This is a genomic window from Prevotella merdae, assembly GCF_900290275.1.
GTDB classification, from domain to species: Bacteria; Bacteroidota; Bacteroidia; order Bacteroidales; family Bacteroidaceae; genus Prevotella; species Prevotella merdae.
The window spans coordinates 886715-944385 of record NZ_LT985324.1 but is presented as its reverse complement, the minus strand read 5'-3'; the positions used below and the strand labels follow the sequence as shown (position 1 = coordinate 944385).

Genomic DNA, 57671 nt, shown 5'->3' with positions numbered 1-57671 from the left:
TATTTATTTATTTTCTTGCATATTGTCGATAGAAAAACGTGTATTTTGCTTATTTTTCTGCAAATGTAACGAATTTACATCAAGAATAGACACTAAAACTGAAAAAATGATAGAGAATAATCGTTTTTTATCATTTAAAATACTATATTTGCAACGATTAGACAAAGAAAAACCGCTGGAGTTAAGGCTTCAGGCGTGTTTATGAATAAATCTATGCAATTGATTATTTAACTTCTTTATGAAAAAAGATAGACTATTTCCAGACTACATTTTTGAGTCGAGTTGGGAAGTTTGCAACAAGGTTGGTGGCATTTATGCCGTACTATCTACAAGAGCGAAGACCCTTAAGGAGAAGCTTGGCGACAACCTTGTATTTATAGGTCCCGATTGCTGGGGCGAAAATGAATGTCCTTATATCGAAGAAGATACTAAACTGCTGCAGGCTTGGAAAAAGCAAGCAGCTACAGAAGGCCTTAACGTTAAGGTGGGCCGTTGGACCATTCCGGGCAAACCCGTAGCTATTTTGGTAGACTTCAAGCCTTTCTTCGAGAAGAAGAACGAGATTTATGCTGACATGTGGAACAAGTATAATGTAGACAGCCTTCACGCTTACGGCGACTACGATGAGGCTTCGATGTTCTCGTATGCAGCAGCCCTTGTTGTGGAAAGCTACTACAACTACTTTATAAGCAAGAAGAAACGTGCCAACAAGACCGTTTATCACGCCAACGAGTGGATGACCGGACTTGGGGCTCTATATATAAACGACCGCTTGCCGCAGATTGCTACAATATTCACAACCCATGCCACAAGCATAGGCAGAAGTATTGCCGGCAACAACAAGCCTCTGTACGAATATCTCGAGGCTTATAATGGCGACCAGATGGCCGACGAGCTGAACATGCAGAGCAAGCAGTCTATTGAGAAGCAGACTGCCGCACATGTAGACTGCTTTACAACCGTTAGCGAGATTACGGCACGCGAGTGTGCCGAGCTGCTGGACAAACCAGTAGACGTGGTTCTGCCTAACGGATTCGAGGACGACTTTGTGCCACAAGGCAAGGAGTTTGACCATAAGCGCCAGGTTGCACGCAAGCGCTTGCTCGACATAACACGTGCCTTGACTGGCGACGAGGTGAGCGACGATGCTGTAATTATATCGACAAGTGGACGCTACGAGTGGCGTAACAAGGGCATCGACGTATTTATCGAGGCTGTAAACCGCTTGCGCCTTTCTGCCAACGAGCTCGATAAGGAGGTTGTTGCATTTATCGAGGTTCCGGCTTGGGTAAACTGCAAGCGTGACGACCTTGCCGAGCGTCTGCAGAAGATGGCTCAGGGCGAGAAGTTTGACACGCCTCTCGATACTCCAGTAATAACACATTGGCTCAACGAGCAGCAGAACGACCGTGCTCTGGGCATGATGAGCTGGCTGGGAATGCGCAACCAGAAGGGCGAGAAGGTGAAGATTGTATTCATACCTTGCTATCTTACTGGCGACGACGGCATAGTGAACCTATCCTACTTCGATGTAATCCTGGGCAACGACCTTTGTGTCTATCCTTCCTACTATGAGCCTTGGGGATACACCCCGCTTGAGGCTGTAGCATTCAAGGTGCCTTGCATCACAACCGACCTTGCTGGTTTTGGCTTGTGGGCAAACTCGGAATGTGGAGGCAAGTCGACAATAGACAATGGCGTAGAGGTGGTACATCGTACCGACTACAACTACAACGAGGTGGCCGACGACATCAAGCAGACCGTAATCAAGTATGCCAACGCCACAAAGAACAAGCAGACACGCATGCGCAACAACGCACGCGCCCTCTCGCAGAAGGCTCTGTGGACCCACTTCATCGAGTATTACTACAACGCTTACGACTTTGCTTTGCGCAAGGCCGAAGCAAGAAAAGAGAAATAAATATAAAACGACAATATCAAATTATTAAATACAAGAATCTATGAAAATTAAAGCAGATTACACTAACGCTCCCCAGTGGAAGGAAGTTACAGTAAAGTCAACCCTTCCTGCAGAGCTTAAATGTCTTGACGAGATCGCTCACAACATGTGGTGGGCATGGAACTATGAGGCCCGCGACATGTGGAAGAGCCTCGACAAAGACCTCTATGAGGAGGTGGGCCATAACCCAGTTATGCTTCTCGACCGCTTGAGCTACGAGCGCAAGGAGGCTATCGTTAAGGATAAGGCTATAATGGAGCGCGTTAAGGCTGTATACAAGAAGTTCCGCGAGTACATGGACGTTGCTCCTGACGCAAACCGTCCTTCGGTAGCTTACTTCTGTATGGAGTATGGTATCAACCAGGTGGTTAAGATCTACTCAGGTGGTCTTGGTATGCTTGCTGGCGACTACATGAAGGAGGCTTCTGACTCTAACGTAAACATGTGTGGTGTAGGTTTCCTCTATCGCTATGGTTACTTCAAGCAGACTCTGTCAATGGACGGTCAGCAGATTGCCCAGTATGACGCACAGAACTTCAACTCTCTCCCAGTAGAGCGCGTTCTCGACGAGAACGGCCAGCCATTGGTAGTTGACGTTCCTTACATGAACTATCAAGTTCACGCTTATGTATGGGTAATGAACGTAGGTCGTATCAAGCTCTACTTGCTCGATACCGACAATGAGATGAACTCTGAGTTCGACCGCCCAATCACACACGCCCTCTATGGTGGCGACAACGAGAACCGCTTGAAGCAGGAGATTCTCCTTGGTATCGGTGGTATACTCACACTTAAGAAGCTCGGCATCAAGAAGGACATCTACCATTGCAACGAGGGTCATGCAGCTCTCTGCAACCTCCAGCGTCTTATCGACTATATCCATGAGGGAATGTCGTTCAACGAGGCTCTTGAGCTCGTTCGCGCTTCTTCACTTTATACAGTTCACACACCAGTACCTGCTGGTCACGACTACTTCGACGAGTCGCTCTTCGGCAAGTACATGGGCGGTTATCCTCAGATGCTCGGCATCTCTTGGGACGAGTTCATCGGTATGGGCCGTACTAATCCTGACGACCACTCAGAGCGCTTCTGCATGTCAACCTTCGCTTGCAACACTTGCCAGGAGGTTAACGGCGTAAGTAAGCTTCACGGTTGGGTAAGCCAGCGCATGTTTGCTCCTATCTGGAAGGGCTACTATCCTGAGGAGAGCCACGTAGGCTACGTAACCAATGGTGTTCACTTCCCAACATGGACAGCTACAGAGTGGCGCAAGGTTTACGCCAAGTATTTCGACAAGAACTACATCTATGATCAGAGCAACGAAAGCCTCTGGCACGCTATCTATAATGTACCCGATGCAGAAATCTGGGAGACACGTATGGCTCTTAAGAAGAAGCTCGTTGACTATATTCGCGAGAAGTTTGCCGCTACATGGCTTAAGAACCAGGGCGATCCTTCACGTGTAGTTGCCCTTCTCGAGAGCATTACTCCTAACGCTCTCTACATTGGCTTCTGCCGTCGTTTCGCTACTTACAAGCGTGCTCACTTGCTCTTTACCGACTTGGAGCGTCTTTCTAAGATCGTTAACAACCCAGAGCGTCCAGTTAAGTTCATCTTCTCTGGTAAGGCTCACCCAGCTGATGGTGCTGGTCAGGGCTTGATCAAGCGCATCTTCGAGATAAGCCAGCGTCCTGAGTTCCTCGGCAAGATCATCTTCCTCGAGGACTACGATATGGAGCTTGCACGTCGCCTTGTTTCAGGTGTTGATATCTGGATGAATACTCCTACACGTCCTCTCGAGGCTTCGGGTACATCAGGCGAGAAGGCAGAGATGAATGGTGTTGTAAACCTCTCTGTACTCGACGGCTGGTGGGTTGAGGGTTACCGCGAGGGTGCTGGTTGGGCTCTTAAGCAGGAGCGCACATACCAGAACCAGGGTTACCAGGATCAGCTTGACGCAGCAACAATCTACTATCTCCTCGAGAACGAGATTTTGCCACTCTTCTACAACCGTAACGAGCAGGGCTATAGCGAGGGTTGGATCAAGACTATCAAGAGCTCTATCGCAACTATCGCTCCTCACTATACAATGAAGCGTCAGCTTGACGACTACTATGACAAGTTCTACATCAAGCAGGCTGCCAACTTCAAGAAGCTTGCTGCCAACAACAACCGCCTAGCCAAGGAGCTTGCTGCTTGGAAGGAGACTGTTGCTCAGCGTTGGGACTCTATCCGCGTGGTTAGCAAGGACGACTCTATGCTCTATAGTGCCGAGACTGGCAAGAAGTACACTCTGCGCTACGTTATCGACGAGCAGGGCCTGAACGACGCAATCGGTCTGGAGCTTGTATCAATCAAGACTGGCAAGGACGGCGAGGAGCACATCTTCTCTAAGCGTGATTTTGAGGTTGTGGCTCACGAGGGCAACAACTACACATTCGAGGCTACATTCGAGCCAGACGTTGCAGGTTCATTCAAGAGCTGCGTTCGTATGTACCCGAAGAACGAGAACCTCGTTTATCGTGAGGACTTCTGCTACGTTAAGTGGCTTGACTAATACTTGCGGGTCTATTTGACAATTGAAAGTTTATCTGACTAATATCGTCATTAAATAATCAATCTTAATTAAATCCCGGAGCGATTCCTTCAGGTTTTGCTTCGGGATTTTTTGCAATAAATAAACAGAATAATCCGACCAATTATTTGGCCTAAACAAAGAAAACTTCTTCCATTATGAAATTCATTGGCATTATTCCAGCCCGTTACGCTTCTTCGCGCTTTCCGGGCAAACCTCTTGCCGTACTTGGAGGCAAATACGTAATACAACGTGTTTACGAAACCGTTAGCCAAGTGCTTGGCGAGGCTTATGTGGCTACCGACGACGAGCGCATCTATAATGCCGTCATCGGGTTTGGCGGCAAGGCCGTAATGACTCGTACTGACCATAAGAGTGGTACCGACCGTATTGAGGAGGCAGTAGAGAAACTTGGTACAGATGCCGACGTTATTGTGAACGTTCAAGGTGATGAGCCTTTTATCCAGCGCTCGCAGATTGAGACTGTGTGCCGTTGTTTCGACGATGCCGATACTCAGATTGCCACTATCGGCAAGCCTTTCGAGGATATGGAGGCTGTTGAGAATCCCAATTCTCCCAAGATTGTTCTCGACAACCGTGGCTACGCCATGTATTTCTCGCGCTCGGTTATCCCCTTTGTGCGTGGCGTGGAGCGTGAGCAATGGCTCAAGAACTATCCTTTCCTAAAGCATCTCGGCCTGTATGCTTATCGCAAGGAGGTGCTTGGCGAGGTAACCAAGCTTCCACAATCGTCGCTCGAGAAGGCCGAGAGTCTTGAACAGCTGCGTTGGTTGCAGAATGGTTATAAGATAAAGGTAGGAATAACCGACTTTGAGACTGTAGGCATAGATACTCCCGAGGATTTGGAGAGAGCCGAGCAGTTCTTGAAGGAAATGAAATAAAACAATAAGAGGTACGGTCTCCGAACCGTACCACGCAAGCTACATTAGTTTATTTATTTTGGATACTTTAATGTACATGTATCATTATATCCAAACTGCTTGAGTGGTACGGTTCGGAGACCGTACCTCCTATTTGTACATCCCAGTATCGTTTTTAGTATCAGCTAACTGGTACTGGAGTTTATATTATATGGTACTGGAGTTTATATTATATTAAACTGCGGTTTATATTATATTAAACTGGGTTTTATATTATGTTAAATTGGGTTTTACATATAACAGAAAGTACGTATTTTTTATAAGAGATTGAGAATGAGATAAGTTTTTATCTCATAAAAAGAAGAGGTTACGAATTATAAATAAACAGAATGTAGCATCCTGCTGTGATTTGCATAACCATCCAAAGAACTCTTTCGTTTGTAAAGGTACGATATTTAATCGGGGATAAAGAATGTTTTAAGATTTTTTATCCCCGATTTTTTGCTTGGCTTACTAATTATTTGGAGTCTATTCTTTCAAATATTTTGTGGCAACCTATGACATCTGCACAATCCGTAAAGAATACCAAGCGGTATCCCTCCAGCAAATGGTTATCAAGTAGGAAAGCTACAAGTCTGGCAAAAGCATTTTTCATGCCAATAGCGGTAATCGTATATTGCTGATTTCCAGCTTGTATATGAATTACTGTATTTTCAATGAACTTTCTCTTTTTTATGTAATTGGCATCACGTTTTTCTTCTTGAAATCTTGCTGATTGCTCGTAACGTACTGATAATCAACACCGATTGGAGTGATAAAATGACAAAAGAAACAAATTAGGAAAAACATAATTGAGAAACCCCAAAATGAAAGAATGAGAAAACAAAAATTAACATGGAAAACAACGAAATTTTTCCTATTTTGGTATTCATAAATCAACTCCAAAAATTATAAGTAGGCACATCTGTTTTCCTTTTAACAGAATATAGTGATATGATATAGAGGGAAAGAGTCACTGTAAATCATGCAAAAACCAACGGAATTTCTAATTAGACAAATTATTTTCCGCTTTTTATAATGATTTTCGGATTTAACAAACGATATTTGGAGAAGAATGAGTATCTTTGCAACCGAAAACAATAATAATATACGCAATGGCTGAGAAAAATCTTAATCGTATAAAAGTTATGCTTGCAGAAAAGGGGAAAACGAACAAATGGCTTGCAGAGAAACTTGGCAGAGACCAAGCAACCATTTCCAAATGGTGTACCAATGCTTGTCAACCACCTTTAGAAGCATTAATACAGATAGCTCAATGTCTGGAAGTTGATATAAAAGAACTCATTAGGGTTCCTGAACATAATCCTTATAAATAATTGTAATGAAAAAAATACAATGGAACCATCTATATACAGTTTTTCACTTTGTACCGCACTGCCGTTGATGTTATTCTTCGGCTTTTATTTTTTGTTTGCAAAGACTCCTGAAAAGAAAATTTTCACGAATTATCTCCGCTCCCGACAGATTATGGGTATAGCTATGTTGCTGCTTTCAGCAAACTATTCGGTACATTTCTTCTTTGGTATCCGATTCAAAAATGCGGATTCTGCCATATTGATGAACATGTCCACATACTTTCTGTGCTATTCTCTGTTCAGTTCGGCATTGATAATGTTGCTTGATCGTTTTTACATTACCAAACGGCGTGTGTGGACACATATCATTTTATGGATTATATTTTCAACTCTTTCCGGAGTTGTGTTGTTCCTGTTGCCAAGTGGAATCATGCAAAAATTCTCTTTATTTGCTTTAGCTGCCTGGTTAGTCGTTTTTGGAGTCGTTTTAGCTCGCACAGTCATAATTGCATATCGTAGAGCCATTCAGATTTTCAATGAAACTCAGGCGGATGATATAGGCGCATATATCGAATGGCTTTCCATATTCACTTATTGGGCACTTATCTTCGGTGTCGGATGCGGATTGCTGACATTTCTGCCAGACGAATATGTTTTTATCTGGATTTTGTCGTCAATACCGTTCTACAGCTATCTTTTCTACAGCTATCAGAACTACCTGCTGTTCTATGAACAGGTAGAAAATGCGTTTGAGCAGGATATACAATCTGAAGAAGAACTTCTGACAAATTCGGAAACTGAACATGAAATAGTTTCTGAGAAAGAAGTTCCTAGGTCCTATACAGAATTTATAGAGAGGGTTGACAACTGGATAAAGACAGACGGCTATATCCAGCAGGGACTTACCATAAAAGAACTGTCCGAAATACTTTATACGAATCGTACCTATCTTTCCGCTTATATCAAGACTACGTATAAAATGACATTCCGCGAATGGATAACCAGTCTCCGGTTGGAGTATGCGAAAAACATACTGAAGGAGCATCCAGAAATCAATATACAGAAGCTGGCTGAGTCTTCTGGTTTTCTTTCCCAAAGTAACTTTATCAAATTATTTTCCGAGAAAGAAGGATGTACGCCTGCCAAATGGAAAAAATCAAATCGGGAATAATTTGTGTAGTAAAAAAACATCGGAAAAGGTCACAGAAACCCATTTCCCAAAAGTGCTCAAACGACAAAAAAGTGCTAATTCGACAATTCAAAAAGTGCTAATTCGACAAAAAGATGCTCAAACGACATTATTTATAAAATTTTATAGCAAAAGTTTTTCTAATCTTTTGGGCATAGAATGACATTTATTATCTTTGGAGAGGACAAAGATAATAAATGCAAGTTTATATGAGCAGAAAAATCACTTTTCTTACCTCGTTTCTGTGGCTGATGACGGTAACTTTTCCCGTCATTGCGCAGCAGAAAACAGACACGACCTACACCTTCCGCTTCGTTTCGCAGAAGGACATGTTCTACGTTCCTTGGAATGGCAATGACACTGAACTTGCCCGCCTGTTGGAATGTATCGAAAACAGTAAAGCAACAATTTTTAACGGCAAGTTGCCGCTACTGGTTGACGGCTACTGCAATTCGCTGGGCGGTGAAGCCGAGAACCTTGCAACGGCGAAGATCCGTGCCAATCGAGTAAAATCAGAACTGATTACACGCGCGAAAATCAAGGAAGAAAACTTCATTACCCACAATCATGCGACAGAGGGTGATTTTGTAATCGTGCGCCTAACGGTACCCGCAAAGGAAACAGCCGCGATGGATGCGGAAGCGGAAGCACGACGCAAGGCGGAAGCCGAACGCTTAGAAACCGAGAAGCGTGCCGAGCAGGAACGGCTTGCCGAAGAGCAGCGCAAGGCGGAAGAAGCCCGACTTGCCGCTGAAAAGGCAGAAGCCGAGAAAACCGCTCAACAAAATACACTTGCCGACACGCCGTCGGAAACTAAAATCACAACTGATTATCATCTCTCCCTGCGTGCCAACCTGCTGCGCTGGGCTACCTTGACACCAGATTTAGGACTTGAATGGCGCATCTGCCCATCGTGGGGCATTGCCGTAAACGGCTCGTGGACTTCTTGGAGCTGGAGCGACAAAGACCGCCGCTATGCACTCTGGGAAGTGGCTCCGGAAATACGTTATTACATGGGTGAGAAGAAAGCCTGGTATCTGGGGGCGATGTTCAAGGCCGGACAGTTCAACTACAAGATCTCCGAAACAGGCAAGCAGGGCGACCTGATGGGTGGCGGCATCACCACTGGCTATCAGCTACGGCTGAACAAGGCACTGACTCTTGATTTCAACCTCGGCATGGGCTACCTGAATGCCGATTTCGAAAAATATGAAGTCATCGATGGTGTGCGCGTGCGCTGTGGCAACGAGACAAAAAATTGGTGTGGCCCCATCAACGCCGGTGTGACATTGGTATGGAAGTTATTCTAATACGGAGGAATAGAGTATGAAAGCAAGACAATATATATATATGATGGGAATGGCAGCCGCCGTGCTGCTCTCTTCCTGCGTGAAGGACACGCTTTATGACACGCCGCATCCCGACTATGGGAAAATTGCGGTGACAGCCGACTGGTCGGCCCGAGGTGAGGGTATCAACATACCTGCCACGTGGACGGTCACCATGGGCGACTATACGGGTACGGAGACTTCCGCCACCCATGCCCCCGACCATCTGTTTGCTCCAGGCAGCTACGCCCTTGCGGTGTGGAACCCAGCTGAAGGAATCACGGTAAATGGTACCACCGCCACCATTGCCGCAGCCACGGGAAACCGGGCAGGCACGGATGCCTTTGTGAACAATGCCCCTGGATGGTTCTTCACCTATACGAAACAGGTGAGCATCGAGAAAGACAAGGACTATCCGCTGACCGCCGCAATGAAGCAGCAGGTACGCGAACTGACGCTTGTCGTCAAACCGACGGGTGATGCCGCCGGACGCATCACGGAGATTGTTGCCCATCTGACGGGTGCAGCCAGAACACTCGATTTCGCTACCGATACCTACGGAGCCGCTTCAAACATCGTGCTGCCCTTCACCAAGATAACCGAAGGTGACGATGCCGGCAAGTGGAAAGCCACGGTACGGCTGCTGGGTGTGACCGGCACGGAACAACTGCTGATGGGTGAAATCCGCTATGCTGACGGCAACCCGACCCCCACCACGCTGAAAAGCGACCTCACAGAAGCTCTCAAGGAGTTCAACACAAGAAAGGGCAAATCGCTGACCCTCGGCGGAACGCTGGTTGAGACACCCGAAGGCATGGAAGTGGACGAAGCCGAAATCAACGGCTGGGAAGAAGTGAAAGGTGATGATGTAAATGCCGATTTGTAAATAATTAGCAAACCGAACACAGAAGCAAAGCTTGCATTGATTTTGCTGAGGTGCAGCAATTATTGAAATGGAATTTAACTAATAAAATGACAGATATAATGAAGACAAGATTTTTTGCACTTGCAGCGCTCGCCCTCGCACTTGTAGCCTGCAACAACGACAACGAGAACCTGAACGGTGACCCCGTGGCCGCCCAGTTTACCGCCAACATCGCCCCCGCCACCCGCGCCAGCGGAACCACCTGGACTGCCGGCGACCGTATCGGCATCACCGACATCGGCAACGATTCCCAGTACGGCAACGTGCCTTTCATCCTGAAAAACGGGAAATTTGAGGCAGAAGGAAAGGTTATCTATATCGAAGATGCAAAGACCNGGTCTGGTGGGAATGAACGCAGGAAGCAGCCTCCTTGCCTGCTATGCCACGGGCAACGTAACCAGTACGGGTAGTAGCACTGGCTATGTACATATCGGCGGTTTTTTGGGAAATAACTACACCACCGTGATGACCGCCTGCTATTGGAAGAACAATCATGAACAAGGTATCGGCTACAATAAGAAAAGCACCGAAGCCACGAAGGTGGACGGCTCTGTCGTTACCTGGCAGAAAGCCGTTGATGCCATGAACACCGCCTTGCAGAACGCAGGTTCAAAGTGGCGTTACGAACTTAACGGAACATTGCCTACCTTGAAGAAGCAGTAAACCGTTGCGGGCGGAACATTTCCGTCCGCAACGAACATAAACCGAAGTATAACCCCAATAAAAAAGGAGGACGTGATGGAACACACGGAGAATCCACCAATGAGAGTGGTTGTGTCTGCAAATTTTTGTCAGGCACAAACTAAATTCGTACATTCAATTGATACTAAATTGGATGATTCTTAGAGTAGTATTAATCAATAATTAAAAGTAAAAACTATGAACGAACAGAATTTGCCCAAGAATACTAAAAAAGAAGTAAAGGAAACTGCTGTTCCTGTGGTTTCAAATGACCCTCAAGAAGTTAATAATGATTCTCCTCCTAAGTTAAAGGAGGATACCGGCTCCAAAGGAAAGACAAATTCCAATGAAGCCTCCAAATCCGACATCGGCAACGATTCCCAATCCAGCATACAGGACAATGGTGGAGCAAGCCTTGCGAGTGAGCCATTCATCGACTTGCTATACAATCAGATAGAAAGCGTAATCGGAGGTGAAAATCCGAATCAGTTTCTTTGTCTGACCCTGCCAGGGCAAGCACTCACAGCCAAGGACTTTGCCTACGACTACAAAAACAATGCGGAAAAAGGGCCGATGGTGGAAGCCAACGAATCGCGTTTAGCCAACAAACTCTTCGATCCCTGTCGCGTTACAGGCGGTGATAACGGCATGACATTGCCATATCAGTACCGTTCGGCTCTGGATACATTAACTCCTAAGTTGAACGAAAAAATCGCAAAAGCGAAAAATCAACTGCGCGAGCTGCTGCTGACCCCATATCCTTATGATTTTGGTGACGAAAATACGAAAAGCTATACGCTTCAGGAGGTATTTTATCGCCTATATGATGACTATGTGGCTGCAGAAAGAGCATGGTCTGAAAAACAAAACAAGAAAAAAGAAGCTTTAAGAAAAATTTATCCTGATACTTCAGAGGAAAACAAGGCACTGTTTCACAAGGGGAGGGTACTGCTTCATAATAGCGAAACAAAAATAGCGTACAGGGTACAACGACAAAAATCGTTCCCTCTGTACGCTATTATATTATAAAGGTGTTGGAACCTTATTAAAAAGATGAAAGATTCTAACTTGCACCTCTTGGCATCGTTCCGTTCATCACAATAATCATCGGATACTCGTGTTTTACTTGTTCTGCTTGGCAATCCTTGCGGTTCATAACCTTACTGATAAACCATTGTCTGAACAACAAAGCTTGGTATGTATCCATTTGAAGTGCTATGGCGATAATTGGGTTTTACAATATACTGAACTGCGGTTTACATTATATTCGAGCTTATATGTATTCAGAATTTAAATATGAACACATACCGCAAATTTAATCATGCGATTCAACCAAAATCATGCGTATAGCCTTCTTTGTGTCCTTCGTTATACGGAATCGGTTGTCGGCACGTTCCTTCACCAGCCAGCATATTCTGCCTTCTGCATCCTCAACTACAAGTTGTGCACGTTTCTGGAAGAGGTTCTTCTTGCGGTCGGTTAGATAATCGCTAACCAGTTTCATTCCATTCATGCCAAACGGCACAAAGCGGTCGCCTTGTTCAATTGTGCGAAGCTTAAGCGGGAATTTTATTTGCTCGGCATCAAGGCACACGCAATCGGGTTGTCGGCTTGGCTTGCTGTCTGCCCCCCACTCTTCCTCAACAACCTTAAGCTTAATGTTCTCGTTATAAACATACGTGCCAGTCTCTGGAATGCGCATACTACGTGGCGTGGCATTCTGCTTCTTCTGTACAATTATTTGTCCGCGGTCGAAAGTAAGTTCGTGCGAGTCTGACTCAAATACCTTGCCCGTAGCACAACGCTCAAGCGAGGCGAATATCTGCTCGACAAGTGAAGACGAGAAACCGCAAGGATTAAGCGCCTCGTAAAGGGTGTATTCGGGCGATGCCTGCTGCTGTAGTTTAGCTACATCCATACTGAAACCGCCATCCTTGTCAGACGTGCAAACCACCTCGGACAGACTCTTCTGAATAGCCTGGTCAAACACTTTCAAAGCTTCTGCCACCCTTAACGAGGATTCGAATATAGACTGTGGCGCACTCGGATTAAGTTCCTTAAGCAAAGGTATTACGTCGAGTCGTATCTTGTTGCGTTTCACGTCGTTATGCAGATTGGTTGAATCGGTTACATAACCTTGTTCAAGCGCTTCCAAATAGCCCAGAATGTCCTTCCTGCTTACCGAGAGCAAGGGTCGGATGATGTTTCCGTTGCGAGGCTGAATGCCACGTAGTCCGCGCAATCCCGTGCCACGCACAAGGTTCAGCAGAACCGTCTCCACACTATCGTCGCGATGATGAGCCACACAAATATCGCGAGCCTCAATATCGCGTCTAAGATTCTCGAAATAAGCATATCTCAAGTCGCGTGCAGCCATCTCCACACTAACGTGATGAAGTTCGGCATAAGCCAATGTGTCGAAATGAATAAGATGAAAAGGCACGTCAAGACGTTGGCAAAGATCCTTGCAAAAACTCTCGTCGCGCATCGATTCCTCTCCACGCAGATGAAAGTTGCAATGGGCCGCGTCGATAGTCAGGTTCAGGTCGTGGGCAATAGTCTTCATCACCAACAACATGGCCACACTATCCGCTCCTCCCGATAGAGCCACAATATACTTGCCCCCTTTAACAAACAAATCGTGGACGGAGGCGAAGCGTCGCACCCAGTCCACGAATTTCTCTATAGTTTCTTTATTATTCATATTTACTCCACATACAATACCAATCCCTTGAGGTATTCGCCTTCAGGATGATAGATGTTAATAGGATGGTCGGCAGGCTGATGAATCTGATGCAGGATGCGCACCTTGCGGTTGGCCTGAACAGCAGCTGTAAACACAGCATTACGGAAGTTCTCCTTGGTAACAATCTGCGAGCAGCTGAAAGTAAAGAGTATTCCGCCCGGCTTGATTCGCTGCAAACCCTTGACGTTAAGGCGTGTATAACCCTTCAGGGCATTACGCAAAGCACCACGATGCTTGGCAAAAGCGGGTGGGTCGAGAACAATAAGGTCGTACATCTTGTCGTTGGCGTCGAGATACTTGAAAGCATCCTCGCAGAAGGCAGCATGGCGGTTGTCGCCAGGGAAGTTCATGGCAATGTTCTTGTTTGTTAGCTCCACAGCCTTGGCGCTACTGTCAACCGAGTGTACAAGCTTGGCTCCTCCACGCATGGCATAAACCGAGAATCCGCCAGTATAGCAGAACATATTTAGTACCGAACGTCCATGCGAGTAAGTCTCAAGCAGATGTCTGTTCTCGCGCTGGTCTACAAAGAATCCCGTCTTCTGTCCCTTAAGCCAGTCGATATGGAATTTAAGTCCATTCTCTATAGCCACGTCGCTACCCATCGAGCCATAGATGAATCCGTTCTCGTGCTCAATATCGGCTTTGAATGGCAATGTTGTTTCGCTCTTGTAGTAGACATTGGCTATTGTGCCACCAGCCACCTTGATTAAAGCCTCGCAAATCTCGTTGCGATAAACATGCATTCCCACGCTATGTGCCTGCATAACAGCCGTGTCGCCGTAGCAGTCGATAATAAGTCCAGGAAGATTGTCGCCCTCGCCATGAATAAGACGGAATGTATTGTTGTTGTCGCGTCCAATCAGGCCAATAGCCTTGCGCATCTCCCATGCCGAAGCCAATCGTGCCTCCCAAAACTCAGCATCGATGGTTACGTCGCGGAACGAAAGCACGCGTACAGCTATGCTGCCAATCTGGAACATGCCGACAGCTATAAAGTCGCCAGCCGATGTGAAAACACGTACAATCTCGCCCTCGTCCACGTTGTCGTCTACGCTGGCTACCGCTCCAGAGAAAATCCATGGGTGGAAACGTTTAAGGCTCTCTTCCTTACCTTTCTTTAAATATAGACTTTTATACATATAATGCTTATATCGTTATTGCTTATTATCGTTGTTTATTCTGCTGCCTTAATCGCTTCAGGCTCAGGCACTTTTACAAGATTGTAGTCGTGTGTTGCCATCAGTCGCATAATCTCGTCGTATAGGTTGATGCAGGCCCATGCGTCGATGGCGGCATACTCCTTCTGCTTGTCCGTAAGCACGTCGGCCTCCCAATTGGTAAGGCGTTGGCGCTTGCTAATCTTCTCGCCAAAGAGGTTGGCATACAATTTCTGAAGGCTCTTGTCCTCGATGCCAAGATTGCCAATAATGTCTTGCACATCGATAAACCATCCGGGTGCAAAGTCCTCTCGACGATGCAAGGACATCAAGTCGTCGTGCCATGACAGACCTATCATGGGCACCTCCTTGTTGCTAAGAAGGCGCAAGAGCGACTTGGGCAATCCTAAATAGTTGAGCCTAAAAAGGAAGCAATGGTCTCTTGTGGCTACTTGCAACAAGGCCACCTTGTGGTTTTGTCCCTTTCTGAATACTGGGCGTGTCTCGGTATCCACTCCTAAAATGTCGCACGACAGGAGATAGTCGACAGCCCTTTCGGCCTCGTACTCGTTTAGCACAACCGTAATCTTACCAGGGAAAGCCACCAAGGGCAATGTGTTGATAGTTGCCTTGTCAAATTTGTTGTATATTGTCTTTTTCATCCTACTTCATTGAAAGATTTTGCAAAATTAGAAAAAAGTTATGAATTTATGGCTCTTTACGAGTTTTTTCCACTAATTTTGTATCTAATAAGCCTTCTTCAATGAGGTATTTGATTATTAAAACGCAACAATAGACATAAAACTTACAATAATGGCAAAAAAGAAAACAGAGCGCAAGCCTTCAAGTCTTACCGAAGCGATAGGCTTGTCAAGCTTTCTGAGAAGTGAGAGAACTGACTTCCTCTTTGGAATGATAATAGTGTTGTTTGCAATCGTTACATTCATAGCGATGTTCTCGTACCTTAACACGGGAGCAGCCGACCAAAGTCTCTTGGAGAGCTTGCGTCCGGGCGAATGGCTAAACACGGACAAGGAGTTCTGTAACTATTGCGGTTCGTTTGGAGCTATTATTTCCTATTTGTTTATAACCGAGAATTTTGGTTTTTCAGCCTTCCTCATTCCTGCCTTCCTTATATTGGTAGGCGTAAAGATGATGCAGATATTTACGGTTAATCTGTGGAAATGGTTCTTCGGGATGGCTGTCAGCATGATATGGCTGTCGTTGTTCCTGTCTAAGGTTTTATCGCCCTTCATGACCGAGTGGGTGTTCAATCCTGGCGGCAACCATGGTGCCATAGGTGTGGAATACATCGAGAATGTTATTGGCCCTCCCGGACTTACAGCCGTGCTGTTCTTCTCGGCTATTGCCTTGCTTACGTTTATCAGCAAGCAGACCATAACTTGGGTTAGACGCATATTCAACCCCTTGAAGTCGGTAGCCAACAAAGCTTCGGAGATTGTAACCGACAAGCTCAACAATAGCGGGTCGGATGCTGACGAGACCGAGGCTGACGACAACAACGAGCCTCTAAGCCAAACGCAGCAGTTTGCCAATGCTGTTAAGTCAGATAATACTAAGGTGGCAAAGACTAAGGAGGAGGACAACGCGGCTCCTGCCGTAATCGACCTTACCGACCTTTCTAATTTGGGAGGCTCTACCAAGAAGAAGCCTGCCGCAAATGCAGCCGAACCTATTACGCCCAAGGTTTCTAACCCCGCAGCAATCAATGGCGCTCCGGCAAGCACACTTACGGTCGAGGTGGGCAAGGCCAAAAGGGCATCAGGATCAGATATTGCAAAGGATGTGTTTGATACTCCTATCAATCCGCTCGAGCCTTTTGTCAACTACAAGCATCCGGGACTGGAGCTTCTGAGCAAGGACGACAACGAGGGCCGTCCATATGTAGATATGGAGGAGATAAAGGCACACAACGAGGAAATCGTAAGAGTGCTCAAGAGCTTTGGCATAGAGATACGCGAGATTAAGGCTACCGTTGGTCCTACAATCACCCTTTACGAGATTACGCCAGCCGAAGGCATCCGTATCACAAAGATTCGCAGTCTGGAGGATGATATTGCCCTACGTCTGTCTGCCCTTGGCGTGCGTATTATTGCGCCTATACCAGGCAAGGGAACTATCGGTATTGAGGTACCTAACAAGAAGCGCCACAACGTGTCGATGGAGAGCATTCTGAACTCGCGCAAGTTCCAGGAAACCAAGTTCGACCTTCCTATCGCCCTTGGCAAGACCATTACCAACGAGGTGTTCATGGCCGACCTTACCAAGATTCCTCATCTGCTTGTTGCTGGTGCAACCGGTCAGGGTAAGTCGGTTGGCTTGAATGTCATCATCACGTCGCTACTATATAAGAAGCATCCTAACGAGCTTAAGCTTGTGCTTATCGACCCTAAGAAGGTGGAGTTTAGCGTCTACGCTCCTATAGCCGACCATTTCATGGCCCAAGTCGACGACGACGACGAGCCTATTATTACCGACGTAACCAAGGTGGTGCGCACGCTCAAGAGTCTGTGTACACTCATGGACCATCGCTACGACTTGCTTAAGCTTGCTGGTGCACGCAACCTGAAGGAGTATAACGACAAGTTCTTGCACCATCGCCTTAACCCCGAGCTTGGCCATGAGTTTATGCCATACATAGTTGTAATAATCGACGAGTTTGGCGACTTGATTATGACAGCCGGCAAGGAGGTAGAGATGCCTATAGCACGTATAGCCCAGCTTGCGCGTGCCGTGGGTATACATATGATTATTGCCACACAGCGCCCAACAACGTCTATCATCACGGGTAACATCAAGGCCAACTTCCCTGGCCGAATTGCCTTCAAGGTAAGTTCGATGATGGACTCGCGCATCATTCTCGACCGTCCGGGTGCCAACCAGCTCATAGGTATGGGCGATATGCTCTACCTCAACGGCAACGAGCCTACACGTGTGCAATGTGCCTTTATCAATACGCCTGAGATTGTAAAGATTAACGAGTATATTGCCAAGCAGTCGGGTCCGGTTCATCCTATGGAACTGCCTGAGCCTAAGGGCGAGGATGGTGGCGATACGGGTTCGGGCTCTAATGCTGGCGACATGGGCAACCTCGACCCCTTCTTCGAAGAGGCTGCACGCTCTGTTATCATCAGTCAGCAAGGCAGCACCAGTATGATTCAACGCCGATTCTCTATCGGATACAATCGTGCCGGACGTCTTATGGACCAACTCGAGAAGGCTGGCATAGTTGGAGCTGCTCATGGCAGCAAGCCACGCGACGTGCTTATCGCAGACGAGGGTCAGCTTAGCACAATAATGGCGCAGCTCAAGAGATAGGCTCCAATAAGGTTGGTATAGAAAAAAATAACAGGATAAATTAGAGTAGTAAAACATACACTTGAACATTCAAAAAAACATTAAAAACATGAAACACAGATTGTTTAAAATGTTGTTTGTCGCAATTCTCTTCGTTTGTGGCACAACGGCAATGGCACAGAATAATGCGGCTAAGGCCCGCGCCATACTCGGCAAGACAGCCAAGGTGGTCGGACGTGCGGGCGGAGCAAGCGCTTCGTTCACTATGTCGAGCGCTTCTACCGGAACCATATCAGGTACTATAGCTGTTAAGGGACGCAAGTTTAACGCCCGCACCCAACAGGCCATTGTGTGGTTCGACGGCAAGACCCAATGGACGTACATGCGCAAGAACAACGAGGTGAACGTAAGCACGCCTACCGCAGCCCAGCAGCAGATGATGAATCCTTACACATTTATTAATATATACAAAAGTGGATACAAACTTGCCACACAGGCTTCGGGCTCAAACAACCATGTGCATCTTGTGGCTCAGAACCGCAAGCTAAGCATCCAGGAGATGTACATTACCGTAAACAGTAAGACATACGTGCCTTCTATGGTTAAGATGAAGCATGGCAACAAGTGGTACACCATTAGCATAAGCAAGTTTGCCGCCAAGAACCAGCCCAATAGCGCGTTTGTCTTCAACTCCAAGGATTATCCCTCGGCCGAGGTTATCGACCTCCGCTAACAACCACATCTATTTATGCAGTCTCACCTTAGTTTTATAGAGACGTTGAAGACGCTTATACGTCATCGTCGTCTTGCCGACAGTCGCAGCTACAGCTCTGTACAGAACAAGTTTGCCAAGGCCATGATATACGTGTCAATGGCTTTGTGCGTGGTTTATCTTATAGGTCTATCCATCCCGTTTGCGATGATAGCCAACGAGTCTCGCTCTACAACATCGGTCGAGCTATTGTGCGTGTTGCTGCCGTTTATACTGTTGCTCGATTTTGGTATGCGCTTCTTGGCTCAGCAGACACCATCCCAGATTGTGCGCCCCTACCTGCTGTTGCCTCTCTCGCGCTATGCCTGTATCGACGCTTTTGTATTCTCGTCTCTGTTCAACTGGGGCAATCTGATATGGCTTACGTTTGTATTGCCGTACATCCTGATGTCGATGATATTCAGCTATGGCTTGCTCACCTCGTTCCTTGCCATAGTGTTTGTCATCATAATGGTGCTTGCCAATAGCCAATGGTATTCAATAGCCCGCACACTTGTCAACGACTCGTATCTATGGTGGCTGTTGCCGGCAGGCGTCTACGCCTTGTTGGCCATGCCGATGTATGTTGGAAGCGATGCAGGATTAGACCAGTTTGCCAATTTCTACTCGTATACAGGCGAACTCATCGGGCTCCACTCCCCTATTCCTCTTATCCTTGCCCTTGTGTTCCTGGCCTTGCTTGTGGCCGTAAACCGCAAGCTGCAACTTGTCTTTGTAATGCGCGAGCTTATGCGATCGGAGAAGAAGACCACGTTGAAGAAAATCAACAACTACAGCTTTCTTGAGCGCTATGGCGAGATAGGCACATTCCTTCAGCTCGAGGTAAAGCTGCTTATGCGCAACAAGAATCCGCGCAAGGCATTCTTCACAGGCATCGTGGCCGTACTGGCTATTAGCACTATAATTATCTTTACAGATATGTACGATTCCAGCGGCACGACCACGTTCTGGGGTCTGTACAACTTTATCCTCCTTGGAGCCAACATCCTTGTAAGAGGCATGGGCTATGAGGGCAACTATATCTACGGACTGCTTGTGCATAAAGAAAAGATACTAACGCTTTTGCAAGCCAAGTACGTGTTCTATTCCGGTCTGTTGTTGCTGCCGTTCGTGCTTATGTTGCCCGTGGTAATATCGGGCAAGTGGTCTATCTATATGCTGTTTAGCTTTATGGTGTTCACAATGGGATTCCAGTATCTCATGTTCTTCCAGACAGCCGTATACAGTAAGCAGGCAATTCCCCTTAACGAGAAGCTTACAAGCAAGGGCGGACTCGACGGCAACTACATCCAGACCGTTATAATGGCAGTTGTGTTCATAGTGCCTAATATTTTGGTAGGCTTTCTGCAAGCCTACTTCAGCAGCAACACAGCCTACACCATATTATTAATAATAGGTGTAGTATGCATTCTCACCCATAAAATATGGTTGCGCAACGTCTACAAGCGTATTATGAAGCGCAAATACATCAATTTGGAAGGCTTCGCAGCCTCACGTTGATACCCATTTCGCCATAAGCATACTATTTCTCAACAGGCTTATTTCTTTATAAGTATCATATTTCCTAAGGCTTATAGTTGCAAAACAGCAATTATAAGCCTTATTTATAGTTAATAATTAAGAATTAGCACTTAATTGTTAATGCATTTGTTTTTTCTTTCAAGCTTTTAAACTATCTTTGCCATCGACAATAAACAAAACAATTTTGTCCGCGACAATTAATAAAACAAATTCATTATATGAAGAAAAGAACGATTTGGACTATTGCATCAATAATGGGGTTCTCGTTTCTGGCCCTCTTGTTCTTGCAACTGAAATATATCCAAGAGATGGTGGACATGAAGAAGGAGCAGTTCGACGAATCGGTCAACCGCGCCCTTTATCAAGCCTCGCGCAATCTGGAGCTCAACGAGACCTTGCGTTATCTTGAGAAGGATGTAAACGAGACAGAACGCCGAGCCTTCAAGAAGGACTCGCTTGGCACACGCACAGGCAAGTTGGACGGCAGCATACAGCAGTCGCATCAATACTCGGTTACGGGCAAGGACGGAACTATCTACTCGTCGTTCGAGCTGAAGACCATAACCACCAAGCCCTCGCAAATGCCCAAGGCTATGATACTTCATACCGACAAGAACTCGATTAGCGAGGCATCAAAGTCGCTTCAGGAGATTGTTAAGAACCGCTACATCTACCAGAAAGCTTTGCTCGACGAGGTGGTCTACTCCATTCTCTACTCGGCTTCCGACAAGCCTTTGAAGGAACGTGTCAACTTCAAGCTGCTCGATCAAGACCTCAAGGCCGAATTGATGAACAACGGCATCAACATACCCTACCACTTCACAGTATGCACACAGGATGGCAGAGAGGTATATCGTTGTCCAGAGTATTCGGACGAGGGCGAGGAGTTCACCTATTCGCAGGTTCTCTTTCGCAACGACCCACAATCGAAGATGGGTGTAGTAAAGATTCATTTTCCCGACATGAGCGCCTATATCTTCTCGTCAGTAAGGTTTATGATTCCGTCGGTAGCTTTCACCATCGTGTTGCTCGTTACCTTCATCTTTACAATATTTATAATCTTCAGACAGAAGCGCTATACCGAGATAAAGAACGACTTTATCAACAATATGACGCACGAGCTCAAGACTCCTATCGCCAGCATCTCGCTTGCAGCACAGATGATGAACGACGAGAGCGTTACCAAGAGCCCAACGATGATGAAACATCTTGGACAGGTGATAAACGACGAGTCAAAACGTCTGCGATTCCTTGTAGAAAAGGTTCTGCAGATGTCGATGTTCGACAGAAAGAAGGCTGTATTCAAAAAGAAACGTCTCGACCTGAACGAGATGGTAGAGAATATTGCCAACTCGTTCACCCTGCGTGTCGAGCATACCGGAGGCAAGATTTATACGGAGATCGAGGCTATCGACTCGACAATATACGTAGACGAGATGCATTTCCAGAACGTAATAAACAACTTGCTCGACAATGCCGTAAAGTATCGCAAGCCCGACCAACCGGTGGACATCTACCTGCGCACATGGAACGACGACGAGCATCTGTATCTCTCGGTTCGCGATACGGGTCTTGGACTTAAGAAGGACAATCTTAAGAAGGTGTTCGACAAGTTCTATCGCGTACATACAGGCAACCGACATGATGTAAAGGGCTTTGGTCTGGGTCTGGCATACGTCAAGAAGATTGTTATGCTGCACCATGGCGACATCTCTATAGAGAGCGAGCTGGGCAAGGGCACCAAGTTTACAATCAAACTTCCGGTAATCAAGGATTAAACCATTTGCCACAACAAACGTCTAAATGACATATCAACAAGAAAAAAAATAATAACAAATAAAACATTACAACTATGGATGAGAATTTGAAAATTTTGCTCTGCGAGGACGACGAGAATCTCGGTATGCTTCTTCGCGAATATTTGCAGGCTAAAGGCTATTCGGCAGAACTCTGCCCTGATGGCGAGGCTGGCTACAAAGCATTTATGAAGACTAAGTTCGATATCTGCGTGCTTGATGTTATGATGCCTAAGAAGGACGGATTCACCCTTGCTCAGGAAATTCGCCAGGCTAATGCAGAGATTCCTATCATATTCCTTACTGCCAAGACACTAAAGGAGGATATTCTTGAAGGTTTCAAGATTGGTGCCGACGACTATATCACAAAGCCTTTCTCAATGGAGGAGCTTGTATTCCGTATTGAGGCTATTCTTCGTCGCGTTCGTGGCAAGAAGAACAAGGAAAGCTCTATTTACCACATCGGCCGCTTTACATTCGACACCCAGAAGCAGCTGCTGTCTATTGGCGAGAAGCAGACCAAGCTTACCACTAAGGAGAACGAGCTCCTGGCTTTGCTTTGCAGCCATGCCAACGAGATTCTTCAGCGCGACTTTGCCCTAAAGACAATCTGGATTGACGACAATTACTTTAACGCCCGCTCTATGGACGTTTACATTACAAAGTTGCGCAAGCACCTTAAGGACGACGACCAGATTGAGATTATCAATATCCACGGCAAGGGCTACAAGCTTATAACTCCTGAGGATGATTAAAAACAATAATATCTCCCCATTACACGAGGGTGTGCATTCGATGTTTCTACACAAGAATGCACACCCTTTTTTTGTAAAACCAAAGTAGGAGGTACGGTCTCCGAAGAGGGCACTGAAAAAGTCCCTTGCGATATATTTATCAATTATAATCTGCACATAATTTGGCTATGTGCAGATTTTTTTGTACCTTTAAGGAATAAAATCCAAGGTACTTATGCTGTCACAACAACAACTTCCACTCAGTGAATATAGCTCACTTTATGATATAGTCGTCCCCCAGGACAACCTTCTCCGCCGTATTAATAACCTGATAGACTTCAGCTTTGTCTATCAGGAACTGGTCAATAAATATTGTCCTGATAACGGCCGTACAGCTGAATCGCCCATTCGTATGTTCAAATATCTTCTATTGAAGACAATATACGATATATCTGACGTGGATGTTGTAGAGCGTTCCCGTTATGACATGTCGTTTAAGTATTTTCTTGATATGACTCCTGAGGAAGGCGTTATCAATCCAAGCAGTCTTTGTAAGTTTCGCAGATTACGCCTGAAAGACACGGATCTTATGAACCTGCTTATCAAAAAAACTGTAGAGATAGCAATAGAGAAAGGAATCATCACATCAAAGACTATTATTGTAGATTCGACTCATACAAAAGCCAGGTCAAATCCGTATTCACCAGTTGAGATACTGAAACTCCGTTCGAAGCAACTCCGCAAGGCGCTTTATGCCATGGATGATAATATAAAGGAAACACTTCCGGCTAAGAATGAAGACGATGACCTTGTTCATGAGTTGGATTATACCAAGGACCTTCTAAATCATATCACCTCGGATTCCTGCCTTTCGGAAGTGCCCGCAGTAAAACAGCGACTAAATATGCTAAAGGAGACGCTTGCGGACATAGAAGACCACTATACAACCTCAAAGGATACAGACGCACGTGTTGGGCATAAGACAGAAGACACGTCGTTCTTCGGTTACAAGACTCACATCGCAATGAGTGATGAGCGTATCATAACTGCTGCCACAGTCACATCTGGCGAGAAGGGTGACGGGCCTCAGTTGGAAGAGCTTGTTGAGCAAAGCAGAAAGAACGGAATGGAGGTTGACACGGTTGTTGGTGATACCGCATATTCTGGCTGCAAGAACCTCAAACTGGCAGAAGATGAAGAGAGGGGATTTCGTTTGGTGTCCAAATTACATCCGTCTATTAGTAGTGGATTTAGAAAGAGTGAAGACAATTTTGATTACAACAAGGATGCAGGCATGTTTGTTTGTCCTGCTGGCCATATGGCAATCAGAAAAGTAATAATGGGAAAGAATAGGAACTGGAATCAATCCATGACTTATTTCTTTGATGTGGATAAATGCAAGACTTGCTCACGAAGAAACGGATGCTACAAGGATGGAGCTAAAAGCAAGACCTATAGTGTACCTATCAAGAAAGGAGAACATAAAAGACAACTGGAGTTTCAGAAGACACAAGAATTTAAAGAAATAGCCCGCCAGAGATACAAGATAGAGGCAAAAAATTCGGAGTTAAAACAGGTATACGGCTATGATAAGGCATTGTCGTATGGGCTAGATTGTATGCAAATGCAAGGTGCAATGACAATATTTGCCGTAAATATCAAAAGAATATTGAGACTAAGCTAAGAATAATTAGAAGAATTATACACTTGTGACATAAGTGCCCTACATCCTCTATAAGGCTGTATATTAGACCATATCAAAGCAAATTAAAAGCAGATTGCAAAACCGACATAATGTTTAATGCAATCTGCTTTTTTATTTAAAAGAGTGGAATAAAGTCTTAAAGGGCTAACTTTTTCAGTGCCCTCGTCTCCGAACCGTACCACGCAAATAGAAAGTTTCTTCAATAACATATTGCCTCTTGTGTGGTACGGTTCGGAGACCGTACCTCCTACGCTTCCCTTAACTATTTGATTCTTCACTCTTCGTTCTTCACTCTTCGTTCTTCACTTACCTACTGTCAATTAAAACAAAACCTCCAGCAAGGCACAATAATTAATATGATATCTCGTTATATTAAGTATGAAAATTAAAGTTCTGATATTACAGATATTTATGCTTTGCATGGCTATGTATGCCCAAGCGCAAAGCTTCACGTTGCAAGGCCGTGTTGTCGACGAGTCGGGCAGCCCAGTAGAGTTTGCATCTGTCTCATGTCTAAAGCAAGGCAAGATGACCATGACATCGCTTAAGGGCGAGTACAGCCTACAGCTACATTCGGCCGACTCTGTTGAGGTTAGGTTCTCCATGGTAGGCTACAAAACCAAGATACGCGTGTTGCGTCGGCCACGAGGCAAGCAGACTCTGCAAGTTGTATTATACAGCAACGACAACGAGCTTAGCGAGGTTACGGTTACCGGTACACGCATACAGAGCGGACAGACACAAGAGCTAAAGAAAGAGCATCTGAAGAACCTGCCCTCAGTAAGCGGCAACGCCGTAGAGGAGCTGATACAAAGCCAGGCAGGCGTGTCTACCCACAGCGAACTGTCGTCGCAATACAACGTGCGTGGCGGATCGTTCGACGAGAATAGCGTATATATAAATAATGTGGAAGTTTATCGTCCGTTCCTTGTACGCAGCGGACAACAAGAGGGCATCTCCGTAATCAATCCCGACATGGTAGAGAAGATAGAATTCTCTACAGGCGGATACGAGGCACGCTATGGCGACAAGATGTCGTCGGCTCTCAACATCACCTACAAGCGCCCCAAGCCCTTCGAGGCATCCGTATCGGCAAGTCTGCTTGGCGCAAGCGCATACGTAGGCGTAAGCAACAAGAAGGTGTCGTGGAGCAACGGATTGAGATATAAGACAACACGCAACCTCTTAGGCTCGCTCGACACCAAGGGCGAGTACAAGCCCACGTTCATCGACTATCAGACTTATTTCACCTACACACCTAACGAGCGTTGGGACATCAACTTCCTTGGCAACATATCCAACAACCACTACAACTTCAGTCCCGAAGACCGCGAGACCAACTTTGGCACTATGGAGAATGTCAAGTCGTTCCGCGTATATTTCGACGGACAAGAGAAGGACGTGTTCCGCACATTCTTCGGATCGCTTGGCATTACACGCCACTTTGGCAAGAACACAAGCCTCTCGCTTATAGCATCGGCCTTCAAGACACGCGAACAAGAGAAGTACGACATCCAGGGACAATACTGGCTAACCCAGACCGAGACAAGCGAGAATCTTGGCGTAGGCACCTACTTCCAGCACGCGCGCAACTATCTCAACGCTCATGTGGAGAGCCTAAAACTCTTGCTCAAAACCAAGCAAAAGAGACACGACATTGAGGGCGCGCTTTCATTCAAGAAGGAACACATAAGCGAGAACTCTGTGGAGTACGAGATGCGCGACTCAAGCAACTACAGCATTCCGCATACGGGCAAAGACCTCTATATGATATACAGCATGCGAGCCAAGAATGTGCTCGACGCCAACCGCATAGAAGCCTACATACAAGACACCTACCGATTTGGTGGTGGCGAGGGCCAGTCGCATTACACACTCAACTATGGCGTGCGCTTTGCCCATTGGAGCTACACCAAGGAGACAATCCTAAGCCCACGCGTCTCGCTCGGAATAATCCCGGCTTTCAACGAGAATGTAACCATGCGCTTTGCCGCAGGTCTATACTATCAGGCACCATTCTTCAAGGAGATTCGCGACACAACAACGGTCAATGGCATTACTTATGCCAAGCTCAACAACAAGGCAAAGAGCCAACGTTCCATACACTTTATTGCTGGCTACGACTACCGCTTCAAGCTAAACAACCGCCAGTTTAAGTTCACGGCCGAGGCTTACTACAAGTTGCTTGGCAATCTGGTGCCATATAGTGTCAACAACGTCAAGGTGGTTTACTATGGCGACAACGAGAGTAGCGGACATGCAGCAGGTCTTGACTTCAAGATATATGGCGAGTTTGTGCCCGGTACCGACTCGTGGCTATCGCTCTCGCTTATGAGCACAAAGATGAAGCTCAATGGCGTGTCGATACCTCTGCCTACCGACCAGCGCTATGCCCTTAACTTGTTCTTTACCGACTATTTCCCAGGTACCGACCGCTGGAAGATGTCGCTAAAGCTTGCCTTTGCCGACGGTCTGCCTTTCGCGGCTCCACACAGGGAACTTGAGTCGAACTCGTTCCGCGCACCAGCATACAAGCGTGCCGACATAGGTCTGAGCTACAGACTGATAAATAATGCCGACAATCACAACAAGAAGAATCCGTTGCGCAATCTGTGGCTGGGCGTAGAGTGCCTCAATCTGTTTGGCATCAACAACGTCAACTCCTATTATTGGATAACGGATGTTACCGGACAGCAGTATGCTGTGCCCAACTACCTTACTGGCAGACAGCTTAACTTTAGAATTTCTGCCGACATCTAATCGTGTAGAATCTGTATGAAGAATATCCATCATAGCATCATATCTTTGGCGTTGGTTGCCAGTTTCTCGGGCTCTGCCAACGCCCAAAACCATATTATAAAGTCGGACAATATTGCCTCGCTACAGGTTGTGGCGGGCAACAACTGGCTGTCTATGCCCATTATCAAGCTTAATGGCACAGACCCTATCAACGTGTCGTTCGACGACCTAACCCATCAATACCGCCGCTATGCTTATAAACTCGAACATTGCGAAGCCGACTGGAGCGTGTCCGAAGGAATTTTTGAGAGCGACTATTGCGAGGGTTTTGCAGATGGCAACACTATAGACAATGCCGAGGAATCCATCAACACCAACACCCTTTACACACATTACAGTTTCTCCATTCCTAACGAGCGTTGCCGACCCAAGATTAGCGGCAATTACCGCCTTACGGTTTACGACGAGAACGAGGGCGACACCATATTTACCGCCTGTTTTATGGTGGTAGACCCACTCATTAATGTGTCTATGCAAGTGACATCAAACACAGACATCGACACAAACAAGAGTCATCAACAGGTGGCTTTGGCTGTGGGCTATCCTTCCCTAAGAATAACCAATCCAAGTGAGGAGATAAAGACCGTGGTTCTGCAGAATGGCGACTGGAACAACGCACGCCGAAATGTGCCCTCGCAATATCAGACGGTTGACGGAATGAAGTGGCAACACAACAAGGCCCTGATATTTAATGGCGGCAACGAATATCGCAAGTTCGAGATTCTGTCGGTATCCAACCCAACGCTCGGCATAGAAGACACATGGTGGGACGGCAGCCAATATCGTGCACGCGTATGGACCGATCTGCCACGTCCCAGCTATACCTACGACGAAGACGCTAACGGAGCTTTCTACATTCGCAATAGCGACAATATAGAAAACGACCGCGCTTCAGAATATGTGGTTGTAGAGTTTCGCCTGCAGGCTCCGCGCCAGAGGGGCGACGTCTACATCAATGGCGCATGGACCAACAACCAGTACATCCCCCAATATCTTATGACCTACAACGAGATTGACAAGATGTACGAGGCCAAAGTAAGGCTTAAGCAAGGATATTATTCGTACCGATACGTGGTGGTAGACAACGACAAACCTCAGCCTGTTACGTCAGAAGGCAACTTCTTTCAAACCGAAAACACGTACCAAGCATTGGTGTATTATAGAGCTATTGGTCAGCGAACCGACTTGCTTTCAGGGTATTGCGAGGTTGAGTTCAAGTAAAGTTTTCTAACAACCCCTCATATTCAATCTATTTCTTAATTCGTTTATGTAGCTTGCCGTTATACCCCACAACAACCTCCACCATATAATTGATGGACGATTCAGGAATAGCGAGTATAGCAAAGAAGTGTAGACCCTCCTTGTCGGCATTAACGAACGTCAAATCGCTTAACACGGCCTGCTTTACAAACGATTCGGGCACAACATCCTTAAACATCTCCTTGCGCAAGTCGCTTGAGAACAAGCTGGTCGCACCCTTATAGATGCAGAGGTTAATAATATTGTCGTAATACATATTGTCTACCTCCACGCCATCGTCGTTGTACGAAGCCTTTGCTACCTTGTACGTTGTAGGATTAATCTGCACGTAGCAATGGTAGCGCTCGTCGCCGTAATACATAATGGAGTCGCGTTTAACAAGCTTGTTCTGGTTGATGTGCAAAACCGTCTTAGTAGCAAACAAGTCGAGGTAAGACATGTCGTTGGTCTTCTTCAGCTTAACCTTATCGCCATTTTGATTTACAAATACAAACAAGTGTGGTGTTTGCTTCACGATATGATATTTCACAGTATTGCCGCCAAAGAGCACAAACGAGTCGCGCTCTACACGGAAATATGTAGGTGCACTTGTGGAGTCGGGAAAGAAGATGGTGTCACCCTTAACACGAAAGGCCACATCATCATCGTCGTCGTCAAGCCAAATTCCTTGCAAATTCTTCTTGGCAGTCAAGTCTTCTTCGGTCTTTTCTTGTTTTGGGGTTTGTCCAGAGCACGCAAACAACGCCAAGGCCAAATCGATACACAAGAAAGGCATGTATATCTTTCTCAAATTAAACATATATAGGTTGTCTTCTTTTATGCTGTGCAAAGATACTATTTTTCGTGCGTAACTGCAAACCTATAAATAAAATTTAATCATTTCTTCGCTATTTTTCGCATTTTAGTTTGCTACTCGGTTTTTATTTCGTAAATTTGCACTATGACAGATTTAGAAAGACATATAGTAGAGCTGCTTTTGGACAATGACTGTGTTATTGTCCCGGGATTTGGTGGCTTCATGGCGCATAATCTGGCAGCAACTTTTAACGAGAAGGAGAATGTATTCTTCCCACCATCACGAACCATTGGTTTCAACCAGAGCTTGACGATGAACGATTCGCTCTTAGCCCAATCGTACGTCAATTGCTACGAGATAAGCTATCCCGAAGCATTAAGAAAGATTGAGCAGGAGGTTGACGCCCTAAAGCGTGAGATTGAGGAAGAAGGCAGCCACACAATATGCGGATTAGGTAAGATTGTTATGCTTGAGGATGGCAACTACGATTTCATCCCCGAAGCTTCAGGATTGATTTCGCCCTATCTCTATGGTTTCGAGTCGTTTGAAATTCAGAAACTTAAGGTTGAGGAAGAGGCGATGGCAGATAACAACGTTGAGGCCGAAGCCAAGGAACAGGCTATTGGCAACAGCGTTGTTATTGGAGCCAACTCTATTTTTGCCGCCAATGGACCGCTGCAGCAGCCCGAAAAGCAAGAGATTAAGAAAGAACCCAAGAAGAAGGACGAGATAGCCGTGCGCATTCCGATAAACGTTATAAAGCACATCGCTGCGGCATGCGTCGTGCTCTTCATATTCCTATCGTTCCCCTCAAAGCTTGGCGAGGCAAGCACGTCCAACCTAAAGCACACGTCTATAGACACCAATCTATTGTACGAGATTATGCCTAAGGACCTGACAAGCGGCAAGCCCAAGAGCCTTAACGACGCCCAGCCGTCCGACTCGCTTGCAAAGATGGCAAAGACTGCTGACGATATGGCAGCAAATGCCAAAACCGTTGGGGCTGCAACAAGCAACAATGCCTCTATACCCTATTACAGCATAGTTCTGGCAAGCCGCATAACCAAGAAGAATGCCCAGGCTTATGTAGAACAGCTGCATAAAAGAGGAATGATTGACGCAAGCGTACACACATCGGCCGGAATGACAAAGATTATATACAAGAAGTTTGGCAATCGAGCCGATGCCAACAAGGTTCAGCGCGAGCTGGAGAGCAAAGGCGAGTTTGCCGGATGCTGGATTACAGAGATAAAATAACATTTTATACAACAGACAAGCAAGAATGAAGCGAGTAAGATGCCCTAAGTGTGACAACTACATCACTTTCGACGAGAATAAATACAAGGAAGGACAGTCATTAGTGTTTCAATGCCCCCAATGCGGCAAGCAATTCGGCATACGTATAGGCGTGTCAAAATTGCGCAACACGCAGAAGGAGGACAATCCCGACGATAATGCCGACGGCAACAAGTATGGCTACATCACGGTTATTGAGAATGTGTTCCACTACAAGCAGGTTATTCCACTACAGATGGGTGTCAACGTTATAGGCAGATACATGAAGAATAGTGGCGTAAACTGCGCCATCGAGACCAACGATCCCAGTATTGACATCAACCATTGCTCTATAACCGTAAGTCGCGACAAGAAGGGCAACCTAAGATACATCCTTAAGGATGGACCCAGCTATACCGGCACATTCGTCGACAACGTTATATTGGGCGACCGTGAGCAACGTGTGATAGAGAACGACACCTTGTTCACAATAGGCGCCACAAGTGTGATATTGCACACTCCCGATGGCGAAGAATAGAAGAATAGCTTATAAAACAAACAAATTATAGGATATAAAAACAGGCGCAGAACACAAAGCCATCATTGCTTCATGTGTTCTGCGCCTTTGTTTATTTATCCACGCATTTGCCTTAGCAAGTCTTTCTGATGCTCGGTAAGGTTTGTAGGCAACATCACGTTGTAGGTTATAATCAAGTCGCCAAACGTTCCGTCTCCCCTATCATATCCCTTGCCACGCAGACGCACCTTAGTGCCGTTCTGTGTCTCAGGTTTTACCTTCAGCTTAAGCTTCTGTCCGTTGCCCAGCTGTATAATTACCTCGCCACCAAGCAAAGCCGTGTAGAGGTCGATATTAACGCTTGCGTTCATCTCGCCACTATTCTGGCGTGCGCTGTTGCGTGTGCGCGACGAGCGACCTGCCTTGGCTCCAAAAAGGTCCTTGAAGAAACTTGAGAAGCCACCCTCTCCAGCTCCGAATCCCGAGAAGTCGAAACCCTCGAAAGGAGAGCCTCCTCCACTTGCTCCACCATCCGAGCTCCAGTAGAAGTTGCCATCAGTTCCGCCAGCTCCACCTTGTTGAGCATAAGCGTCAGCCTCGCGCCATTTCTCGCCATACTGGTCGTACTTCTTACGCTTTTCCGGGTCTGAAATCACGTCGTAAGCCTCGTTAAGAGCCTGAAACTTAGCCTTTGCCTTAGGGTCGTTAGGGTGCAAGTCGGGATGAAACTGCTTTGCACGTTTGCGGTACGCCTCGCGCACCTGGTCTTGCGGTATATTGCGGTCTACACCAAGTATTTTATAATAGTCAATAAATGCCATAACCAATCCTCCTTATCTTTGTTTTTCGTTGTTTGTTCTATCTTATTCGCCAGCTGTGTCACCACAGCAGTCCTCAGAGATTAAAGAGCAAATTTTGTGCCAGTAGAAGGATTTCTTTAAACACTTATAACTGGTTCATCCGGAATATGGAGTGATAGAAGTGTAAGTTGCAGTTTATCGGGGAGAGGCTCTTGTACTTGTATCTCCTTTGCTTGTAGTTCCCACAGAACGCACAGACCACACTCTAAGTTTGCAGAAGAAAGCAATTAGGCTAAATAATCAAGGTAAAACTATGATTGCTAAAGACAGTTTCGTACCTTTGTTGTAAAAAGGTAGAATCGGTCTGTCGAAGGGGTAAACCAAAGATCGCACAAGNCACACTCTAAGTTTGCAGAAGAAAGCAATTAGGCTAAATAATCAAGGTAAAACTATGATTGCTAAAGACAGTTTCGTACCTTTGTTGTAAAAAGGTAGAATCGGTCTGTCGAAGAGGTAAACCAAAGATCGCACAAGTCTGAAGACTATGTTCTGTTTCGGACCTCATCGACATAGTTGCAAAGACCAGATAGAAAGTTATCGGCTCTGAGCCTTGTTAGAGTGTTAGTCCATACAACTATTGACCAATTCTACATAACTAAAATCGTACAAAGATATGAAGAATTTATTTATTGGAGTTGATTTTTCGAAAGAAAAAGTTGATGTGGCTATCATTTTTGCAGATGGACTGACAGAAACAGCTGCACGAATGTTTAACGAGTTCAAGACAACTGTGTCTGGCTACAAGCAACTGGTCAAGTGGGTGGAGCAGAATTCCTACGGCATCGACTCTTCCCTGTGGCTCTTCTGTGGAGAGAATACGGGCGACTACAGCAAGGGACTGTGCAACTTTCTCTATGGTAAAGGCTACGACATGTGGCTTGAGAATGCCAAGAGCATCAAGGATGCATCAGGTCTCAGACGATTGAAGTCGGACCGCGCCGACGCCTCGATGATTGCCGAATACGCAATGAGGAATTACGACAGAGCCATTATGTACGAGCCACTTAGCGAGTCACTTGCACAACTGCGCGAACTGTTTCTGTATCGTCAGATGGTTATAAGACACAGATGCAGCTTTCAAGTGCGCAGAGGCGAGAAGAAACTCACAATGGAGAAGTCTCCTGTCAAGACAATGATCTCGCAGAGCGGAAGGCATATCGTGTCTGAACTCAACAAGGAAGTAGAGAAAATAGACAAGCGAATCGCCGAGCTCATCAAGTCAGACGAGGAACTCACCGAGGTGTTCACCATCGTGACCTCGGTGCCTGGTATAGGAACGCAGAATGCTGTCTGTCTGATGGTATACACCGACAACTTCCGTCGTTTCAACTACGATTCAAGGAAGATTGCCTGCTACTACGGCATAGCCCCATTCGGCAAGGATTCGGGCACCAGCGTGCATTCAGATCCTCGTGTGCACTATATGGCGAACCGTCAGATAAAGTCCATGCTGACGCAGGCTGCACTGGCTGCCGTGAACTTCAATCCTGTTATTGCAAGGTACTATATGCGTCTCGTGGAACGTGGAAAGAAGAAGCAGGTTGCACTGAACAATGTGAAGAACAAACTCGTGCATTTGGTCACTGCCATGGCCAGAAACCGCCAGCTTTATACCCCAGAATATAAAATCTCAGCTTAAAATGAAAATAATGGTCAAAACATTTGGATTTTAACATAGAAAGCAGAAGCCTACGGGATTAAGGTTTTGGAATACACAGAGCGTATAGACGCTGCGCGTCATACGACAGAAGGCACAGAATTGATTGCTTGTGTAGCGTCGCCGAGGTTAAGTATGGTTCGCTGTCTATGGCGGCGCAAGCAATCATTTCTGTGGATTCTTGCCTCGCGAAGCGTAGGCCATTCTGTGGATTCGAAAGCTTAAGCCCGTAGGCTTCTGTGTGATCCGTGCATTCTGTGGGAACTACATACAAAAGAACTACAAGTATAATTATACGTCCATTATACGAATATCAAGACGCCAACCTCCACGATAAACTCCAGTTGTATCACTCCAAATATCAAATGAACCTTATAACAATCAGGCGTTTCAGTTGTTTCAGTTTCAGTTGCGTTTCAAAGGGTCAGTTATGTATCAAACCCTCTTATTAAACATTTATAACTAATTAATAATCAATAGGTTATATAGAAGAAACGAAATTTGACACCCCCTTAAAAACAACTGAAACAACTGAAACTGAAACGCTTGGCTTATTCATGTCTTTATCTCCAAGGCTTGTTATTGGTTTATTATCAGCTACTTACCTCATTCTTCAAGCTTTTGTTAGCAATAAGCCAAGCAAGTATAATGCCACATTATTCATCAATTTTTCCTCTTACAGGCCTCAAACGACATGTTTTAAACACTCGTTTTTATTGCAAATCCTGCCTTTACAATCTACTTGTGCACTTTTATCTCCATCTTTTAGGAGCAGTTTTTTTACGAAATCTGCCGACAAACGAGGCATTTGAGCAGATAAATGGGGGTATAATGTAACAAGTTTTATATTGTAGCGGAGGTCTCCGGCCTCCACAGCAATCAATGATACAAACTCTTGTATTATTAGTAATGATGATTTGTATTCGACTTGGTGCTGCGGAGGCCGGAGACCTCCGCTACTTATAGGTTCATAATTGAATCACTCCATATTCTGGATGAACCAAAAGGTTCTCCATAAGGTGGGCTGAAGGCTCTTGGCGTTACAGTTACAGTTACAGTTTTTACAAAAAGGGTAATGATGTTACAAACCCCTTATTAAAGACTTTATAACTAATTAATAATCAAATAGTTATATATATAAATGGGGGAAGCTGTAACCCTTGAAAATAAAACTGTAACAACTGTAACTGTAACGCTAGTTAACATCAACTTTCCTCTTAAAGGCTGATAACCAACGACTTAGCTTATTAATAGGTGTCCCAAATGTTACATAAAACCTCAGTAAAACCTCTAATTAGGCGATATGAAACCTCGGAAAAGGCTTCAAAAGCGTGCTTTTGAAACTCTCGCAAGTGCAAAATCTATGCATCTGCCTCGAGAGGCTATGCTTTAAACTATCCTTGGCACGCATGCAAGTGGCGCAAAATAAAGGTTTCTTGAGCAAATTTGGAAATCGCACGAAACGTATTGTTTCGTATGATTGCTATTTTTCGAATGTATTACCTTTGTAAAAGATAAGCTGCATCTCAATATAATATTCAAGCAAGCCATCCAACAGTCTTCAACCGACTATTCGCACAAGCTCACGAGAATAATCGAAAGGTGCCACGAATATAATCGAAAGGTGCCACGAATATAACCGAAATAGCCCAAGCGGATAGTCGAAGAAGAACTTGCAAAAGCTCAATTACTTAAACAAGCTGCGGAACGATGTAGGAATTGGCGTGGCAAACTCCATGCGCTCGCCTGTTACGGGATGTGTGAAGCAAAGCATGTAGGCGTGCAGGCATAGACGGTGGATAGGGTCGTCGCCGTTGCCGTATTTTACGTCGCCACACACAGGATGTCCCATGTCAGCAGAGTGGACACGAATCTGGTTCTTGCGGCCAGTCTCCAAGCGATACTCCACAAGCGAGTGCTCGGTAGTGCGGTTGAGTACATGATAATGCGTTACGGCATACTTGCCGCCATTGTCCACGGGCGACGAGTAGGTGATGTAAGCCTTGCTGTCCTTAAGCCAGTTGGCAATGGTTCCGTTGTCGTTCTCCATCTCTCCGCTCACCACAGCCACATATCGGCGGTCGTACACTATCTGATGCCAGTTGTGCTCCAGAATCTGCTCTGTGTCGATGTCCTTGGCATAAATCATCAGTCCGCTTGTGTCGCGGTCGAGACGATGCACAACATGTGCGCGGCACTTCTGTCGCGACTTGTGGAAATAGTCGTCGAGCAACGTCTTCAGATTAAGCGATGAGTGTCCGGCAGCCATCGAAAGTATGCCAATGTTCTTCTCTACTACCACAATCCAGCGGTCCTCGTACACCACTTTGGCGTATTGGCTCTTGAATGTGTTGCTGCTCTTGTGTCGGCTGATAGATACCTTGTCGCCGGGGTTAAGGGCGAGGTCGAACTGAGTTACAACCTTGCCGTTGACCTTGATGCCGCGTCCCTGAAGCGTAGCCTTTATCTTGTTGCGGCTCTCCTTAACGTTGTTTAGCAGATATTCGAGCAATGGAGCTTCTGTACCCGATGCCACAACAAGCTGTTTGCTGTCGCCAGACTGAGGGCCATACGATTTAAAATTGTTTTGTCTTGCCATATATTATTTTTATTCCTTTCAAAGTTTATGCAAAGTTACTCATTATTCTTTGGATTTATCAATGTTTTTAATTAATTTTGCATATTTAAATGGGCGGGTAAGTCAACTAGTCCTACAAAAGAAAAAATAGATAATGAACAGAAAGAAATCATCAATAATAGCGGTATGGGCTGTATGTATGCTGGCTATGCTGTTTTCGGCATGCACAAGCAAGGACGAGAATGCTGCCGAGGAGCGCGTCAAGACGTTTGCCCAGCACTACTTCAATCTGCGCTATAAGCAAGCTGCCGCCTATTGTACAGACGGCTCGCTGAAATGGATAAAGTATAGGGCGGCAAATATCAACCAGGCTGATTTGGATTTGCTTAACTCGCAACCCGACTCGGCTGTATGTACCATAGATGATTTCTCGTACGACGACGACAAGGCTACCGCAAACATTACGGTTAAGAACTTCCTTAGGAGCGACTCGGTTGGCAAGAAGGGCACTATCGTTGGCGAGCAGATGTTCTGCATACCGATGAAAAAGGTTGGCTACAAATGGTTAGTACAGCTTGACAGTCTGCTGTAGAACAGCCAAGACTGACTCGAAAAGCGTACCCGAAAGAAATTTTATTATCAATAATCAACTAACAATCAGCAAGTTATAAAATAAGAGATGATAAGTATAGAGAATTTGACGGTGGAATTTAGCGCAAAACCGCTATTCCGCAATGTCAGCTTTGTTGTTAACGACCGCGACCGCATAGCCCTTGTGGGCAAGAATGGAGCAGGAAAGTCTACTATGTTGAAGATAATTTGCGGCTTGCAAAGCCCAACCGAGGGACATGTGTCTGTTCCAACTAACGCTACGGTTGGCTATCTTCCACAGGTAATGGTTCTGCAAGACAACACTACTGTAAAGGAAGAGGCGCGCAAGGCTTTCTCTGATACTATCAAGCTAAAGGAGCGCATAGACGAACTGAACCGACAGTTGACCGAACGTACCGACTACGAGTCGGAGAGCTATACCGAGCTGGTTGAGCTGTTCACCCAGGAGCACGACCGCTTCCTGATGCTTGGTGGCGAAAACTACGAGGCCGAGATTGAGCGCACGCTTGTAGGTCTGGGTTTCACACACAACGACTTCGACCGTCCTACAAGCGAGTTTTCGGGCGGATGGCGCATGCGTATAGAGTTGGCTAAGATTCTACTTAGACATCCCGATGTGCTACTGCTTGACGAGCCCACCAACCACCTGGACATCGAGAGTATAGGATGGCTGGAGCGTTTCTTACAGCAAAGTGCCAAGGCCTTGATACTGGTAAGTCACGATCGCGCCTTTATAAATAATGTGACAAACCGAACGATTGAGATTTCGTGCGGACAGATTAACGACTATAAGGTGAAGTACGACGAATACGTCAAGCTTCGGCTTGAGCGCCACGAGCAGCAGATGCGCGCCTACGAGAACCAGCAGAAGGAAATAGCCGATATTAAGGACTTTATCGAGCGCTTCCGCTACAAACCCACAAAGGCTGTTCAGGTGCAAAGCCGAATAAAGCAGCTTGAGAAGATTGTGCCGATAGAGGTAGACGAGATTGACAACTCGTCCATGCACCTTAAATTTCCGCCATGCCTGCGATCGGGCGACTACCCCGTTATCTGTCAGGACTTGGGCAAGACATACGGCACACACAACGTTTTCGCTGACGTCAACCTAACGATAAAGCGTGGCGAAAAGGTGGCGTTTGTGGGCAAGAACGGCGAGGGTAAGTCTACGCTTGTTAAGTGTATCATGGGCGAGATTCCCTTCGACGGCAACCTTAAGGTGGGTCATAACGTGCAGATAGGCTATTTTGCGCAGAACCAGGCCCAGCTGCTCGACGGCGAACTGACCGTATTCGAGACCATCGACAACGTGGCAAAGGGCGACATCAGACTGAGGATAAAGAACATCCTGGGCTCGTTTATGTTTGGAGGCGAGGCTATAGACAAGAAGGTGAAGGTGTTGTCGGGTGGCGAGCGCAGCCGACTGGCCATGATACGCTTGCTGCTTGAACCCGTAAACCTGCTTATCCTCGACGAGCCTACCAACCACCTGGACATACAGTCGAAGGAGGTGCTTAAGGAGGCCATTCTGGCATTCGACGGAACGGCTATAATAGTAAGCCACGACCGCGAGTTTCTCGACGGACTGGTGTCGAAGGTGTACGAGTTTGGCGGAGGCAAGGTGAAGGAGCATCTTGGAGGCATATACGACTATCTGCGCTCGCGCAACATGGAGAGTCTTAACGACCTGAACGCCACAACCGTCTTTGCCAAGACCAACGCCGACGACAACAAGAAGAAGGTCGACTCTGCCGAGACATCCACAGACGGCAGCCAACCCGCCAAGCTAAGCTATGCCGAACATAAGGAGCAGCAGAAGAAGATAAGAAAAGCCGAGAAGCTGGTGGAGGAGTCGGAGAAGAAGATTAGCGCTATGGAAGACCGCCTGAAGGAGCTCGATGCCATACTGTGCACGCCCGAGGGAGCTTCCGACATGACTGTTGTGAACGAATACACAGCCATAAAGCAACGCATGGACGAGGAAGAGGAACGATGGACCCTGCTTTCGGAAGAACTTGAGGAGCTAAAGGCAAACTAAAGAAGCAACAGAGGCTACGAACTTGAGAAAGTTCGACAATAAATATATACAACGTGCATAATTATACTGATATAACATTATAAATCCATTAAATGTTGACAAATTACAAGCGTTTTAAAAGAAAATTTGTAACTTTGCCAACGATTTGTAAGAGTTTGCATGTTTTCTGCTATAAAAATGCAGATGTTGCGTGACAATAATATTAATATAACGAAAACACAGGGCCGATGAAGGTAGCGATATTGAAATATAATGCTGGAAATATATGTTCGGTGGTTAATGCGCTTGAGCGTATCGGGTGCAATCCTATCCTGACCGACTCAGCAGAAGAACTACAAAGTGCCGACAAGGTTGTATTCCCTGGTCAGGGAGCCGCAGGACCAACGATGAAGTATCTAAAGCAGCATGGGCTCGACAGCCTTGTTCGTGGCTTGCAACAACCCGTTTTGGGCATCTGCATAGGCCAGCAACTGCTTTGCCGACATTCTGAGGAGGATGATACCGACTGTCTGGGCATATTCCCAGTAGACGTGATGAAATTCAAATCAGGCAAACCTTCAGACAAGATTCCGGCTATGGGATGGAACGAGATTAACAACCTCAGCACTCCCCTATTCCACGGTATCACACAGAAAGATTTTGTCTACTTCGTGCACAGCTTCTATGTGCCGGTATGCGATTATACCATAGCACAGGCCGACTACATCCAGCCCTTTAGCGCGGCTCTGCACAAGGACAACTTCTACGCCACCCAGTTTCACCCCGAGAAAAGCGGAAGAGTTGGTGAGATATTATTGGAGAACTTCTTGAAGTTATAGTGGTTAATATAAAAATTATGCGCGTATGATTGATTTGATACCGGCAATCGACATAATAAATGGCGAATGTGTAAGGCTTACAAAGGGCGACTACTCACAAAAGAAAGTGTACAACGCCAACCCCGTGGCCATAGCACAGGAGTTTGCCAGCATGGGGTTTAAAAGGCTGCACATGGTAGACCTGGACGGAGCAAAGTCGAAACATGTGGTTAATGCCGATGTGCTGCGTGCCGTAAGCCAGGCAACCAGCCTGAGCATCGACTTTGGAGGCGGCATTAAGACTCAGGAGGACATGGACAAGGTGTTCGACAATGGTGCCAAGATGGCAACCGTAGGAAGCATATCCTATACCGACCCTCAAACCTTTGAAGCATGGATTAAGCGTTACGGAGCCGACCGAATAATACTTGGTGCCGACGTGCGCGACAAGAATATTGCCATCAACGGATGGATAGACAATACCAACTGCGACGTGTTCGGATTTATAGACCACTATCGCAAGAAGGGCATCAGCAAGGTGCTTTGCACAGACATAGCCAAGGACGGAGCCTTGGGAGGCACGTCAATCGAGCTGTACAAGCAACTGATGGAACGATTCCCCGACCTGTATCTGATAGCAAGCGGAGGCGTATCGTCGGCCGACGACATATTGAGTCTGGACCAGGCCGGAATACCCGCCGTGGTGTTTGGCAAGGCCTACTACGAGGGCCTTATAGATATTAACAAAATAAGACATTTACTCTATGGGATTGGCTAAACGAATAATTCCGTGTCTGGATGTAAAGGATGGCGCTACGGTAAAGGGAGTAAACTTTGTAAACCTTCGCAACGCTGGCGACCCCGTTGAGCTTGCCAGGCAATACAGCAATCAAGGTGCCGACGAACTGGTGTTTCTCGATATTACCGCAAGCGCAGATGGACGCAAGACATTTACCGATATGGTGGGCAAGGTGGCTCAGGTCATCAACATTCCATTTACGGTAGGTGGCGGCATAAACGCCTTTGAGGATGTGGAGCGACTGCTGTTTGCAGGAGCCGACAAGGTAAGTATCAACTCGGCTGCCATACGCACCCCTAATCTGATAGATAAGATATCTGCCAGTTTTGGATCGCAAGTGTGCGTGTGCGCGATAGACGCACGAATGGAGGCCGACGGCCAATGGTATTGCTATGTAAAGGGTGGACGCGAGCGCACAGACCTTAAGTTGCTCGACTGGGCTACCGAGGTGGCCGACCGTGGTGCCGGAGAGATTCTCTTTACCAGCATGAACCACGATGGCGTGAAGCAAGGCTTTGCCAACGACGCATTGGCCATGCTTGCCGAGAAGGTTAAGATTCCGGTTATAGCAAGTGGCGGAGCCGGATGCATGGACCACTTCTACGACGCATTTGCCAAGGGCAAGGCCGACGCAGCCCTGGCTGCAAGCGTGTTCCATTTTGGCGAGATAAAGATACCCAAGCTTAAGGAATATCTTAAACAAAAAGGCGTAAAGGTAAGAATATAAACGGTTTAAACTATTTTATATAAATGCTTATGGAGATAGATTTTGAGAAACAAGGCGGACTTGTACCTGCCATAATTCAAGACAGCATAACCAACAATGTGCTGATGCTGGGCTATATGAACCAGGAGGCATACGAACAAACCATAAAGACTGGCAAGGTGACATTCTGGAGCCGAAGCCGCCAATGCCTTTGGACAAAGGGCGAGACATCGGGCAACTTCTTGAACTTGGTAAGTATAAAGAGCGATTGTGACAACGACACCCTATTAGTTAGAGTCAATCCGGTGGGTCCGGCTTGTCATCTTGGCACAGACACATGTTGGGGCGAGAAGAACGAGGCCAATCCCTTGCTGTTCCTTACCGAGCTGCAAGACTTCATCAACAAGCGCCACGAGGAGATGCCCGAGGGCTCGTATACTACATCTCTCTTTAAGGATGGTTTGAACCGAATGGCCCAAAAGGTTGGCGAAGAGGCACTTGAAGCTGTTATCGAAGCAACAAACGGAACCAACGAACGCCTTATATACGAGGCATCCGACATGTTCTATCATCTTATAGTATTATTGACAAGCAAAGGTCTGCGCATTGAAAATATAGCCCAAGAGCTGCAGGTGCGCCACGACCCCAACTGGCACAAACATTAATTATCATTTATGCTAATAGATTATCAAAAAGCTAATATATACCAGACCGACGAGGTTATTCTTCAGAATGTCGACTTTCATGTGGACGAGGAACAGTTTGTTTATGTTATAGGCAAGGTAGGATCGGGCAAATCGTCGTTGCTGAAGTCGATCTATTGCGAGGTTGACTTCGACAAGGCTGATGCCGAGAAAGCCGAGGTGCTTGAGCGAAACCTCCTTACACTAAAGCGCAAGGACATACCTGCACTTCGTAGAGAGATGGGTATCATCTTCCAGGACTTCCAGCTTCTGCACGACCGTAGCGTTAAGCAGAACCTCCAGTTTGTGCTTAAGGCTACAGGATGGAAATCGCAGAAGGAGATTGACGAGCGCATACTCAAGGTGCTCGAGGCTGTAGGCATGCAAGACATGAGCAACCGCCTTCCACACGAGCTGTCTGGAGGCGAACAGCAACGTATAGCCATAGCGCGCGCCTTGCTAAACCAGCCTAAAATAATTATAGCAGACGAGCCAACCGGCAATCTCGACCCCGATACAGCCGAGAAGATTGTGGGCTTGCTTTACGAGATAAGCCATTCGGGCACTTCGGTGGTTATATCAACACACAACCTTGGCATGATTGACAAGTTCCCTGGACGTGTGTACAAATGCAAGGAGCACACTCTGACGGATGTCACCAAGGAGTATGCTGACCAATAGAATAACATTATTTGAACTGAAAAAATAAAAAATAATAATATTATGAAAGTAATGAAGTTTGGTGGTACCTCAGTAGGTACCGCAGAGCGCATGAAATCTGTTGCCTCAATGGTTTCAGAGTCAGGCGAACAAGTGTTTGTTGTTCTTTCAGCAATGTCGGGCACAACCAACTCACTCGTTGAGATTTCAAACTATCTCTACAAGAAGAACTCGGATGGCGCCAACGACGTAATCAACAATCTTGAGAGAAAGTACATGGAGCATGTGGAGGAGCTTTATTCTACAGACGAATACAAGCAGCGCACACGCGAGTTCCTGGCTACGGAGTTCAACTATCTCCGCTCTTTCACCAAGGACCTCTTCACAAGCTTTGAGGAGAAGAACATCGTGGCTCAGGGCGAGATAATGAGCACAAACATGGTGGCCAACTATCTTGAGGAGCAAGGCGTGAAGGTTTGCCTGTTGTCGGCTTTCGACTTTATGCGCACAGACAAGAATGCCGAGCCCGACTCGCAGTATATCAAGGAGAAGCTGACGGCCATTATGAAGGAGAACGAGGGCTATCAGGTATACATCACACAGGGCTTTATCTGCCGTAACGCCTATGGCGAGGTAGACAATCTGCTGCGTGGCGGTAGCGACTTTACAGCATCGCTTATTGGTGCAGCTCTGCCAGCTGAGGAGATTCAGATTTGGACCGACATCGATGGAATGCACAACAACGACCCACGTGTTGTGGATAAGACCGAGGCTATTCGCCAGCTCAACTTCGAGGAGGCTGCCGAGCTTGCCTATTTTGGTGCCAAGATTCTGCATCCTACATGTGTTCAGCCAGCCAAGTTTGCAGGCATCCCAGTTCGCCTTAAGAACACATTGGACCCTAAGGCCGAAGGCACAATTATCGACAACGTTCTGCTTAAGGGCAAAATCAAGGCCGTAGCCGCCAAGGACAACATTACAGCCATCAAGATCAAGTCGAGCCGCATGCTCTTTGCCACAGGCTTCCTGCGCAAGGTGTTCGAGATATTCGAGTGCTATCAGACTCCTATAGACATGATTACTACAAGCGAGGTGGGCGTTTCGATGAGTATCGACAACACATCTCACCTTAACGAGATTGTAGACGAGCTTAAGAAGTATGGCACAGTTACAGTAGACTCTGACATGTGCATCGTCTGCGTTGTAGGCGATCTCGACTGGAGCAACCTGGGCTTCGAGACCTTGGTGCTTGACGCTATGAAGACCATACCGGTACGTATGATCTCGTATGGCGGCAGCAACTACAACATCTCGTTCCTAATTAAGGAATCGGATAAGAAGAAGGCTCTTCAAAGCTTGTCGGACGTGCTGTTCAACAACAAGAAGTAAGTAGTAGCGTAAGTATATGTCGCACCTAAAAATTTGCAAAAGATGTTTTCAGTAGATAAGTTTAACACAGTTCAAACCCCATTTTATTATTACGACACGCAGCTGTTGCGTAAGACATTAAAGACTATACAAGAAGAAAGTGGCAAGTATCCTAACTTTCATGTGCATTATGCTGTTAAAGCCAATGCCAATCCGAAGGTTCTTCGTATAATCAGTCAGCATGAACTGGGAGCCGATTGTGTTAGCGGCGGAGAGATAAAGGCAGCCCTTGAGGCTGGTTTCCCTTCCGACGGTATTGTCTACGCGGGTGTTGGCAAGAGCGACTGGGAGATAAAGTTGGGAATAGAGAACGACATCCTATGCTTTAATGTCGAGTCGACCGCCGAGCTTGACGTAATAGCCTCTCTGGCTAAGGAGGCAGGCAAGGTGGCAAGAGTGGCTTTCCGCATCAATCCCAATATAGGTGCCCACACCCATGCAAACATCACAACCGGTCTGGCCGAGAACAAGTTTGGTATTGCTATGCAGGACATGGTTCCGGTTATTGAGCATGCCAAGACATTGGACAGCATAAAGGTTGTGGGGCTACACTTCCACATCGGATCGCAAATTCTCGACATGGGCGACTTTAAGGCTCTTTGCAACCGCATCAACGAGCTGCAAGCCCTGTTGGCTCAGAACAACATCTATGTTGACAATATCAACGTGGGTGGCGGATTAGGTGTAAGCTACGACAATCCCGACCGCGAGCTAATACCCGACTTCAAGTCGTACTTCAAGACATATGCTACACATCTGCGCCTGCGCGATGGACAGCAGGTACACTTCGAACTTGGACGTGCCGTTGTGGCACAATGCGGATCGCTCATCACTCGCCTACTCTACGTAAAGCAAGGCACATACAAGCAGTTTGCCATCGTGGATGCAGGCATGACCGACTTGATACGTCCTGCTCTCTACCAGGCGTTGCACAAGATACAGAACATCAGCAGCAATGAGCCTGCCGAGACGTACGACGTGGTAGGTCCTATCTGCGAGTCGAGCGATGTGTTTGCCAAGGCCATTGACCTTAACAAATGTCATCGTGGCGACTTGATAGCGATACGCTCTGCTGGTGCCTATGGCGAGATAATGGCAAGTTCGTACAACTGCCGACCATTGCCTAAAGGCTATATTTCTGAAGATTTCAAATAAAATATGATAATTGATAATTTATCAATAATAGCGTGTTTAATAATAGTGTTGCTCACAGCCACGTCGCTCTTTGCCAATCCTTTTGTACGCAAGATACAGAATGAGGGAGAAGCCGACCCGCGACTTGTTGATGAGCAACACTTGCCCAACGTTACGGTTCTTGTGCTTGCCAACAACAACGCACAGGCACTTGACGCACATCTGCCGTTGCTACTTACACAAGACTATCCCGCTGCTTACGAGGTGGTGGTTGTAGGCGAACAAGGCGACTTGAATGTGGAGACAGTTGTTAAGCAGTTTTCGCAGAACAAGCATCTTTACGCCACATACATTCCTCCGCGCTCTTTGTTCATGAGCAAGAAGAAGCTGGCTGTGGCCTTGGGTGTAAAGGCGGCACATTACGACTGGGTTCTACTTCTCGACTCTAATTGCCATCCCGTGTCAGACACATGGCTTAAGTCTATGGCAAGCCATATGGACAACGAAGCCAATCTGGTTATAGGATACAGCAACTACGATGAGGAAGCAAAAACCTTCTATCGTTTCGACCGATTGCGCAACGACTGCTACTTGCTTAGATGCGCCCAGCGTTCCATCGCCTATCGCGCCAATGGCGTGAACATAGCGTTCCGCAAGTCGGAGTTTATCAAAGACGATGGCTATCGCGGCAACCTACATCTTGTTAATGGCGAGTACGACTTTATTGTAAACAAGTATGCACGTACCGATTCTGCTCGTATAGCAATAGACGAGGACGCATGGATACGCGAAGAGAAGCCTACACTTAAAGCATGGCACGACCGCAACATCTGCTATGCCAACGTGCGCAAGTATCTCGAACGCTCGTTCGGCATTAGGGCTCTGTATAATGTAGACATGACGATGATGCATCTCAACTACATCGTGCTGCTGCTCGCTATTGTGGCTGCTTCAATTCTGCAAAATTGGATTGTGCTTGCTGTAGCGTCCCTGGCGCTTATACTTACCTTGGTGCTGCGCTCTATGGCAGCCGTCAAGGTTTACCGCCAGTTTGGCGAGCATATCGCATGCTGGAAAACCGTGTTCTTCGAGCTGTACATCGTATGGCACTCGTTGGCTACAAACATAAGATACGCAAAATCAGACAAGAGAGATTTTACAACGCACAAACTCTGACATGAGGGTAAAGTACATCATACCATCTAACCAACATTTGGATTGCATCAATCTTAAAATGTATGAGTTGATTTGTCATGAACTAAAAACTCGTGACAATGTGGATGTTGTGGACTCAAATCCCGACATTGTGCATGTGTTTGGCATGTGGAATGCCCATAATGCCAGTTGTGTTGAGAAGTATCGCAGCATTGGCGTGCCTGTTGTGTTCACATGTGTTGAGGGCCTTGCCCCGCTTATTGATGCAGAGGGCTATCCTACCAAAGACATGTCCACACGCCATGCTCTAAAGCGTATCAGCAAGTTGAAGACTGTTGTGCACGTTTGCGGAACAGCCGAAGAATCATTAATCAAGCAAATTGCAAAAAATACATACACCCGACAGATTAAGAATCCTTATGTCACCTCGCTCACTACTGTTCAGCTGATGAGCGAGGCGATATGCGATCTGTATGTTTCCGAAATTCAAGAAAACGAGACAAGAATCAAACGCGATATCGACCAGTATATCGAGCATATGGGGAGCGACGACAAATGTATTAATAATGTATGCGCGCGTATCCTATATATACGCAAGCGCTACAAGATGCAGAACATCCCGTATGCTTACCTTACGGAGACAGCAGAGACTATGACCCAAACCAACTACGACGAGGATCTAATGAGAACTACATTGGAGAAAATGAAACTGTCTAAATTTGCCGCTCACACAATGTCGCTATTAAGAAACAAGGCAAACCTTACCGAAGGCTTTATGCCATTAGCAAGCCTTGATGGTAAGGAGGTGGAACGAATGGAGAACGTAACTATACAACAACATTAATGAAAAAGTCTATTTATGGCAAACAATATTAAAATTTCTGCGCTCGACTTGAAATACTTGCAGCTGCTTGCACAGTCATTCCCCAATATCCCGGAAGCAAGTACCGAGATTATCAACTTACAGGCAATTCTGAACTTGCCTAAGGGTACCGAGCATTTTCTTGCCGACGTGCATGGCGAGTATGAGGCTTTTCAGCATATCCTGAAGAATGCTTCGGGAAACATCCAACGCAAGGTTTACGAGCTATTCGGCAACACCATGCGCGAAGCCGACCTTAAGGAACTTTGCACACTTATCTATTACCCCGACCAAAAGCTCGAGCTTATCAAGGCTTCGGAGTCAAACATAGACGACTGGTACCACATCACCATCCATCAACTGGTGTCTGTATGCCGCCTTGTTTCGAGCAAGTATACCCACTCTAAGGTGCGCAAGGCATTGCCTAAGGATTTCTCGTACATCATCCAGGAACTTCTGCACGAGCGTACCGACGATGCCAACAAAACCGATTACGTTAACGTCATCATCGACACTATCATCACTACTGGTCGTGCCGACGATTTCATCATAGCCATATCCAATGTCATCCAGCGCCTGTCTATCGACCAGCTGCATATACTTGGCGACATCTACGACCGCGGACCAGGTGCACATATTATCATGGACACGCTATCGCAATATCATTCATGGGACATACAATGGGGCAACCACGATATCCTGTGGATGGGAGCTTTGGCTGGCAACCGCGCTTGCCAATGTAATGTTATACGCTTGTCGCTTCGTTATGCCAACCTTACTACACTTGAGGAAGGCTATGGCATCAACCTTGTACCTCTCGCAACCTTTGCCATGGAAATATATGGCGACGATCCTTGCGAGGAGTTCCAGCCTAAGATTGCGTCTGCTGACTCGGCTCGCATCGACCAGAAGACAAGTCGACTTACAGCTCTTATGCACAAGGCCATTACAATCATACAGTTTAAGGAAGAGGCTGCCATCATAAAGCGCAACCCAAGCTGGAAGATGAAGAACCGTCTGTTGTTCCACAATATCGACTACGATAAGGGCACTATCACTCTTGATGGCAAGGAGTATCCGCTTAAGAGCAACTCCTTCCCTACCATCGACCCCAACCATCCCGACCGACTTACGCCCGAGGAAAAGCAACTGATGGAGAAGCTTAACCACTCGTTCCAGGTATCCGAGAAGCTGCACAAGCACATCAATATGATTCTGCGACATGGTTGCATGTATGCCATCTTCAACAACAACCTGCTATTCCATGCATCCATCCCTCTTAATGCCGACGGTTCGCTTAAGGAGGTGGAAATTGCTCCTGGCATAAAGTGCTCGGGCAAGGAGTTGCTATACAATATAGGTATGCTTATACGCACACCTTTCCAGACCGACTCTTCCGAGGAAGAACGCAAGTATGCTACCGACTTCTTCCTCTACCTGTGGTGCGGACCAGACAGCCCGTTGTTCGACAAGTCGAAGATGGCTACGTTCGAGCGCTACTTTATAGCCGACAAGGCTACGCACAACGAGGAGAAAGGCAACTACTTCAAGCTGCGCGACAACGAGCAGATTGTAGACAACATTATGGATGCCTTCGAGGTTACGGGCGCCAACCGTCACATCATCAACGGTCATGTGCCTGTGCATGTATGCAATGGCGAGAATCCTATCAAGGCCAACGGTAAGCTTATGGTTATAGACGGTGGTTTCTCGCAGGCTTATCATAAGGAAACTGGTATTGCCGGCTACACCCTTGTCTATCACAGCCGTGGATTTGTGCTTGTACAACACGAGCCATTCACATCCACTTTGGACGCCATACAGAAATGTAACGACATCAAGTCTACCACACAGATAGTAGAGATGTCGGCTCATCGTATGCGTGTTGCCGATACCGATATAGGTCATGAGCTGGGCAAGCAGATCAAGGACCTTGAACGCTTGCTCTATGCTTATCGCCACGGATACATCAAGGAGGTAATACCAAACAAGTAGGAGGCGCTCAGCCTCCTACCACTCCATACAATATCCATATATAGTGTCTTCGAGAAAGGCTCAACGTTGTGGATATGCAAATGTAAGCAAACACAACCCCTAATACAATATTTCCAGGAATAAAAATAAATTAGCTTTAATTATGAACAAAACAATCATTACTGTAGTAGGCAAGGACACCAAGGGTATCATTGCTAAAGTGTGTACCTATCTTGCCGACAACAACGTCAACATCCTCGACATATCGCAGACCATCGTACAGGAGTATTTCAACATGATGATGATTGTCGACATGACAAAAATGGAGAAGCCTTTCGTTCAGGCATCCGACGAACTTACAAAGCTTGGCGAGAGCGTAGGCGTGCAGGTTAAGTGCCAGCGCGAGGAGATATTTGATGTAATGCATAGAATCTAATCACACAAACTAATACGTCATGATTAATATCAACGAGGTTATCGAAACCAACAAGATGATAGAGAAGGAGAACTTCGACGTGCGCACCATCACTATGGGCATCAGCCTTATGGATTGCGTTAGCGACTCTCTCCCTACCCTATGCAATAATATATACAACAAGATTACACGCCTTGCCAAGAATCTTGTAAGCACAGGCGAGCAGATTTCTAAGGAGTTAGGTGTGCCTATCGTCAACAAGCGCATCGCTATTACTCCTATTGCTCTTGTGGGTGGTAATGCCTGCAAGACATCCGACGACTATGTGGAGCTTGCACGCACTCTCGACCGTGCAGCCAAGACTGTAGGCGTGAACTTTCTTGGTGGTTATTCGGCTATCGTATCCAAGGGAATGACTCATAGTGATGAACTTATGATACGCTCTATTCCTAAGGCGCTTGCTGAGACCGACCTTATTTGTAGCTCGGTTAATATCGGTTCTACAAAGACTGGTATCAATATGGATGCCGTGCGTCTTATGGGCGACATTGTGCGTCAGACTGCTGAGGAGACCAAGGAGCGTATGTCCATCGGTTGTGCCAAGCTTGTTGTCTTGTGCAACGCTCCAGACGACAATCCCTTTATGGCTGGTGCCTTCCATGGCGTAAGCGAGCCCGATGCTGTCATAAGCGTGGGTGTAAGCGGTCCGGGTGTTGTTAAGTATGCACTTGAGCAAGTTCGTGGTGAGAGCTTTGAGGTACTATGCGAGACTATCAAGCGCACCGCCTTCAAGATAACACGTGTTGGCCAGCTTGTAGCCAAAGAGGCTTCTCGTCGACTTGGCATTCCATTCGGCATTATCGACCTCTCGCTTGCTCCAACTCCAGCTGTAGGCGATTCTGTTGCCGACATTCTTCGCGAGATAGGTCTCGAGCATCCTGGTGCTCCTGGTACAACGGCAGCCCTTGCCTTGCTTAACGATCAGGTTAAGAAGGGAGGCATCATGGCTTCCTCGTATGTAGGAGGTCTTAGTGGTGCGTTTATCCCCGTAAGCGAGGATCAGGGCATGATTGATGCCGTAGAGGCAGGTGCCCTCACCATCGAGAAACTGGAGGCTATGACATGCGTCTGCTCTGTAGGTCTCGACATGATAGCCATCCCCGGTGACACACCCTCTACAACTATTGCTGGTATCATTGCCGACGAGGCAGCCATCGGTATGATAAATCAGAAGACCACAGCCGTGCGCGTCATTCCTGCTATTGGCAAGAAGGTTGGCGACAAGGTCGACTTTGGCGGACTCTTGGGTTATGCTCCCATCATGCCTGTCAACACCTTCTCATGCCAGCCATTCGTAGACCGTGGTGGTCGCATACCGGCTCCAATTCACAGTTTTAAAAACTAACGTAATTAAGAAATGAAGCTTTGCAAGCGAAAGTACTTAGTTCTCTGAACTTGCGAAAGCTCAGTTAAGAAATTATATCTAAATGCTCAACAACAATACCATTTGCGCCATCGCTACCGCCCCTGGTGGTGCCATTGGCATTATTCGTATCTCTGGCCCCAAGGCCATTAGTATAGCCGATAGGATTTTCCGTCCTGTCGGCTCAACTCTTTCTTTGTCCGAGCGCAAGGCCTACACTCTTGCGTTTGGCCATATTGTCAACGCCAATAACGATGTTGTCGACGAGGTGCTGGTATCCATATTCCGCGCGCCTCATTCGTATACCGGAGAGAACTCTGTAGAGATTTCATGTCATGGTTCTGCCTATGTGCTTCAGCAAGTTATGCTGTTGCTAACCGAGAATGGTTGCTCTCCTGCCGGACCAGGCGAGTTTACCCAGCGTGCTTTCCTCAATGGCAAGATGGATCTCTCGCAAGCAGAGGCTGTAGCCGACCTTATCAGTTCTACCAACAAGGCTACGCACGATATGGCTATGAGTCAGCTCAAGGGGCACTTCAGCAACGAGTTGGCCGACCTTCGTGCCCATCTGCTTAAGCTTACATCATTATTGGAATTGGAACTCGACTTCTCCGACCATGAAGAACTGGAGTTTGCCGACCGTTCCGAGCTCTACACCCTTGCCAACGACATTCATAAGCGTCTTCTCTCGCTTGCCCGTTCCTTTGAGGTTGGCAACGCCTTGAAGAACGGCATTCCAGTGGCTATAGTTGGCAACACTAACGTAGGAAAGAGTACCCTCCTCAATCACTTGCTGCATGAGGAGAAGGCTATTGTGAGCGATGTACACGGCACAACAAGAGATTTTATCGAGGATACCACCATCATCAATGGCATACAGTTCCGCTTTGTCGATACTGCTGGCATCCGCAAAACAGATGATGTTGTTGAGAATATAGGCATAGAGCGCACTTATCAGAAGATGCAAGAGGCCAAGATTGTGCTTTGGCTAATTGACAAGCAACCGTCTGATTCGGAGATTGATGACATCAAGACACGCGTCGCTGGCAAAAAGCTCATCATCGTGCGCAACAAGATGGATCTCACCAATTCCTCATTGAATAATTCCTCATCGGCGAAGCAGACAATTCAAAATTCAAACTTCAACATTCAAAACTCCTCATCGGTCGACATTAGTGCTAAGTACGGCACAAATATCTCCAAACTCGAACAGCTCATTGTTGAGGCAGCCAACATCCCTCAACTCTCCGAGAGCGACATCGTTATAACATCCGTTAGGCATTACTCTGCTTTGCTGCATGCCGACGAAAGTCTACAACGTGTCATCGACTCCATGAACCTTGGACTAAGCGGCGACCTACTTGCTGAAGACTTAAGAATGGTGATAGATTACCTTGCAGAAATTACTGGCGAAGAGCGTATTACTCCGCAAGAAACGCTTCAGAACATCTTTACCCACTTTTGCGTGGGCAAGTAACAACAATCTTTAACACATACTTAAAACGCACACACACGACATTCACACGCACGTAAATAGCACAAAATGAGCTGTTTACGTGCGTTTTTGCATTGTGTTAAAATGTGTTTGTTATGCATATCTATATGCTACTAATATGCTACCTTTGTGTTACTATTTTGTTACCCAAGAAAAGCGAGTAACAAAATATTGTATAGTGATAATGTAAATAGCCTATGACGCAATGCGTAGATGGCAAGCAGCAATGGCTGTTGATGGTTTTTCACCAAGCAATAAGAAAACAACGAAAAATCATGTGTACACAAATAGGTAAACAAACGATTTGGAAGTATGGATTTTTATACCTATCTTTGCCTTGAACATGATACGCTACAACATACTTGCCTCAATAAAAAGAGCCCTCGACTATGACACCATAGGAGGACTGTTCGGTGACATGTACCTCGGAGTACACGAACTGACGGTGGTTGAAAAGATATGGGCAATAATAATAGAGGTGGTAGCCGTCGTTTCAGAACACATTGATGCTGACTCCGATGAACTAACTATCCAAATTATTGAGAATGACAAGAGATTGGCTGCAGTTAGAGAGTATGCTCAAACGGCTTGAATTCCAAATCCGAAACTTGAGTTATTACTTTCTTTAAAAAATCCATATAAATTTCTCAATTAGAAATATAAAAAGCATCAAATATCCCTGATACTTTCATATATTTCATCTGCTGTATAAACGTTAATCTGATCTAAGTAACCAATAATACGTTCATCCCAAATAACTGGTGCTACTTTAGCTAACAGCTCCTGAATTAACTGCCAAATATCAGGTAAATCCCTCTTTATGAAGTAGTCATGACCATTTTCGTCGTTCCAGTTTTTCCACTCATCAGTTGCCTGCCATCGACGCAAAGCTTCACAATAACGGTCAAACTGTTCATCAGTTAATTCCACTATCATACTTTCATACCAATTTTCATAATCAAAAGGTATTCCAAAAAACGCTTCTATATCAAATTTACACTTCTTCATAGTAATCAACATTTAATTCCACAAAGACATTATCAATACTGATACCTTCAGGGATAGCTCCTGTTTAAAACCTCCCATAATTTCAAAGTATACCTATGAATTATTCCTTGTCTCTTAAATGGATAATCATTTCGACTTATGTCAAACCAATTAATACATAATACCACAATGGTATCTATAAAGGACTTCTCGATTTGCATCCAGAAATTCTGTAACCTTGTTGTTTTCTATCTTGATTTCAACAAGTTCCCTGACCAGACCTGCAAATCTAGACCAATAACAGCAACAGACATAATACTTATTCTCATATCGAGTAACTTTAGGAGTCACATCACAAGCCAAGGCTTCCTCGGGAAGGTCATTTCCTTCTTCATAAATATCTGAAGGCTTTAGAGGACGCTCACCTCGTGTTTTCGTTGACCTAACTTTAATCTTTGAAAGATCATCTTTGGATAAAACACAGAATCTCTCGTCATAACACGCATGCCAATACATTGGAAGATAGTGCCACAACTTACTTAATAAATATACCTGTAAAGCACCCAATGGTGAGTCATCAACAATCACGAAATCCAAAAAATTCTTGCTTAAGTTTCCATTTGGTTCCTTGACATAGATGTAAGTACGTCCACCAATTCCTCTTTCTTTATACTCAAGCTGCAAACTATGGCCTTCAGGTAATTGTATCTTGTCTAACACATATAATATTTTATCGCCGTCGGTTGGGATGCGTCCGTTCACAGTTATCATTTGTAAATCTGCAAAAGTTCTATGTGTAGTAGATTTTATATTCACCAATCTTCTACCTATTTGCTCGATTACAGCAGTATCCACCAAAGAAGCATGACATTTTTTAAAATTTTCCACAGCCAGTTTTTTATTTATCTTTTCATTCTCCTCTTTATTTTTTGCATCTTCATTTTCTTTTTTATCCATAATGGAAGTAACGCAAACGTATAAAAATAATCCCAACATTATGATAGGTGTAAAAGCAATGCATAAAAGCAATATTTTCCAGTTGTCACGGCAAAATGTTATTTCTTCTGTGAAATACATATACAAAAGAAATAATAGCAATAAGATCCACACTATCACATATATAATAATAAAGAGTTCCATTGTTCAATCCAAATTTATTTCATCAGCACTTTCCTGAAGCTAATGGGGAAACACACATTCTCCAGACCTAAAGGTCTAACTGTTACATTCTGGATGCAAAAGTAGAAAGCCATTATGCAATCTATCTGCACTCTCAGAAAAAAGACGCCCTTCAAATGCAAAGAAAGTGCAAATTGAATGCAATGGAGCTTACTCCGATTGCTGAGATGCAGCCTTTCTTCTACAAAAGTACAATATCTTTTGAATAACATGACGAAAGCATCAATTTATTTGCTTTATGAGTGCTATTTTTATGAATAAGGTCTGTTTTTCGAAGAAAAACCTTATTTTTGCATATTGAATAATATAAAAATAAGAAATATGGAGAAACAACCACTAAATCGGATTAAGGTGATGCTTGCAGAACGCATGCTAACCAACAAGCAACTGGCTGAGATGCTCGGTAAAGATCCTGCTACAATATCAAAATGGGTCACCAATACATCACAACCAACTTTAGAGAATTTGATTGAGATAGCTCGCTGTCTCAAATGCGACATGAACGACCTTGTCAGACTGGACGATGTCGTTACAATAAAAACAGATAAATAATCAAATTAAGGAAAGACTCTATGCCAACAAACAAGAATGCACAGCTACGGTACCGGATACTTGACCGATGCTTTAGCGATTTCCATCGTACATATAGCATTGATGACCTCCTTGACACAGTCAATGAGTCCCTCATGAATCTCTATGGCTCGCAGGTCAGCATTCGTCAGATACGTGAAGACATCAAATACATGAGAGATAGAGTCACTTACAATGCCCCTATCGAAACATATCCCTTTGATGGAAGGAAAAGCTACTACCGCTATTCTGACCCAAGCTTCTCCATCTTTAATAATGAGTTGACAGCCGAAGAAATAAAGTCTCTTCGCTCCACTATTGACATACTAAGTCGTTTTCGTGGTGTCCCGAGTAACGCATGGTTGGAAGATGTTGTCTCAAATCTCGAATTCCGTTTTGGTGTCAAGCCCAATACAGAGAATATCGTATCTTTTGACCACAATGATCTGCTGAAGGGAACAGAGTTCTTGGGAGAACTGATAGAGTCCGCATTGAATCATCAGCCTTTGAATTTGCTTTACCGCACTTTCGCTGGCAATGAAAGAACTGCCATCCTTCATCCTTACCACATCAAGCAATTCAATAACCGCTGGTTCCTCATCGGATTGCAGGAAGGAAGTCACGGCAACCTACGGAACAGCGAGAGCCATCAAGCTTGCTTGAATGGCCGAGTCGTGAAGAAGGAAGGCAAAGCCAATTACATCACCAACAAAGCGCTCGACCGTATCGTGAAGTTCTCTCGTGCCAATGTGCCGTTTATTCCCAATACGGATATAGACTTCAATGAGTATTTCAAGGACATCGTTGGAGTAACATTACCCGAAGACCATCCAGTGGCAGAAGAAGTACTGTTGAAGTTTGACGAAGCCCGTTTCCCTTATGTGGTGAACAAGCCCATCCATCCTTCACAGGAGATTGAAGACGAAGAACAGCATATCATCAAGCTCATGGTTCGTCCCAACAAGGAACTTGAAGCACGCATCTTTTCATTCGGAAATCAAGTAGAAGTACTCAAACCTGAGTGGTTGAGACGGCAATTTGCTGAGAAAATAGAGAGTTTATTGAAAAAATATTCAATAGTGCAGAAAGACTGCAACATAGAATGATAATTTTGCATACAGAAAAAGAATAATGGCAGAAAAGAATACAACATATAGAATCTTTGAGCATATCAGCGATGTTGACATCTCTGAGCAAGACATCATGGACTACGACCCTGCAGTTCTTGACAAACTGCTCATTGATCACACAATGTCAGCAAGAGCCCGCGCAGAGGCTTCTGACCAGGAGAAGGTGGTTAACATCTTCTGGGCTACATCTGATTATGAGAACTCGGTTCCTGATGAACATGGGAATTTCATAGAAAATGGTTACCGATATGACGATGAGATTAAGCCTCAGCATATTACCGGACGGTTCCGTCGCATCGTAATGCCTCGTGTGCTGAAAGACAAGCAAGCCCAGCTCGACCGCACCAAAGACAAGGCTGAGGTTTTCACGCCTTCTTGGGTATGCAATGCACAGAACAACCTCATTGATGAAGACTGGTTTGGTCGCCGTGATGTCTTCAATCGTGAAGTCACAAACGAGGACGGCACACACTCATGGATTCCTATAGAAGGAAAAATCCAGTTTCCGGAAGGCAACAAGCAAAAGACATGGAAGAAGTATGTTGTTGACAACTGCATGGAAATAACCTGTGGAGAGGCTCCTTATCTGGTTAGTCGTTACGACACCACAACTGGCCAGCCTATCCCTATCAGCCATCGCATTGGATTGCTCGACCGCAAGATGCGTGTCATCAACGAAAATGTCGAGACCGAAAAGGAATGGTACGATATGGCTAAGAAAGCCTTACAACATACTTATGGCTATGAATGGCAGGGCGACAATCTGCTCTTAGCTCGTGAAGCCCTACTCTACACCTATATAGAGTACTTCATGGATAAGTTCAATCCAAAGGATGCAGATGGCAATTACATCAAAGATGCAGATGGAAACCTCCGAGTTCCAACAAGAAACAAGATCATTAATGCTGCCAGATGGATTTCATGGAATCTGTGGCAGATGGATGGTATCAAGATGGTTGTTCCTGATTCTTGCGACAAGGTATATGATGAAGATTTCTTTGGGACAAAAACCAAGAGGCAATGTCCAGCATGCCAAAAGGGTACAACAAATGGCCACATCGGAGTAAAATGCATCATAAGAGACTGGAATCTGAAAAAGCCAAAAGACTGGCAACCATCGCCTGGCGAAGACCCAAAATCGCAGCCATGGCAAAAGATAGAGTTCCGTTCATTATTCCGTAGCAATCAAAAAGAGACGGAAGATGACGAGATATAATATTTTAATTAATATTCTTA

General features: G+C 45.9%; 47 protein-coding genes and 2 pseudogenes. 40 read left to right on the top strand and 9 right to left on the bottom strand.

The window, feature by feature from the left end; all coding sequences use genetic code 11:
• Nucleotides 1-238 precede the first annotated feature (238 nt).
• The 10 genes and pseudogenes from C9991_RS10495 (at nucleotide 239) to C9991_RS10450 (ending at nucleotide 11923) form a co-directional block, all read left to right on the top strand.
• A complete protein-coding gene (locus C9991_RS10495) occupies nucleotides 239-1921 on the top strand; it encodes a glycogen/starch synthase (RefSeq protein ID WP_106812461.1) in 1683 nt (560 codons plus the stop codon).
• A 40-nt stretch (nucleotides 1922-1961) separates the two neighbouring features.
• Nucleotides 1962-4517: an alpha-glucan family phosphorylase gene (gene glgP / locus C9991_RS10490; protein ID WP_106812460.1), complete on the top strand. Its 2556-nt coding sequence runs from the start codon at nucleotides 1962-1964 to the stop codon at nucleotides 4515-4517.
• A 176-nt stretch (nucleotides 4518-4693) separates the two neighbouring features.
• Nucleotides 4694-5437, top strand: a complete 744-nt coding sequence (kdsB, locus tag C9991_RS10485) for a 3-deoxy-manno-octulosonate cytidylyltransferase (RefSeq protein ID WP_106812459.1) — start codon at nucleotides 4694-4696, stop codon at nucleotides 5435-5437.
• Nucleotides 5438-6570: 1133 nt separating this feature from the next.
• Nucleotides 6571-6792: a helix-turn-helix transcriptional regulator gene (locus tag C9991_RS10480; RefSeq protein WP_106812458.1), complete on the top strand. Its 222-nt coding sequence runs from the start codon at nucleotides 6571-6573 to the stop codon at nucleotides 6790-6792.
• A gap of 67 nt (nucleotides 6793-6859) precedes the next feature.
• A complete protein-coding gene (locus C9991_RS10475; protein WP_106812457.1) occupies nucleotides 6860-7942 on the top strand; it encodes a helix-turn-helix domain-containing protein in 1083 nt (360 codons plus the stop codon).
• Nucleotides 7943-8169: 227 nt separating this feature from the next.
• The gene (locus C9991_RS10470; protein WP_106812456.1) at nucleotides 8170-9270 is read left to right on the top strand and encodes a DUF3575 domain-containing protein; all 1101 of its coding nucleotides are present in this window, start codon (nucleotides 8170-8172) and stop codon (nucleotides 9268-9270) included.
• A 16-nt stretch (nucleotides 9271-9286) separates the two neighbouring features.
• Nucleotides 9287-10174, top strand: a complete 888-nt coding sequence (locus C9991_RS10465; RefSeq protein WP_106812455.1) for a FimB/Mfa2 family fimbrial subunit — start codon at nucleotides 9287-9289, stop codon at nucleotides 10172-10174.
• A gap of 98 nt (nucleotides 10175-10272) precedes the next feature.
• A pseudogene (locus C9991_RS10460) lies at nucleotides 10273-10548 on the top strand (fimbrillin family protein); the annotation flags it as partial.
• 4 nt (nucleotides 10549-10552) lie between these two features.
• Nucleotides 10553-10876: pseudogene (locus C9991_RS10455) on the top strand (fimbrillin family protein); the annotation flags it as partial.
• Nucleotides 10877-11092: 216 nt separating this feature from the next.
• The gene (locus C9991_RS10450) at nucleotides 11093-11923 is read left to right on the top strand and encodes a hypothetical protein (protein WP_232823308.1); all 831 of its coding nucleotides are present in this window, start codon (nucleotides 11093-11095) and stop codon (nucleotides 11921-11923) included.
• 34 nt (nucleotides 11924-11957) lie between these two features.
• On the opposite strand, the gene C9991_RS16735 is transcribed toward C9991_RS10450, so the two are convergent.
• From C9991_RS16735 to C9991_RS10435, 4 genes are all read right to left on the bottom strand, one after another.
• Nucleotides 11958-12101 (bottom strand): hypothetical protein, encoded by a 144-nt coding sequence (locus tag C9991_RS16735; RefSeq protein ID WP_157949446.1) that lies wholly within the window; start codon nucleotides 12099-12101, stop codon nucleotides 11958-11960.
• 108 nt (nucleotides 12102-12209) lie between these two features.
• On the bottom strand, nucleotides 12210-13598 hold the full coding sequence (gene tilS / locus C9991_RS10445) for a tRNA lysidine(34) synthetase TilS (RefSeq protein ID WP_106812454.1): 1389 nt from the start codon (nucleotides 13596-13598) through the stop codon (nucleotides 12210-12212).
• 2 nt (nucleotides 13599-13600) lie between these two features.
• Nucleotides 13601-14782, bottom strand: a complete 1182-nt coding sequence (locus tag C9991_RS10440; RefSeq protein WP_106812453.1) for a class I SAM-dependent rRNA methyltransferase — start codon at nucleotides 14780-14782, stop codon at nucleotides 13601-13603.
• Nucleotides 14783-14817: 35 nt separating this feature from the next.
• Nucleotides 14818-15462 (bottom strand): 3'-5' exonuclease, encoded by a 645-nt coding sequence (locus C9991_RS10435; RefSeq protein WP_106812452.1) that lies wholly within the window; start codon nucleotides 15460-15462, stop codon nucleotides 14818-14820.
• A gap of 151 nt (nucleotides 15463-15613) precedes the next feature.
• On the opposite strand from C9991_RS10435, the gene C9991_RS10430 reads away from it, so the two are divergent.
• From C9991_RS10430 to C9991_RS10395, 8 genes are all read left to right on the top strand, one after another.
• Complete coding sequence (locus C9991_RS10430; protein WP_106812451.1) at nucleotides 15614-18139, top strand: FtsK/SpoIIIE family DNA translocase; 2526 nt, start codon at nucleotides 15614-15616, stop codon at nucleotides 18137-18139.
• 88 nt (nucleotides 18140-18227) lie between these two features.
• Nucleotides 18228-18851 (top strand): outer membrane lipoprotein periplasmic chaperone LolA1, encoded by a 624-nt coding sequence (lolA1, locus tag C9991_RS10425; protein ID WP_106812450.1) that lies wholly within the window; start codon nucleotides 18228-18230, stop codon nucleotides 18849-18851.
• Nucleotides 18852-18866: 15 nt separating this feature from the next.
• Nucleotides 18867-20390, top strand: a complete 1524-nt coding sequence (locus C9991_RS10420) for a DUF5687 family protein (RefSeq protein WP_157949445.1) — start codon at nucleotides 18867-18869, stop codon at nucleotides 20388-20390.
• Nucleotides 20391-20629: 239 nt separating this feature from the next.
• The gene (locus tag C9991_RS10415; protein ID WP_106812448.1) at nucleotides 20630-22189 is read left to right on the top strand and encodes a sensor histidine kinase; all 1560 of its coding nucleotides are present in this window, start codon (nucleotides 20630-20632) and stop codon (nucleotides 22187-22189) included.
• Between the two features lie 74 nt (nucleotides 22190-22263).
• The gene (rprY, locus tag C9991_RS10410) at nucleotides 22264-22962 is read left to right on the top strand and encodes a response regulator transcription factor RprY (protein WP_106812447.1); all 699 of its coding nucleotides are present in this window, start codon (nucleotides 22264-22266) and stop codon (nucleotides 22960-22962) included.
• Nucleotides 22963-23176: 214 nt separating this feature from the next.
• Nucleotides 23177-24625: an IS1182 family transposase gene (locus C9991_RS10405; protein ID WP_106810833.1), complete on the top strand. Its 1449-nt coding sequence runs from the start codon at nucleotides 23177-23179 to the stop codon at nucleotides 24623-24625.
• 399 nt (nucleotides 24626-25024) lie between these two features.
• Complete coding sequence (locus C9991_RS10400; protein ID WP_106812446.1) at nucleotides 25025-27406, top strand: TonB-dependent receptor; 2382 nt, start codon at nucleotides 25025-25027, stop codon at nucleotides 27404-27406.
• A gap of 15 nt (nucleotides 27407-27421) precedes the next feature.
• Nucleotides 27422-28666, top strand: coding sequence for a type IX secretion system plug protein (locus C9991_RS10395; protein ID WP_198643786.1), 1245 nt, complete (start codon nucleotides 27422-27424; stop codon nucleotides 28664-28666).
• A 28-nt stretch (nucleotides 28667-28694) separates the two neighbouring features.
• Here C9991_RS10395 and C9991_RS10390 read toward each other — a convergent pair whose 3' ends face one another.
• Nucleotides 28695-29504, bottom strand: a complete 810-nt coding sequence (locus C9991_RS10390; protein ID WP_232823307.1) for a DUF4738 domain-containing protein — start codon at nucleotides 29502-29504, stop codon at nucleotides 28695-28697.
• Between the two features lie 141 nt (nucleotides 29505-29645).
• Here C9991_RS10390 and C9991_RS10385 point away from each other — a divergent pair, with 141 nt between their 5' ends.
• The gene (locus C9991_RS10385; protein ID WP_106812445.1) at nucleotides 29646-30758 is read left to right on the top strand and encodes an HU domain-containing protein; all 1113 of its coding nucleotides are present in this window, start codon (nucleotides 29646-29648) and stop codon (nucleotides 30756-30758) included.
• Between the two features lie 25 nt (nucleotides 30759-30783).
• Nucleotides 30784-31314, top strand: coding sequence for an FHA domain-containing protein (locus C9991_RS10380; RefSeq protein WP_106812444.1), 531 nt, complete (start codon nucleotides 30784-30786; stop codon nucleotides 31312-31314).
• Nucleotides 31315-31409: 95 nt separating this feature from the next.
• On the opposite strand, the gene C9991_RS10375 is transcribed toward C9991_RS10380, so the two are convergent.
• A complete protein-coding gene (locus C9991_RS10375; RefSeq protein WP_106812443.1) occupies nucleotides 31410-32114 on the bottom strand; it encodes a DnaJ domain-containing protein in 705 nt (234 codons plus the stop codon).
• Between the two features lie 652 nt (nucleotides 32115-32766).
• Between C9991_RS10375 and C9991_RS10370 the strand changes: the two genes are divergently transcribed.
• Complete coding sequence (locus C9991_RS10370) at nucleotides 32767-33792, top strand: IS110 family RNA-guided transposase (RefSeq protein WP_106810849.1); 1026 nt, start codon at nucleotides 32767-32769, stop codon at nucleotides 33790-33792.
• A 1705-nt stretch (nucleotides 33793-35497) separates the two neighbouring features.
• Here the strand turns inward: C9991_RS10370 and C9991_RS10360 are convergent.
• Nucleotides 35498-36409, bottom strand: coding sequence for an RluA family pseudouridine synthase (locus tag C9991_RS10360; protein WP_106812441.1), 912 nt, complete (start codon nucleotides 36407-36409; stop codon nucleotides 35498-35500).
• A gap of 133 nt (nucleotides 36410-36542) precedes the next feature.
• Here C9991_RS10360 and C9991_RS10355 point away from each other — a divergent pair, with 133 nt between their 5' ends.
• The 16 genes from C9991_RS10355 (at nucleotide 36543) to C9991_RS17090 (ending at nucleotide 53161) form a co-directional block, all read left to right on the top strand.
• On the top strand, nucleotides 36543-36980 hold the full coding sequence (locus C9991_RS10355) for a hypothetical protein (RefSeq protein ID WP_157949444.1): 438 nt from the start codon (nucleotides 36543-36545) through the stop codon (nucleotides 36978-36980).
• Between the two features lie 87 nt (nucleotides 36981-37067).
• Nucleotides 37068-39038: an ABC-F family ATP-binding cassette domain-containing protein gene (locus C9991_RS10350; RefSeq protein ID WP_106812439.1), complete on the top strand. Its 1971-nt coding sequence runs from the start codon at nucleotides 37068-37070 to the stop codon at nucleotides 39036-39038.
• Between the two features lie 227 nt (nucleotides 39039-39265).
• A complete protein-coding gene (hisH, locus tag C9991_RS10345) occupies nucleotides 39266-39856 on the top strand; it encodes an imidazole glycerol phosphate synthase subunit HisH (protein WP_106812438.1) in 591 nt (196 codons plus the stop codon).
• A gap of 25 nt (nucleotides 39857-39881) precedes the next feature.
• On the top strand, nucleotides 39882-40613 hold the full coding sequence (gene hisA, locus C9991_RS10340) for a 1-(5-phosphoribosyl)-5-[(5-phosphoribosylamino)methylideneamino]imidazole-4-carboxamide isomerase (protein ID WP_106812437.1): 732 nt from the start codon (nucleotides 39882-39884) through the stop codon (nucleotides 40611-40613).
• Nucleotides 40600-41361: an imidazole glycerol phosphate synthase subunit HisF gene (gene hisF, locus C9991_RS10335; protein WP_106812436.1), complete on the top strand. Its 762-nt coding sequence runs from the start codon at nucleotides 40600-40602 to the stop codon at nucleotides 41359-41361. The genes hisA and hisF overlap by 14 nt, the downstream gene beginning before the upstream one ends.
• 29 nt (nucleotides 41362-41390) lie before the next feature.
• Nucleotides 41391-42005, top strand: coding sequence for a bifunctional phosphoribosyl-AMP cyclohydrolase/phosphoribosyl-ATP diphosphatase HisIE (gene hisIE, locus C9991_RS10330; protein ID WP_106812813.1), 615 nt, complete (start codon nucleotides 41391-41393; stop codon nucleotides 42003-42005).
• Nucleotides 42006-42014: 9 nt separating this feature from the next.
• Complete coding sequence (locus C9991_RS10325; RefSeq protein WP_106812435.1) at nucleotides 42015-42704, top strand: cell division ATP-binding protein FtsE; 690 nt, start codon at nucleotides 42015-42017, stop codon at nucleotides 42702-42704.
• A gap of 42 nt (nucleotides 42705-42746) precedes the next feature.
• Complete coding sequence (locus C9991_RS10320; RefSeq protein ID WP_106812434.1) at nucleotides 42747-44072, top strand: aspartate kinase; 1326 nt, start codon at nucleotides 42747-42749, stop codon at nucleotides 44070-44072.
• Between the two features lie 33 nt (nucleotides 44073-44105).
• Nucleotides 44106-45266, top strand: a complete 1161-nt coding sequence (gene lysA, locus C9991_RS10315; RefSeq protein ID WP_106812433.1) for a diaminopimelate decarboxylase — start codon at nucleotides 44106-44108, stop codon at nucleotides 45264-45266.
• Nucleotides 45267-45269: 3 nt separating this feature from the next.
• Complete coding sequence (locus C9991_RS10310) at nucleotides 45270-46421, top strand: glycosyltransferase family protein (protein WP_106812432.1); 1152 nt, start codon at nucleotides 45270-45272, stop codon at nucleotides 46419-46421.
• Nucleotides 46422-46479: 58 nt separating this feature from the next.
• Entirely contained in the window at nucleotides 46480-47244 is a 765-nt protein-coding gene (locus C9991_RS10305) for a hypothetical protein (RefSeq protein ID WP_157949443.1), read from the top strand.
• Between the two features lie 15 nt (nucleotides 47245-47259).
• Nucleotides 47260-49257, top strand: coding sequence for a fructose-1,6-bisphosphatase (locus C9991_RS10300; protein WP_106812430.1), 1998 nt, complete (start codon nucleotides 47260-47262; stop codon nucleotides 49255-49257).
• Between the two features lie 142 nt (nucleotides 49258-49399).
• Entirely contained in the window at nucleotides 49400-49672 is a 273-nt protein-coding gene (locus tag C9991_RS10295) for an ACT domain-containing protein (RefSeq protein ID WP_106812429.1), read from the top strand.
• A 19-nt stretch (nucleotides 49673-49691) separates the two neighbouring features.
• Entirely contained in the window at nucleotides 49692-51056 is a 1365-nt protein-coding gene (locus tag C9991_RS10290; protein WP_106812428.1) for a PFL family protein, read from the top strand.
• An 82-nt stretch (nucleotides 51057-51138) separates the two neighbouring features.
• Nucleotides 51139-52551 (top strand): tRNA uridine-5-carboxymethylaminomethyl(34) synthesis GTPase MnmE, encoded by a 1413-nt coding sequence (gene mnmE / locus C9991_RS10285; protein WP_106812427.1) that lies wholly within the window; start codon nucleotides 51139-51141, stop codon nucleotides 52549-52551.
• Nucleotides 52552-52873: 322 nt separating this feature from the next.
• A complete protein-coding gene (locus C9991_RS17090; RefSeq protein ID WP_232823306.1) occupies nucleotides 52874-53161 on the top strand; it encodes a hypothetical protein in 288 nt (95 codons plus the stop codon).
• Between the two features lie 77 nt (nucleotides 53162-53238).
• On the opposite strand, the gene C9991_RS10275 is transcribed toward C9991_RS17090, so the two are convergent.
• Both C9991_RS10275 and C9991_RS10270 read right to left on the bottom strand, forming a co-directional pair.
• Nucleotides 53239-53577 (bottom strand): hypothetical protein, encoded by a 339-nt coding sequence (locus tag C9991_RS10275; protein WP_157949442.1) that lies wholly within the window; start codon nucleotides 53575-53577, stop codon nucleotides 53239-53241.
• A 150-nt stretch (nucleotides 53578-53727) separates the two neighbouring features.
• Nucleotides 53728-54513 (bottom strand): hypothetical protein, encoded by a 786-nt coding sequence (locus tag C9991_RS10270; RefSeq protein WP_106812425.1) that lies wholly within the window; start codon nucleotides 54511-54513, stop codon nucleotides 53728-53730.
• A gap of 543 nt (nucleotides 54514-55056) precedes the next feature.
• Here C9991_RS10270 and C9991_RS10260 point away from each other — a divergent pair.
• The 3 genes from C9991_RS10260 to C9991_RS10250 are packed head-to-tail and all read left to right on the top strand — an operon-like array spanning nucleotide 55057 to nucleotide 57651.
• Nucleotides 55057-55287, top strand: coding sequence for a helix-turn-helix transcriptional regulator (locus tag C9991_RS10260; RefSeq protein WP_006846518.1), 231 nt, complete (start codon nucleotides 55057-55059; stop codon nucleotides 55285-55287).
• A gap of 20 nt (nucleotides 55288-55307) precedes the next feature.
• Nucleotides 55308-56411 carry a helix-turn-helix transcriptional regulator gene (locus C9991_RS10255; protein WP_106812423.1) on the top strand — a complete coding sequence of 368 codons (1104 nt, stop codon included), beginning with the start codon at nucleotides 55308-55310 and terminating at the stop codon, nucleotides 56409-56411.
• Between the two features lie 25 nt (nucleotides 56412-56436).
• Nucleotides 56437-57651 carry a restriction endonuclease subunit M gene (locus C9991_RS10250; RefSeq protein ID WP_106812422.1) on the top strand — a complete coding sequence of 405 codons (1215 nt, stop codon included), beginning with the start codon at nucleotides 56437-56439 and terminating at the stop codon, nucleotides 57649-57651.
• Nucleotides 57652-57671: the final 20 nt, after the last annotated feature.

Excerpts from the sequence above, each read along its gene's own strand:
- C9991_RS10495 (WP_106812461.1), top strand. The coding sequence starts at position 239 with ATGAAAAAAGATAGACTATTTCCAGACTACATTTTTGAGTCGAGTTGG.
- glgP (WP_106812460.1), top strand. The coding sequence starts at position 1,962 with ATGAAAATTAAAGCAGATTACACTAACGCTCCCCAGTGGAAGGAAGTT.
- kdsB (WP_106812459.1), top strand. The coding sequence starts at position 4,694 with ATGAAATTCATTGGCATTATTCCAGCCCGTTACGCTTCTTCGCGCTTT.
- C9991_RS10480 (WP_106812458.1), top strand. The coding sequence starts at position 6,571 with ATGGCTGAGAAAAATCTTAATCGTATAAAAGTTATGCTTGCAGAAAAG.
- C9991_RS10475 (WP_106812457.1), top strand. The coding sequence starts at position 6,860 with ATGTTATTCTTCGGCTTTTATTTTTTGTTTGCAAAGACTCCTGAAAAG.
- C9991_RS10470 (WP_106812456.1), top strand. The coding sequence starts at position 8,170 with ATGAGCAGAAAAATCACTTTTCTTACCTCGTTTCTGTGGCTGATGACG.
- C9991_RS10465 (WP_106812455.1), top strand. The coding sequence starts at position 9,287 with ATGAAAGCAAGACAATATATATATATGATGGGAATGGCAGCCGCCGTG.
- C9991_RS10450 (WP_232823308.1), top strand. The coding sequence starts at position 11,093 with ATGAACGAACAGAATTTGCCCAAGAATACTAAAAAAGAAGTAAAGGAA.
- C9991_RS16735 (WP_157949446.1), bottom strand. The coding sequence starts at position 12,101 with ATGGATACATACCAAGCTTTGTTGTTCAGACAATGGTTTATCAGTAAG.
- tilS (WP_106812454.1), bottom strand. The coding sequence starts at position 13,598 with ATGAATAATAAAGAAACTATAGAGAAATTCGTGGACTGGGTGCGACGC.
- C9991_RS10440 (WP_106812453.1), bottom strand. The coding sequence starts at position 14,782 with ATGTATAAAAGTCTATATTTAAAGAAAGGTAAGGAAGAGAGCCTTAAA.
- C9991_RS10435 (WP_106812452.1), bottom strand. The coding sequence starts at position 15,462 with ATGAAAAAGACAATATACAACAAATTTGACAAGGCAACTATCAACACA.
- C9991_RS10430 (WP_106812451.1), top strand. The coding sequence starts at position 15,614 with ATGGCAAAAAAGAAAACAGAGCGCAAGCCTTCAAGTCTTACCGAAGCG.
- lolA1 (WP_106812450.1), top strand. The coding sequence starts at position 18,228 with ATGAAACACAGATTGTTTAAAATGTTGTTTGTCGCAATTCTCTTCGTT.
- C9991_RS10420 (WP_157949445.1), top strand. The coding sequence starts at position 18,867 with ATGCAGTCTCACCTTAGTTTTATAGAGACGTTGAAGACGCTTATACGT.
- C9991_RS10415 (WP_106812448.1), top strand. The coding sequence starts at position 20,630 with ATGAAGAAAAGAACGATTTGGACTATTGCATCAATAATGGGGTTCTCG.
- rprY (WP_106812447.1), top strand. The coding sequence starts at position 22,264 with ATGGATGAGAATTTGAAAATTTTGCTCTGCGAGGACGACGAGAATCTC.
- C9991_RS10405 (WP_106810833.1), top strand. The coding sequence starts at position 23,177 with ATGCTGTCACAACAACAACTTCCACTCAGTGAATATAGCTCACTTTAT.
- C9991_RS10400 (WP_106812446.1), top strand. The coding sequence starts at position 25,025 with ATGAAAATTAAAGTTCTGATATTACAGATATTTATGCTTTGCATGGCT.
- C9991_RS10395 (WP_198643786.1), top strand. The coding sequence starts at position 27,422 with ATGAAGAATATCCATCATAGCATCATATCTTTGGCGTTGGTTGCCAGT.
- C9991_RS10390 (WP_232823307.1), bottom strand. The coding sequence starts at position 29,504 with ATGTTTAATTTGAGAAAGATATACATGCCTTTCTTGTGTATCGATTTG.
- C9991_RS10385 (WP_106812445.1), top strand. The coding sequence starts at position 29,646 with ATGACAGATTTAGAAAGACATATAGTAGAGCTGCTTTTGGACAATGAC.
- C9991_RS10380 (WP_106812444.1), top strand. The coding sequence starts at position 30,784 with ATGAAGCGAGTAAGATGCCCTAAGTGTGACAACTACATCACTTTCGAC.
- C9991_RS10375 (WP_106812443.1), bottom strand. The coding sequence starts at position 32,114 with ATGGCATTTATTGACTATTATAAAATACTTGGTGTAGACCGCAATATA.
- C9991_RS10370 (WP_106810849.1), top strand. The coding sequence starts at position 32,767 with ATGAAGAATTTATTTATTGGAGTTGATTTTTCGAAAGAAAAAGTTGAT.
- C9991_RS10360 (WP_106812441.1), bottom strand. The coding sequence starts at position 36,409 with ATGGCAAGACAAAACAATTTTAAATCGTATGGCCCTCAGTCTGGCGAC.
- C9991_RS10355 (WP_157949444.1), top strand. The coding sequence starts at position 36,543 with ATGAACAGAAAGAAATCATCAATAATAGCGGTATGGGCTGTATGTATG.
- C9991_RS10350 (WP_106812439.1), top strand. The coding sequence starts at position 37,068 with ATGATAAGTATAGAGAATTTGACGGTGGAATTTAGCGCAAAACCGCTA.
- hisH (WP_106812438.1), top strand. The coding sequence starts at position 39,266 with ATGAAGGTAGCGATATTGAAATATAATGCTGGAAATATATGTTCGGTG.
- hisA (WP_106812437.1), top strand. The coding sequence starts at position 39,882 with ATGATTGATTTGATACCGGCAATCGACATAATAAATGGCGAATGTGTA.
- hisF (WP_106812436.1), top strand. The coding sequence starts at position 40,600 with ATGGGATTGGCTAAACGAATAATTCCGTGTCTGGATGTAAAGGATGGC.
- hisIE (WP_106812813.1), top strand. The coding sequence starts at position 41,391 with ATGGAGATAGATTTTGAGAAACAAGGCGGACTTGTACCTGCCATAATT.
- C9991_RS10325 (WP_106812435.1), top strand. The coding sequence starts at position 42,015 with ATGCTAATAGATTATCAAAAAGCTAATATATACCAGACCGACGAGGTT.
- C9991_RS10320 (WP_106812434.1), top strand. The coding sequence starts at position 42,747 with ATGAAAGTAATGAAGTTTGGTGGTACCTCAGTAGGTACCGCAGAGCGC.
- C9991_RS10310 (WP_106812432.1), top strand. The coding sequence starts at position 45,270 with ATGATAATTGATAATTTATCAATAATAGCGTGTTTAATAATAGTGTTG.
- C9991_RS10305 (WP_157949443.1), top strand. The coding sequence starts at position 46,480 with ATGTATGAGTTGATTTGTCATGAACTAAAAACTCGTGACAATGTGGAT.
- C9991_RS10300 (WP_106812430.1), top strand. The coding sequence starts at position 47,260 with ATGGCAAACAATATTAAAATTTCTGCGCTCGACTTGAAATACTTGCAG.
- C9991_RS10295 (WP_106812429.1), top strand. The coding sequence starts at position 49,400 with ATGAACAAAACAATCATTACTGTAGTAGGCAAGGACACCAAGGGTATC.
- C9991_RS10290 (WP_106812428.1), top strand. The coding sequence starts at position 49,692 with ATGATTAATATCAACGAGGTTATCGAAACCAACAAGATGATAGAGAAG.
- mnmE (WP_106812427.1), top strand. The coding sequence starts at position 51,139 with ATGCTCAACAACAATACCATTTGCGCCATCGCTACCGCCCCTGGTGGT.
- C9991_RS10275 (WP_157949442.1), bottom strand. The coding sequence starts at position 53,577 with ATGAAGAAGTGTAAATTTGATATAGAAGCGTTTTTTGGAATACCTTTT.
- C9991_RS10270 (WP_106812425.1), bottom strand. The coding sequence starts at position 54,513 with ATGGATAAAAAAGAAAATGAAGATGCAAAAAATAAAGAGGAGAATGAA.
- C9991_RS10260 (WP_006846518.1), top strand. The coding sequence starts at position 55,057 with ATGGAGAAACAACCACTAAATCGGATTAAGGTGATGCTTGCAGAACGC.
- C9991_RS10255 (WP_106812423.1), top strand. The coding sequence starts at position 55,308 with ATGCCAACAAACAAGAATGCACAGCTACGGTACCGGATACTTGACCGA.
- C9991_RS10250 (WP_106812422.1), top strand. The coding sequence starts at position 56,437 with ATGGCAGAAAAGAATACAACATATAGAATCTTTGAGCATATCAGCGAT.